This is a genomic window from Streptococcus sp. V919 (genome assembly GCF_054353475.1).
In genome coordinates this window covers 193,153-250,130 of sequence record NZ_JBTHHY010000002.1, presented here as the reverse complement: position 1 = coordinate 250,130, position 56,978 = coordinate 193,153, and the positions used below count along the sequence as shown (strand labels likewise).

At 40.4% G+C, this 56,978-nt stretch carries 57 protein-coding genes, 1 tRNA gene and 4 pseudogenes (1 of these 62 running past the window's edge); 18 read left to right on the top strand and 44 right to left on the bottom strand.

Annotated features, from left to right (window positions below):
- The 5 genes in view from ACXYSK_RS07340 to ACXYSK_RS07320 are tightly spaced (at most 9 nt apart) and all read right to left on the bottom strand, a layout consistent with a single transcriptional unit that may run on beyond the window.
- Positions 1-283, bottom strand: the 5' end (the start) of a protein-coding gene (locus tag ACXYSK_RS07340; protein ID WP_373113810.1) for a 16S rRNA (uracil(1498)-N(3))-methyltransferase. 461 nt of this gene lie to the left of the window's left edge; only the first 283 of its 744 coding nucleotides appear in the window; its start codon is at positions 281-283; its stop codon lies off the left edge, out of view.
- A 1-nt stretch (position 284) separates the two neighbouring features.
- Positions 285-1,235: a 50S ribosomal protein L11 methyltransferase gene (gene prmA, locus ACXYSK_RS07335; protein ID WP_458625562.1), complete on the bottom strand. Its 951-nt coding sequence runs from the start codon at positions 1,233-1,235 to the stop codon at positions 285-287.
- Positions 1,214-1,615 carry a hypothetical protein gene (locus ACXYSK_RS07330; protein WP_458625561.1) on the bottom strand — a complete coding sequence of 134 codons (402 nt, stop codon included), beginning with the start codon at positions 1,613-1,615 and terminating at the stop codon, positions 1,214-1,216. Before ACXYSK_RS07330 ends, prmA begins: the two co-directional genes overlap by 22 nt.
- Positions 1,612-2,040 (bottom strand): NUDIX hydrolase, encoded by a 429-nt coding sequence (locus ACXYSK_RS07325; RefSeq protein ID WP_458625560.1) that lies wholly within the window; start codon positions 2,038-2,040, stop codon positions 1,612-1,614. The genes ACXYSK_RS07330 and ACXYSK_RS07325 overlap by 4 nt, the downstream gene beginning before the upstream one ends.
- A 9-nt stretch (positions 2,041-2,049) precedes the next feature.
- Positions 2,050-2,520 carry a DUF3013 family protein gene (locus ACXYSK_RS07320; RefSeq protein ID WP_414259732.1) on the bottom strand — a complete coding sequence of 157 codons (471 nt, stop codon included), beginning with the start codon at positions 2,518-2,520 and terminating at the stop codon, positions 2,050-2,052.
- A 115-nt stretch (positions 2,521-2,635) separates the two neighbouring features.
- Here ACXYSK_RS07320 and ACXYSK_RS07315 point away from each other — a divergent pair, with 115 nt between their 5' ends.
- From ACXYSK_RS07315 to ACXYSK_RS07300, 4 genes are all read left to right on the top strand, one after another.
- Positions 2,636-3,907 (top strand): replication-associated recombination protein A, encoded by a 1,272-nt coding sequence (locus ACXYSK_RS07315; RefSeq protein ID WP_458625628.1) that lies wholly within the window; start codon positions 2,636-2,638, stop codon positions 3,905-3,907.
- Between the two features lie 262 nt (positions 3,908-4,169).
- Positions 4,170-4,242 (top strand) — tRNA-Lys (locus ACXYSK_RS07310).
- 95 nt (positions 4,243-4,337) lie between these two features.
- Positions 4,338-4,754, top strand: a complete 417-nt coding sequence (locus ACXYSK_RS07305) for a helix-turn-helix domain-containing protein (RefSeq protein ID WP_233331986.1) — start codon at positions 4,338-4,340, stop codon at positions 4,752-4,754.
- Positions 4,755-4,972: 218 nt separating this feature from the next.
- Positions 4,973-5,488: a DUF308 domain-containing protein gene (locus ACXYSK_RS07300; protein WP_458625559.1), complete on the top strand. Its 516-nt coding sequence runs from the start codon at positions 4,973-4,975 to the stop codon at positions 5,486-5,488.
- A 72-nt stretch (positions 5,489-5,560) separates the two neighbouring features.
- Here ACXYSK_RS07300 and ACXYSK_RS07295 read toward each other — a convergent pair whose 3' ends face one another.
- The 3 genes from ACXYSK_RS07295 to ACXYSK_RS07285 all read right to left on the bottom strand — a co-directional run bounded on the left by ACXYSK_RS07295 (position 5,561) and on the right by ACXYSK_RS07285 (position 7,099).
- Entirely contained in the window at positions 5,561-5,758 is a 198-nt protein-coding gene (locus tag ACXYSK_RS07295) for a hypothetical protein (RefSeq protein ID WP_458625558.1), read from the bottom strand.
- A gap of 35 nt (positions 5,759-5,793) precedes the next feature.
- Complete coding sequence (locus ACXYSK_RS07290) at positions 5,794-6,279, bottom strand: immunity protein YezG family protein (RefSeq protein WP_316108395.1); 486 nt, start codon at positions 6,277-6,279, stop codon at positions 5,794-5,796.
- 430 nt (positions 6,280-6,709) lie between these two features.
- Positions 6,710-7,099, bottom strand: coding sequence for a T6SS immunity protein Tdi1 domain-containing protein (locus ACXYSK_RS07285; protein ID WP_458625557.1), 390 nt, complete (start codon positions 7,097-7,099; stop codon positions 6,710-6,712).
- Positions 7,100-7,153: 54 nt separating this feature from the next.
- Here ACXYSK_RS07285 and ACXYSK_RS07280 point away from each other — a divergent pair, with 54 nt between their 5' ends.
- Complete coding sequence (locus ACXYSK_RS07280; protein ID WP_458625556.1) at positions 7,154-7,996, top strand: aldo/keto reductase; 843 nt, start codon at positions 7,154-7,156, stop codon at positions 7,994-7,996.
- 163 nt (positions 7,997-8,159) lie between these two features.
- The gene (locus ACXYSK_RS07275; protein ID WP_458625555.1) at positions 8,160-9,305 is read left to right on the top strand and encodes a low temperature requirement protein A; all 1,146 of its coding nucleotides are present in this window, start codon (positions 8,160-8,162) and stop codon (positions 9,303-9,305) included.
- A gap of 392 nt (positions 9,306-9,697) precedes the next feature.
- Here ACXYSK_RS07275 and ACXYSK_RS07270 read toward each other — a convergent pair whose 3' ends face one another.
- Positions 9,698-10,354: a hypothetical protein gene (locus ACXYSK_RS07270; RefSeq protein ID WP_458625554.1), complete on the bottom strand. Its 657-nt coding sequence runs from the start codon at positions 10,352-10,354 to the stop codon at positions 9,698-9,700.
- Between the two features lie 237 nt (positions 10,355-10,591).
- On the opposite strand from ACXYSK_RS07270, the gene ACXYSK_RS07265 reads away from it, so the two are divergent.
- On the top strand, positions 10,592-11,125 hold the full coding sequence (locus tag ACXYSK_RS07265) for a hypothetical protein (protein ID WP_458625553.1): 534 nt from the start codon (positions 10,592-10,594) through the stop codon (positions 11,123-11,125).
- 184 nt (positions 11,126-11,309) lie between these two features.
- On the opposite strand, the gene ACXYSK_RS07260 is transcribed toward ACXYSK_RS07265, so the two are convergent.
- The 10 genes from ACXYSK_RS07260 to rpsL form a co-directional block, all read right to left on the bottom strand.
- Complete coding sequence (locus ACXYSK_RS07260) at positions 11,310-11,873, bottom strand: ABC transporter substrate-binding protein (RefSeq protein WP_458625552.1); 564 nt, start codon at positions 11,871-11,873, stop codon at positions 11,310-11,312.
- Positions 11,874-12,058: 185 nt separating this feature from the next.
- A complete protein-coding gene (queA, locus tag ACXYSK_RS07255) occupies positions 12,059-13,096 on the bottom strand; it encodes a tRNA preQ1(34) S-adenosylmethionine ribosyltransferase-isomerase QueA (RefSeq protein WP_458625551.1) in 1,038 nt (345 codons plus the stop codon).
- 28 nt (positions 13,097-13,124) lie between these two features.
- On the bottom strand, positions 13,125-14,033 hold the full coding sequence (locus ACXYSK_RS07250) for a LysR family transcriptional regulator (protein ID WP_045613425.1): 909 nt from the start codon (positions 14,031-14,033) through the stop codon (positions 13,125-13,127).
- 141 nt (positions 14,034-14,174) lie between these two features.
- Complete coding sequence (locus ACXYSK_RS07245; protein WP_458625550.1) at positions 14,175-14,405, bottom strand: GlsB/YeaQ/YmgE family stress response membrane protein; 231 nt, start codon at positions 14,403-14,405, stop codon at positions 14,175-14,177.
- A 9-nt stretch (positions 14,406-14,414) separates the two neighbouring features.
- Positions 14,415-15,656: an aminopeptidase gene (locus ACXYSK_RS07240; protein WP_458625549.1), complete on the bottom strand. Its 1,242-nt coding sequence runs from the start codon at positions 15,654-15,656 to the stop codon at positions 14,415-14,417.
- 21 nt (positions 15,657-15,677) lie between these two features.
- Positions 15,678-15,830 (bottom strand): hypothetical protein, encoded by a 153-nt coding sequence (locus tag ACXYSK_RS07235; protein ID WP_000776626.1) that lies wholly within the window; start codon positions 15,828-15,830, stop codon positions 15,678-15,680.
- A gap of 23 nt (positions 15,831-15,853) precedes the next feature.
- A complete protein-coding gene (locus ACXYSK_RS07230; protein ID WP_458625548.1) occupies positions 15,854-20,248 on the bottom strand; it encodes a PolC-type DNA polymerase III in 4,395 nt (1,464 codons plus the stop codon).
- Positions 20,249-20,362: 114 nt separating this feature from the next.
- A complete protein-coding gene (gene fusA, locus ACXYSK_RS07225) occupies positions 20,363-22,444 on the bottom strand; it encodes an elongation factor G (RefSeq protein ID WP_254726732.1) in 2,082 nt (693 codons plus the stop codon).
- 389 nt (positions 22,445-22,833) lie between these two features.
- On the bottom strand, positions 22,834-23,304 hold the full coding sequence (rpsG, locus tag ACXYSK_RS07220) for a 30S ribosomal protein S7 (RefSeq protein ID WP_000087873.1): 471 nt from the start codon (positions 23,302-23,304) through the stop codon (positions 22,834-22,836).
- A 19-nt stretch (positions 23,305-23,323) separates the two neighbouring features.
- Positions 23,324-23,737, bottom strand: a complete 414-nt coding sequence (gene rpsL / locus ACXYSK_RS07215; protein WP_001142332.1) for a 30S ribosomal protein S12 — start codon at positions 23,735-23,737, stop codon at positions 23,324-23,326.
- A gap of 331 nt (positions 23,738-24,068) precedes the next feature.
- Here rpsL and ACXYSK_RS07210 point away from each other — a divergent pair, with 331 nt between their 5' ends.
- Positions 24,069-24,509: a LytTR family DNA-binding domain-containing protein gene (locus ACXYSK_RS07210; RefSeq protein ID WP_458625547.1), complete on the top strand. Its 441-nt coding sequence runs from the start codon at positions 24,069-24,071 to the stop codon at positions 24,507-24,509.
- Positions 24,506-24,964 carry a DUF3021 domain-containing protein gene (locus ACXYSK_RS07205; RefSeq protein ID WP_045613409.1) on the top strand — a complete coding sequence of 153 codons (459 nt, stop codon included), beginning with the start codon at positions 24,506-24,508 and terminating at the stop codon, positions 24,962-24,964. The genes ACXYSK_RS07210 and ACXYSK_RS07205 overlap by 4 nt, the downstream gene beginning before the upstream one ends.
- Before the next feature lie 39 nt (positions 24,965-25,003).
- Here the strand turns inward: ACXYSK_RS07205 and mutS are convergent, their stop codons facing one another.
- Both mutS and argR read right to left on the bottom strand, forming a co-directional pair.
- Positions 25,004-27,535 carry a DNA mismatch repair protein MutS gene (mutS, locus tag ACXYSK_RS07200; protein ID WP_458625546.1) on the bottom strand — a complete coding sequence of 844 codons (2,532 nt, stop codon included), beginning with the start codon at positions 27,533-27,535 and terminating at the stop codon, positions 25,004-25,006.
- A 46-nt stretch (positions 27,536-27,581) separates the two neighbouring features.
- The gene (gene argR / locus ACXYSK_RS07195) at positions 27,582-28,028 is read right to left on the bottom strand and encodes an arginine repressor (RefSeq protein WP_006151308.1); all 447 of its coding nucleotides are present in this window, start codon (positions 28,026-28,028) and stop codon (positions 27,582-27,584) included.
- 153 nt (positions 28,029-28,181) lie between these two features.
- Between argR and argS the strand changes: the two genes are divergently transcribed.
- Together argS and ACXYSK_RS07185 are read left to right on the top strand one after the other, a co-directional pair.
- Positions 28,182-29,873, top strand: a complete 1,692-nt coding sequence (argS, locus tag ACXYSK_RS07190) for an arginine--tRNA ligase (RefSeq protein WP_458625545.1) — start codon at positions 28,182-28,184, stop codon at positions 29,871-29,873.
- A 260-nt stretch (positions 29,874-30,133) separates the two neighbouring features.
- Positions 30,134-30,382 carry a MarR family transcriptional regulator gene (locus ACXYSK_RS07185; protein ID WP_178894531.1) on the top strand — a complete coding sequence of 83 codons (249 nt, stop codon included), beginning with the start codon at positions 30,134-30,136 and terminating at the stop codon, positions 30,380-30,382.
- Positions 30,383-30,414: 32 nt separating this feature from the next.
- Here the strand turns inward: ACXYSK_RS07185 and ACXYSK_RS07180 are convergent, their stop codons facing one another.
- From ACXYSK_RS07180 to rpmF, 10 genes and pseudogenes are all read right to left on the bottom strand, one after another.
- Positions 30,415-30,627, bottom strand: coding sequence for a hypothetical protein (locus ACXYSK_RS07180; protein WP_414268022.1), 213 nt, complete (start codon positions 30,625-30,627; stop codon positions 30,415-30,417).
- Between the two features lie 69 nt (positions 30,628-30,696).
- Positions 30,697-31,164 carry a class Ib ribonucleoside-diphosphate reductase assembly flavoprotein NrdI gene (gene nrdI / locus ACXYSK_RS07175; protein WP_006154931.1) on the bottom strand — a complete coding sequence of 156 codons (468 nt, stop codon included), beginning with the start codon at positions 31,162-31,164 and terminating at the stop codon, positions 30,697-30,699.
- Between the two features lie 75 nt (positions 31,165-31,239).
- Positions 31,240-31,770: an ABC transporter permease gene (locus ACXYSK_RS07170; RefSeq protein ID WP_074324515.1), complete on the bottom strand. Its 531-nt coding sequence runs from the start codon at positions 31,768-31,770 to the stop codon at positions 31,240-31,242.
- 61 nt (positions 31,771-31,831) lie between these two features.
- Positions 31,832-33,117: pseudogene (locus ACXYSK_RS07165) on the bottom strand (response regulator transcription factor).
- Positions 33,118-33,119: 2 nt separating this feature from the next.
- Positions 33,120-34,793 carry a sensor histidine kinase gene (locus ACXYSK_RS07160; RefSeq protein ID WP_458625544.1) on the bottom strand — a complete coding sequence of 558 codons (1,674 nt, stop codon included), beginning with the start codon at positions 34,791-34,793 and terminating at the stop codon, positions 33,120-33,122.
- Positions 34,771-35,385 carry a YesL family protein gene (locus tag ACXYSK_RS07155; protein WP_458625543.1) on the bottom strand — a complete coding sequence of 205 codons (615 nt, stop codon included), beginning with the start codon at positions 35,383-35,385 and terminating at the stop codon, positions 34,771-34,773. Before ACXYSK_RS07155 ends, ACXYSK_RS07160 begins: the two co-directional genes overlap by 23 nt.
- A gap of 895 nt (positions 35,386-36,280) precedes the next feature.
- On the bottom strand, positions 36,281-36,505 hold the full coding sequence (locus ACXYSK_RS07150) for a helix-turn-helix transcriptional regulator (protein WP_006151257.1): 225 nt from the start codon (positions 36,503-36,505) through the stop codon (positions 36,281-36,283).
- 2 nt (positions 36,506-36,507) lie between these two features.
- Entirely contained in the window at positions 36,508-37,104 is a 597-nt protein-coding gene (locus ACXYSK_RS07145) for a DUF3796 domain-containing protein (RefSeq protein WP_458625542.1), read from the bottom strand.
- A gap of 472 nt (positions 37,105-37,576) precedes the next feature.
- Positions 37,577-37,726: a 50S ribosomal protein L33 gene (gene rpmG / locus ACXYSK_RS07140; RefSeq protein WP_001265622.1), complete on the bottom strand. Its 150-nt coding sequence runs from the start codon at positions 37,724-37,726 to the stop codon at positions 37,577-37,579.
- Between the two features lie 15 nt (positions 37,727-37,741).
- A complete protein-coding gene (gene rpmF, locus ACXYSK_RS07135) occupies positions 37,742-37,924 on the bottom strand; it encodes a 50S ribosomal protein L32 (protein WP_000290417.1) in 183 nt (60 codons plus the stop codon).
- A gap of 217 nt (positions 37,925-38,141) precedes the next feature.
- On the opposite strand from rpmF, the gene ilvD reads away from it, so the two are divergent.
- Positions 38,142-39,845 carry a dihydroxy-acid dehydratase gene (gene ilvD, locus ACXYSK_RS07130; protein WP_045613736.1) on the top strand — a complete coding sequence of 568 codons (1,704 nt, stop codon included), beginning with the start codon at positions 38,142-38,144 and terminating at the stop codon, positions 39,843-39,845.
- A 55-nt stretch (positions 39,846-39,900) separates the two neighbouring features.
- Here ilvD and ACXYSK_RS07125 read toward each other — a convergent pair whose 3' ends face one another.
- The 3 genes from ACXYSK_RS07125 to tgt form a co-directional block, all read right to left on the bottom strand.
- Positions 39,901-40,242, bottom strand: coding sequence for a metal-sulfur cluster assembly factor (locus ACXYSK_RS07125; RefSeq protein ID WP_004250665.1), 342 nt, complete (start codon positions 40,240-40,242; stop codon positions 39,901-39,903).
- A gap of 117 nt (positions 40,243-40,359) precedes the next feature.
- Positions 40,360-42,177 carry an acyltransferase family protein gene (locus tag ACXYSK_RS07120; protein ID WP_458625541.1) on the bottom strand — a complete coding sequence of 606 codons (1,818 nt, stop codon included), beginning with the start codon at positions 42,175-42,177 and terminating at the stop codon, positions 40,360-40,362.
- A 134-nt stretch (positions 42,178-42,311) separates the two neighbouring features.
- Positions 42,312-43,454, bottom strand: a complete 1,143-nt coding sequence (tgt, locus tag ACXYSK_RS07115; RefSeq protein WP_016466286.1) for a tRNA guanosine(34) transglycosylase Tgt — start codon at positions 43,452-43,454, stop codon at positions 42,312-42,314.
- 116 nt (positions 43,455-43,570) lie between these two features.
- Here tgt and ACXYSK_RS07110 point away from each other — a divergent pair, with 116 nt between their 5' ends.
- A complete protein-coding gene (locus ACXYSK_RS07110; RefSeq protein ID WP_458625540.1) occupies positions 43,571-44,428 on the top strand; it encodes a DUF975 family protein in 858 nt (285 codons plus the stop codon).
- Between the two features lie 47 nt (positions 44,429-44,475).
- On the opposite strand, the pseudogene ACXYSK_RS07105 reads toward ACXYSK_RS07110, so the two are convergent.
- The 7 genes and pseudogenes from ACXYSK_RS07105 to ACXYSK_RS07075 form a co-directional block, all read right to left on the bottom strand.
- Positions 44,476-44,837 (bottom strand): annotated as a pseudogene (locus tag ACXYSK_RS07105) (DUF1304 domain-containing protein).
- Between the two features lie 10 nt (positions 44,838-44,847).
- Positions 44,848-45,273, bottom strand: a complete 426-nt coding sequence (locus ACXYSK_RS07100) for a MarR family winged helix-turn-helix transcriptional regulator (protein WP_458625539.1) — start codon at positions 45,271-45,273, stop codon at positions 44,848-44,850.
- A 228-nt stretch (positions 45,274-45,501) separates the two neighbouring features.
- Positions 45,502-46,629, bottom strand: a complete 1,128-nt coding sequence (locus ACXYSK_RS07095) for a LysM peptidoglycan-binding domain-containing protein (protein ID WP_458625538.1) — start codon at positions 46,627-46,629, stop codon at positions 45,502-45,504.
- 176 nt (positions 46,630-46,805) lie between these two features.
- A complete protein-coding gene (locus ACXYSK_RS07090) occupies positions 46,806-47,420 on the bottom strand; it encodes an HAD family hydrolase (RefSeq protein ID WP_458625537.1) in 615 nt (204 codons plus the stop codon).
- Between the two features lie 3 nt (positions 47,421-47,423).
- A complete protein-coding gene (locus ACXYSK_RS07085; protein WP_458625536.1) occupies positions 47,424-48,704 on the bottom strand; it encodes an MATE family efflux transporter in 1,281 nt (426 codons plus the stop codon).
- A 60-nt stretch (positions 48,705-48,764) separates the two neighbouring features.
- Positions 48,765-50,249, bottom strand: coding sequence for a threonine synthase (gene thrC / locus ACXYSK_RS07080; protein WP_373113834.1), 1,485 nt, complete (start codon positions 50,247-50,249; stop codon positions 48,765-48,767).
- 74 nt (positions 50,250-50,323) lie between these two features.
- A pseudogene (locus tag ACXYSK_RS07075) lies at positions 50,324-51,570 on the bottom strand (gamma-glutamylcysteine synthetase).
- A gap of 324 nt (positions 51,571-51,894) precedes the next feature.
- On the opposite strand from ACXYSK_RS07075, the gene ACXYSK_RS07070 reads away from it, so the two are divergent.
- The 4 genes from ACXYSK_RS07070 to ACXYSK_RS07055 are packed head-to-tail and all read left to right on the top strand — an operon-like array spanning position 51,895 to position 54,802.
- On the top strand, positions 51,895-52,884 hold the full coding sequence (locus ACXYSK_RS07070; protein WP_458625535.1) for a PTS sugar transporter subunit IIB: 990 nt from the start codon (positions 51,895-51,897) through the stop codon (positions 52,882-52,884).
- Between the two features lie 29 nt (positions 52,885-52,913).
- Positions 52,914-53,726 carry a PTS mannose/fructose/sorbose transporter subunit IIC gene (locus ACXYSK_RS07065; protein WP_458625534.1) on the top strand — a complete coding sequence of 271 codons (813 nt, stop codon included), beginning with the start codon at positions 52,914-52,916 and terminating at the stop codon, positions 53,724-53,726.
- A gap of 14 nt (positions 53,727-53,740) precedes the next feature.
- Complete coding sequence (locus ACXYSK_RS07060; protein WP_458625533.1) at positions 53,741-54,652, top strand: PTS system mannose/fructose/sorbose family transporter subunit IID; 912 nt, start codon at positions 53,741-53,743, stop codon at positions 54,650-54,652.
- A 60-nt stretch (positions 54,653-54,712) separates the two neighbouring features.
- Entirely contained in the window at positions 54,713-54,802 is a 90-nt protein-coding gene (locus ACXYSK_RS07055; RefSeq protein WP_458625532.1) for an IS3 family transposase, read from the top strand.
- An 83-nt stretch (positions 54,803-54,885) separates the two neighbouring features.
- Here ACXYSK_RS07055 and ACXYSK_RS07050 read toward each other — a convergent pair whose 3' ends face one another.
- Both ACXYSK_RS07050 and ACXYSK_RS07045 read right to left on the bottom strand, forming a co-directional pair.
- Positions 54,886-55,290 carry a leucine-rich repeat domain-containing protein gene (locus ACXYSK_RS07050; protein ID WP_458625531.1) on the bottom strand — a complete coding sequence of 135 codons (405 nt, stop codon included), beginning with the start codon at positions 55,288-55,290 and terminating at the stop codon, positions 54,886-54,888.
- The gene (locus tag ACXYSK_RS07045) at positions 55,287-55,568 is read right to left on the bottom strand and encodes a hypothetical protein (RefSeq protein ID WP_458625530.1); all 282 of its coding nucleotides are present in this window, start codon (positions 55,566-55,568) and stop codon (positions 55,287-55,289) included. The genes ACXYSK_RS07050 and ACXYSK_RS07045 overlap by 4 nt, the downstream gene beginning before the upstream one ends.
- 103 nt (positions 55,569-55,671) lie before the next feature.
- Here ACXYSK_RS07045 and ACXYSK_RS07040 point away from each other — a divergent pair.
- Positions 55,672-56,150: pseudogene (locus ACXYSK_RS07040) on the top strand (transposase); the annotation flags it as partial.
- A gap of 92 nt (positions 56,151-56,242) precedes the next feature.
- On the opposite strand, the gene ACXYSK_RS07035 reads toward ACXYSK_RS07040, so the two are convergent.
- On the bottom strand, positions 56,243-56,978 hold a 736-nt coding region (locus ACXYSK_RS07035), incomplete at its 5' end, for an LPXTG cell wall anchor domain-containing protein (protein WP_458625529.1).

Below are 56,978 nucleotides of genomic sequence, written 5' to 3'. Positions count from 1 at the left end.
TTACTTTCTGTGTGATAAACTCGAGCTTGTCTCCCTTGGGGAAACCTGATGCGATGGTCACTTGAACTGGTAGTTCTACATTGTCTGCTAATTCCTCAATCAGCTCTAACTGATGACTTTCTACATTGACCACGCGCGCTAAGCGCTTGATCCCATCATCAAAAACTAAAGTCACCTCATCCTCTTCTTTTAAGCGCATAACCTGAAACATGTGCTTGCTGGTTTCCTTGTCCTCGATAGTGACAGGTGAGCTAGCCAAACCTTTTACAAAATACTGCTGCATGCTAGCCTCCAATCACACCGGAGACATCCTTGGTCTTCTTGAAGACGCAGGCATTCCACTCTCCTTGGATCATGTGGGTTTCAAGGAAAAATCCAGCTGACTCAGCCGACTCACGCACCATGTCCCACTTGTCCTTGATAATCCCGCTCATGATGAGATAGCCTTCGTCCTTCACCAAACGATAAGCATCATCCGTCAGGTGAATAAGGATATCCGCCAAAATATTGGCTACGATGACGTCTGCCTCGATTTCCACGCCTTTAAGCAAATCTCCTGGGGCTACATGGATGTTTTCCATACCAGGATTGAGCTCAATATTTTCCTGAGCGACGCGAACCGCTACGTCATCCAAGTCATAGGCAAAGATTTCCTTGGCACCCAAAAGCGAGCTAGCAATGGAAAGGACACCGGAACCTGTCCCCACATCTAGCACTGTTTCGCCACCGCGAAGAACCTGCTCCAAGGCAAAGAGACTCATCTTGGTCGTCGGGTGTGTTCCTGTCCCAAAGGCCATACCTGGATCCAGCTTGATAATCTTTTCTCCCGCCGTCGCTTCATAGTCTGTCCATGACGGCACGATGGTCAAGTCATGAGTGATGCGAGCTGGTTCATAGTATTTCTTCCAATTATCAGCCCAGTCTTCCTCAGCCAAGGCAGTCGTACCCATCTTGACTTCTCCTAGATCCATAAAGTCGGTCAATTCAGCGAGACGCGCCTGCAAATCCACTTCAACCGCTACTACATCAACCGTATCAGGATAATAGGCGGTCACCACAATTTCTTCTTGTTGCTCGACCTCTGGGAAAATTTCGCCGAATCGGTCCACATTGCCCACATAATCCATGCTGTCTTCGATTGCGACCCCTTGGGCACCTAGTTCAATCAAGAGGTTGGAAACCAACTCCTCTCCCTCACGCTTCACTGTAACTTTTAGCTCTTGCCATGTTTCCATTTTGTATTTTCCTTATTCTTCTTAAATTCTTCAATCACATCTGTATAGTGTTCTTTCATTGCGCTATGAATCTGCTGTTTAAAAATACCAAACATAAGATAATAAACAAATAGAACAATTCCTGCAAGCAGTAGCAGTAATAAAAAATGTACTGAAAGGGGCAGTACGAGACCTTCACCACTCATTAAGGGTAAAACAAGCATTAATCCCCAAATAACAGCCATAGAGATCCCAGCTACTTTCGTACCACTTTCTCTCTGCTTCTTTAACTTTAAATATTCCATATAAATAAATGTAGCTTCTTCTCTAGAGTATTGTCCAGTTTCTAGATTACGCTTAACTTCTTTATTCAACGTGGTTGTTGCAATCGCAAAAATCATTTTTCTTCCTCCAAATAATCCCTCAATCTCCCCTGGAGCTGAGGTACAGCCTGTTTAGAATTGAGAAATTCCTCAATGCTCATCAGCTTATAAGCCTGTCCTTCATCTCCAAAGGTAATATTATCAAACTGATCCTGACTTATCTGACCGACCATAAAGATAGACTGACGACCTTCAAAGAGCATGCTGGGATAGACTTTGCTCCAGAGCAGACAATCCTCATTTAAATGAATTCCCAGTTCCTCATAAACTTCACGCGATACGCATTCAAAAGGGCTTTCGTCCCCTTCACGACCTCCACCTGGTAACTCCCACATATTGGGCCAAGGGATATTGTCCTTGTCATCACGCAAGATGGTCAGTAGCTTATCTCCACAAAAGAGGGCAATTTTGCAGCCTGTGAAATCTGAAATATCTATATCCACTACAAGCTCCTAGTATCTCGGATAAGGGTAAAATTCTCCCTCTTCCAAGCCTGCTTTTCCTTCTTCAAAGACTTCTTGGTTCCATTCCATGACGAATTCTTCTGCTTCTGGGTCTTCCAAAAAGTCCATGAGGGCATCTAGCCCAACCTCTGCAGTATCTTTGAGAAATAGGGCGAAATAAGCTAAGAATTCACGAGAAAAACCTTTCTTAGGTAGGTAAGGAATGACTGTCAAATAGTCTTCTTCATTAACAGTTGACTTGGCAGGGTTGTAAAAAAGCACCGCTTCTTCAAAAAGGATATCATCTGACGAAACCTCTCCGTCTTCATCTAGCATCTCTACTCCTGCAGGATTTTGCGCCTCTAGCAGAAAACTCACTTCAACCGCATGATTGCGCTTGTCCCAGCTAATCTCATAATCAAAAGGAAAGTTTTTGTCCAACTCTTCCTGTAAAACATCTAAAAATCCGTATGTTGCCATTTTGTCCTCTTTCTATACGACTCTTTAATCGCCCCGAATACTCGGAAATATGCTAAAATAGATACTACCATATTACCACATATACATCAGAAAATCCATGTTAGAAAGGACTGCTATGCCAGACAATCTCGCGCTTCGTATGCGCCCCAAAACCATCGACCAGGTCATCGGTCAGGAACATCTGGTCGGCCCAGGAAAAATCATCCGTCGCATGGTGGAGGCTAACCGCCTGTCGTCTATGATTCTCTATGGACCTCCGGGTATCGGAAAAACAAGTATCGCTTCAGCCATCGCTGGAACGACTAAGTATGCTTTTCGGACCTTCAATGCCACTGTTGATAGTAAAAAACGTCTCCAAGAAATCGCTGAGGAAGCTAAATTCTCAGGTGGCCTTGTACTGCTACTAGACGAGATTCATCGTCTTGACAAGACCAAGCAAGACTTCCTCTTGCCTCTTTTGGAAAGTGGACTGGTCATCATGATTGGAGCCACGACTGAAAATCCTTTCTTTTCTGTCACTCCAGCCATTCGTAGCCGTGTTCAGATTTTTGAATTAGAACCCTTATCCAATCAAGACGTCAAAAAGGCCATTCAAATAGCCCTGACAGATCCTGAACGTGGTTTTGATTTCCCTGTTGAATTAGATGATGATGCCCTTGATTTTATCGCAACATCGACCAATGGAGACCTCCGTTCTGCCTTTAACTCTCTGGATTTGGCAGTTCTCTCCACTCCAGAAAATGATGACGGTATCCGTCATATCACGCTTGATATCATGGAAAATAGTCTTCAGAGAAGCTACATCACTATGGACAAGGATGGAGACGGGCACTATGATGTTCTATCTGCCCTTCAAAAGTCTATTCGCGGTTCAGATGTGGACGCTAGTCTCCACTATGCTGCTCGCTTGATAGAGGCTGGTGACCTTCCTAGTCTAGCTCGTCGTTTGACTGTTATTGCTTATGAAGATATTGGCTTGGCCAATCCCGAAGCTCAGATTCATACCGTAACTGCCTTAGATGCTGCGCAAAGGATCGGATTCCCCGAAGCCCGCATCCTCATTGCCAATGTCGTCATTGATCTGGCCCTTTCACCCAAATCCAACTCAGCCTATGTGGCTATGGATAAGGCCCTGGCTGACCTTAAAACATCCGGTCACCTACCAATTCCACGTCACTTGCGAGATGGTCACTATAGCGGTAGCAAGGAACTAGGGAACGCCCAAAATTATCTCTATCCACATAATTATCCTGGCCACTGGGTCAAGCAAGAGTACTTGCCTGAAAAAATCCGCAACCATAGCTACTTCTCACCAGAAGATAGTGGAAAATACGAACGTGCCCTGGCTCAACGCAAGGAAACCATTGATAAATTACGAAACTTATGAAATCCTTTTCAAAATTTTTAATTTTCCCTTGATTTTTTTTGAAAAAGTGGTATCATATAATCATAGAAACGCTGTGGTGTACGACTTCACATTTAAGTGTTGACCGACTATTTTTTGTATTATTAGGGAAACAAAAGTCTTCTAACAGCATGTAGGCCGTCTCACACGGAAACAGCTTCAGTTAGAGCGAGTTGCCCACCTGCTTAATTGCGCGGGTTCAATACAAACCGTGAAGTTTCGGCACCAATACAGCTTTTTATTTGCCTCCTTAGCTCAGTTGGTAGAGCAGTAGACTCTTAATCTATGGGTCACAGGTTCGAGCCCTGTAGGGGGCATCTAAATCAACAGGAAAAAGCCTTTATTTATAAGGCTTTTTTGCTTGTCTATAACTGATTTGCCCCATCATTTGCCCCACATTTTTTTATGAGCAATCTTTCCAGACATCTCTGATTATGAAAAACAAAAAAGCTATCCTACCTTTGCAAATTTGGATAAGATAGCAGAATATTTTAATGCAACTCCAACTCAACTTTTTGGAACTAGTAAAGAGATTGAATTAGAAAAGAGTGTTCTTGAATCGAATGAATACTCTGATAAAGTAAGTGAGATCTTAAAAGCTGTCAAATACATCGAAGATTTTCTAGAAACTGATGGACAGTACTTAGAGGATTTACTTTACTTAACAAGAGGCAACCAACTATACACAGAAGATGGAGATGAGTTGTATATTGATCCAACTTCTCAGAAAAGAACACTTCATAACCAATATGAACCTGGTTTTATTGTAGCAAGGGATAAATCTCCACTAGAACTCTTAATTGAAAATAAGGAATTGTTTGATAAATAGAAAAAGCGAGGATAACCTCGCTTCAGATTGAAGTTAAAATCTTTAGAAGACACTTTTATAAGGACTTTGTCTTCAATCTGTGAAAAGGAGTGAAAACTCCTTTTCTTTTTGTAAGTCAGACTGAAACTTCCAAATTGTTTATTTATTTTATTGACATTTTCTATAAAAATAAGTACAATAGTTTTATTAGCAAACTATACTATATAGGGGGTATTGAAATGAAATTTTCTAATCGTTTACTGCTATTCCTTGCAGGAGTTGTTTTTGTCCTTTTAGGACTTTTCCTATTTACAAACCCAGTAGCTAATCTTGTTGCTTACAGCTGGTGGATTTCATTTGGTTTACTGGTTTCTTCTATAGCAGCTATTTTAGGCTATTTCTCTGCACCAAAAGAGCTTCGCTCACCTGTTTATCTTTTCCAAGGATTTGTTAGTCTTCTCTTAGCTCTTTACCTCGTTGCTTATGGCTTTTTGACCCTGCCGGTCGTCATTCCGACCATTGTAGGAATTTGGTTAATTGTAGAAGCCATTATTGCTTTCTTTAAAGGCAATCGTCTAGGATTGATTTTCCCTATTATTGGTAGCAATATCACGTGGGTAGCCTTGCTTGAATTTTTACTAGGTCTAGTGATTCTGTTCAATCCAGTGGCTACAGGTGTCTTTGTCGTTTATGTCATTGCCTTTGCATTTTTAGTTACTGGCTTCACCTACATTATTGAGGTCTTTCGTAAATAGTCTAGTTGCTATTTCTATCGCATTCAAAAAAGCTGGGAAATCATATTCTCAGCTTTTTTGTCTCTTTAATTATCACTTTTTCGCATTCCATTCTGCGTAGAATTGCTCCAAGTATTCTTCCAAAGTATCGGCTAGAAATGCTGCTTTCCAATATTCTGGAATCGGTGCATTTAAAATCGTTGATTTATTAGTTATAAATTCTACTTTATTTTTAGATGACAACGTGTATCGATTTAAAAATGCAATTTTATCATTCATCTGTTGAACCATTTTATCCTCCGAGGTGGGTTGTTCTTTAGATATAGCTATTTCCCATTATGCTCTCTTTGGAAAGCTTCCATGGCCTTGAACTGCTCAAGCTCTTTTTCATTCGCTGGTTGCTTGCCGAGATATTTATATTCAAAAAAGTCCATTTGTTGACCTGAACTATAATCACTTTCATTCCAAGGTGCATAGTCAAATTCAGCAGATAATTTCGTGCCAATTACTTTTATAGTACAAGAAGTCCACAAAGGTTGGCCTTCTTTCTCAAAAATTTCTCTCAACTCCCAAGCTAATCTAAAGGTGCGTCTTTCTTGATTCCGAAACTCTAAATTAGGAATACCATACCGCTTTGGAATATATAGATTGTAGATATACTCATTTTTCCCCTCTTCATTAAAGAAATAATATACCTCTCCTCCATCAAAAGCTAAACTTATGTTAATAAAAAGATTATCCCATGCTACTGGTATTGTCTCATTAACACTTTGTGCAACTTCACGAATTTTCTCATTAATTTGTTTTTCCATTTTATCCTCCGATTTGGTCTCGCACTGATATTTATTGATAACAACACTATATATCTAGTATAGCATAATCATTAGGTATTATAGGTTTTCAAACCAAATGTGAGTCAATCGTCTTTGCCCCACTTTTGCCCCATTTTTAAATCATGATATTGAAAATACCTAAAAGTACTTCCCTAAAATCAGCTATATTTCAACATTTTTGATTATTTTCAATATGAAAAGTTCTTACAAATTCATGTAGGGGGTATCTAAATCAACAGGAAAAAGCCTTGATTTATAAGGCTTTTTTGCTTGTCATTTTGTTTTTTGTACCAAATTTTGTACCAAATAATTTATATTCACCAAATTAGAGAGTCTCATCCAAAGACTCGCTATTTATCTAACATCTCGTTTTCATCGAAAAAAACACCGCGAGGGTGGTTCTTTTTTATCAATCGTCAAACACTCCGCCTGTGAGTTGGTACATGAGGTAAATGTGTTCCAAGGTTTTTACCTTATCCATATGATCCACATCTTTTAAGCCTCCCAAGGCTAGTAAAGGAACAAAACCGAAACATTGGTTATAAGACAAGGGACCATGTTTTAACACAGCCTGTCTATATAAATCCAGTTCAAAGTTATCAGTCACATATGAGTTATCTAAATACTGAAGAAAATATTTCAAGCTCTTGATAATAATGTCGCAGTTTTGAAGATTGTATTTTACAATACCAACAAATTCATTCTCTTCCCAAGTAATAATATCTCCAAAAGCTGTTACGAACAGCGGAAAAAGAAGTAAGAAACTATTCATAATAATAGCCGTAGCAAATCTTTGCATTTTTGCCTTATCTTTTTTAAGATAGTACTATTAAAAAAAGAAAAGGTGAAAATCATGGAAACATATACACTTGCAAATGGGGTTGCTATTCCTAAAATTGGTTTTGGAACTTGGCAAATTGCTGAAGGCGAAGAAGCCTATAACAGCGTTAGCTTCGCACTTAAGGCGGGTTACTCACATATTGATACCGCACAAATTTACGGTAACGAGGTTTCTGTAGGTAAGGCGATTGCTGATAGTGATTTGGCACGTGAGGATATTTTCCTAACTACCAAACTTTGGAATGATAAGCACGATTACGAGTTGGCTAAGACTTCTATCGATGAGTCTCTCGAAAGACTTGGTGTGGATTATTTGGATCTTTTGCTTATCCATTGGCCTAATCCAAAGGCGCTTCGTGAGAATGATGCTTGGAAGTCTGGTAATGCAGGCGCTTGGAAGGCAATGGAAGAAGCCTACAAAGAAGGTAAGGTGCGTGCTATCGGTGTGTCTAACTTTATGCAACATCACCTAGAAGCTCTTCTTGAAACAGCTGAAATTGTGCCACATGTCAATCAAATCCTCTTGGCTCCAGGTTGTGACCAAAAAGACTTAGTTGCCTATTGCCAAGAGCGCGATATCCTTCTTGAAGCCTATAGTCCACTAGGTACAGGTGGTATTTTTGGAAATGAAGATGTTGAAGCAGTGGCTGAACGTAACGGTAAATCTGTGGCACAAGTTGCTCTGCGTTGGAGCCTTCAAAAAGGTTTCTTGCCACTACCTAAGTCTGTGACACCTAAAAATATAAAAGCTAACTTGGATATCTTCGGCTTCGACTTATCAGAGGAAGATATGGCGGTCTTGGATAAGATTCAAGGCATCAAAACTCAGGATGATCCTGACAAAGTTAATTTTTAATAGGATTTTAATCAACTCGTCAGGGTTGCTTTTTCAAGTAAATGACAAAAGAAGTCAAGGTTTTGACAATTCGCGCCACATAAAGTTATTTAAGCATATCCTTTTCTCTCATTACCATTTTCTGTTATAATAAATTGTACTTCTAAAATAGAAAGGTCTTAAGATGACAACTCTTATTAAACATAAACGTGTAGAATTTTCAGAACTTTTTTATGACCTAGTTTTTGTTTTTGCAATTTCAAAAGTAACTACTTTAATTGACCATCTTCATAACGGTATTTTGACTTGGAATTCTTTCCTTGATTTTTTCATTGCTACTTTGTTTCTCATCGATTCCTGGATGATTCAAACCGATTATACCAATCGCTATGGAAAGAACTCTTTATTTAACATAGTAATCATGTTTATCAAAATGGGAATTTTACTCTTTATAGCCAATATGATTGGACCTGATTGGCAACAATATTTTCATTATCTCTGTTGGGCTATTGGTACATTAACCCTTACCTTATTTTTTCAATATTTGGTTGAATTTTTTAGAAAATCAACCGATGATGCTAATCGGGAAAGTATCAAAGGTTTTCTATGGATAACAGGTCTAGGAAGTTTAGGATTCTATCTAGCAGCTCTTCTTCCTATTTACCTTAGAGTCTATATCTTATTTGCTAGTATTCTGCTAACATTTATTATGCCAAGTATCTTGCTTAATAAAGATAAGCATTACCAGGTAAATCTCCCCCATTTAATCGAGCGTATCTCCCTTCTTGTCATTATTATGTTTGGAGAGATGATTACGGAGCTAGCTAACTTCTTTACAATCGAGAATTTCTCGATTTATTCGGTTCTTTATTTCATAATTATGATTTCTCTGTTCTTGTTTTATTTTGGTCAATTCGACCATGCTATTGATCAAAAATCTAATCAAAAGGGACTATTTCTAATTTACAGTCACTATCCTATTTTCATTGGGCTTATGATGATGACTGTATCGATGAGTTTTCTTCTGAATCCTGAAGCTAATCGTCTCTTTGCAACCATCTTCTCTTATATCGGATTTGGCCTCTTTCAAGCTGCTGTCCTAGTAAATGGGCCCTATAACAAACACTATCTTCGCTATTCGAAAAGTTACTACTGTGTCCAAGCGACACTCTATCTGGCTGCCTTGATTCTCTCTTTAATCTTTGCTTCTAATCCTATAATAGTAGTGAGTATAACAACCATTTTAGCTCTAGCTATAGCCATTCATTTTATTTATTTTTATGTGACACAGAATAAAAAATATTCCAAATCTAACTGGGGGTTCTTTTAATGAGTTTATAACATAAAAAAGCTTTGGGAACCAAGGCTTTATATGATATCAATCACCGACCACGAAAATGTTTAGCTTACAGAACTGCTAGTGAAGCTCTAGAGGATGAGTTCGAGTAAATGTTGCACTTATTCTTGCAATTTATCATTTACTTGATGCACGAACTCGATATTTTTTTCGTTAATTTGTTTTTGCCCCACTTTTGCCCCATTTTTAAATCCTGACATTGAAAATACCTAAAAGTATTTCCCTAAAATCAGCTATATTTCAACATTTTTGTTTATTTTCAATATGAAAAGTTCTTACAAATTCATGCAGGGGGCATCTAAATCAACAGGAAAAAGCCTTGAAATCAAGGCTTTTTTTGTTTTTAGAAGTATTTAGAATGATGCTCAATGTTCCGCTTCTTCCTTAAATCTTACTTTTCCTTGGCTGTATAATCTCATAATCTTCACAAAACGAACTGGATTGTTTTGGTTATACATAAGAAAAATTACAAAGAATAACAAGCCAGCAAACCACAAACCATAGCCTTCATTAATCGGTTGACCAAATTTTAGAGGAAGAGTCAAGAAATACAAAAAATAATAGATGGATACTATATTTACTGCAAGGCGAGCAAATCGAAAAGGTAAAGCAGACAGTTGTCTAGGATCAAACTGGTTTTTTACAAACAAATTATGAGATGCGGCATAGTAAAAGGCTTTCTCTGTCGTCGGCTGTGCTTTGCGAACATTTTTATAGAGTGCTCTTTCGAGTAAAGCAACTAACGAGAAAAACTGCATCAACCAAAAGAGAAGAATACAAGCTAGACTGAACCAGTTGTAGACACCAACAAACTTGAGTGAAAAGAAGCCCGAAACTGCGGGTCCACCTGCTAGTAAGAGAATTACCAAGTCAGGAATAAAGGAATTCGTGTCACCAGCTTTTTCAGTATTGAGCAACTTACTCTTTGGAGCAGCTAAAGCCTCTCCTGTCTTTTGGTCATAATAAACAGCCTGTCCATCACATTCGCCGATAAAGACACGACGTCGGCTGAGAAAAAACATACATACCTCTTTCTATTTATGAAAATATGTTGTCAAAGTTTGGATTACATTTATCCTAGTATACCACATTCCATATGCTAGGTCATAGGATAACTATGGTTGGAAGATTGCTAAAATGTTGACAGAACTTCGCTCCATAGGATATGATGGGAATACCTAGAAATTTTACTCTCCACGACCTATACGACTTCTACTGAAAAAGCGTTGGCGAGTTCAATTCTATATCTGGAGGTTTCTATGAAAATCTATTATTCAAAATTTGTCGGTGTCGGCTATCTATTCTTTGCGGTGGGTGTATTCTTTCAATTTTTCTTTTTCCTCGCGCATGGATTAATCGACTTTTCCCAGCTTAGTCTTCTTACTGTAGTTCCAACCATCCTCTTTTTCGCTGCTATCTATGCAACGATTGCAGGCATCAAAAGACTGACTAGTCGTAGGCTCTCCTTTGAATTCACCTTTGAAGGCATTTATGTCTATCCCGGGCTCTTCTTTTCCAAGGAAATCTTCATCCCAAAAGAAGAATTGTTGCGAGCATCGTATGTTGAAGTGGATGTCAGCGACCCTGACCATGTCAACAGCAAGGCTTACTATTTAGACTTCGATCTGAGAGAGGTGACCCAGCTAGAAGATATTTCTAAGTCAAACGTCATCATCGATACAAGTGTCCTGATATTGCGCCTCGCCCTTAGTCTCTGTCGATTTAGAGAAGAAGAAAAAGCCGAGTTGGCGACCTATCTAAAAGAAAACTACGGAATTGATTTCTTATATTAGCTAGTAATAAAAAGCCCTGATATAGGGCTTTTTGTGTTGTTAGCGATTTACTACTTGCACATAAAAACTGGCTGGTTTGTCATCCAACTTAAACGTATTGTAAACTTGGATGTTTAAAAATTTATACATCGAAAACTTTAAAAAAGCAAGGACATTTCTCCACCCTTACTTCTGATTGATCTTCTTAGTTACGGTAAAATTGGTTATCTTTATCGCTCACTGATTGACCGATAGACAAGACGTCTTGGCTACCGTCTGTACCTGTCACTTCGTTTTGGACTCCAGCTGGGGTAAAGATCAGTCGTGCACCTTGTCCACCACCGACAAGATGAATACCTGTTGAGTAGTAGCCATCTTTTTCCTCTACTTGCCCCATCTCGTATTTAAAGGTTCCATTTGCACTTTGGATTGTTACAATCCCATCTGCTGTGACTGTTGCAGTTGTTCCCGCGTAGTTTTCCCAAATTCCTACAAATTTAGCGTAAGCCTCTTGTGATTTTTGCTTATCTTCTGTTTGTTCTGCTTGAGTGGTTGTAGCTTCTATCGTACTATTTGTTTCTGACTTCTGCCCCTCTTTTTGGCCTGCTTCAGTTTTACTTGCGGACTCTGTAGTCACCTTGCTTGTTGTTTCCTTTTGGTTTGAAGCTGAAGTGTTCTTGTCAGTCTTTCCACCACAGGCAGCCAAGGTCAAGGCAACTAACAAGGTCAGGACTGATAGGCTCGTATAGCGCAATGTTTTGTTTTTCATAAAAATCTCCTTTGAAATAGATACAGATAAAAGTAGCTCGTCAGATTTTGCATATATTTGACGGCTGTCTCGTAGTCTTCAGTGTATCATTTATTTGGCTTTAATTCAATAGCTATCTGATATCAAAAAAAGCTAATCCAATCAGGAATTAGCTCTTTTATTTCTAGTTTTGATTTGCTCGTTTTTTAGTAGATAAACATGGCATCGCCAAAGCTAAAGAAACGGTATTTCTGATCGATAGCATGCTGGTAGGCTTCGAGGACCAATTCTCGGCCTGCAAAGGCTGAGACAAGCATGACCAAGGTAGACTTCGGCAGGTGGAAATTAGTAGAAAAAGCATCGACAACTTTCCAGTCATAGCCCGGTTTGATAAAGATATTGGTCCAGCCAGAGTCTGCTTGGATTTGCCCATCGAACTTGCTTCCGATAGTCTCTAGCGTACGGATAGAAGTTGTTCCCACAGCAATGACACGGCCACCATTTTCCTTGACCTGACGCAAGGTCGCAGCAGCTTCCTCAGATAATTGGTAAAACTCTGAGTGCATCTCGTGTTCATCTAGATTATCGACGGAAACAGGTCTAAAGGTTCCAAGACCAACGTGCAAGGTCAAGTAGACTAGGTGAACTCCTTTTTGCTGGATCTCTTCTAGTAATTCTTTGGTAAAATGAAGGCCTGCAGTCGGAGCAGCGGCTGAGCCACTCTCCTTGGCATAGACGGTCTGGTACCGTTCACGGTCATCCAATTTTTCGTGAATATAAGGAGGCAAAGGCATTTCTCCAAGACTTTCAAGTACTTCTAGGAAAATTCCTTCATACTCAAAACGGACAATACGACCGCCATGGGTTAATTCCTCGGTCACGACTGCGCTAAGTCGACCATCACCAAAGATAACACGGGCCCCGACCTTGAGACGCTTAGCTGGCTTTGCCAAGACTTCCCATTCGTCTCCAGCTGTATTTTTCAAGAGTAAGAGTTCAACGTGGCCCCCTGTTTCTTCCTTTTGGCCATGAAGTCGCGCTGGTAGTACGCGGGTGTCATTCATAACCAGGGCATCACCTGGCTCTAACATTTCAATAATAGAGTGAAAATGGCGATCTTGAAATTCCCCTGTTTTGCGATTGACCATCAAGAGTTTAGAGGCATCGCGCTTTTCCAAAGGCGTCTGTGCAATCAACTCCTCCGGCAAGTGAAAATCAAAATCATTTGTATTTAATGTCGTCATTCTTCTTTTCTCTTCTCATTTATTCAAATTACTTATCAAAACGAACTTCTTCAAGTAGGTACTCGATGAAACGCTCACCCATCTTGGACAAGCTTGTCTTTTCATGCTGGATATAAACCAGCTCAATGGGATCATCAATATCAAGTGGAATCGAAACGATATTGTCCCCATTAAGGTTACTATTGAGGATACCTGTCGCGATGGTATAGCCGTCCAAACCAATCAAAAGATTGAACAAGGTCGCACGGTCACTAACCACGATGGATTTCTTGTGGTGTTCCTGTGACAAAATCTCTTCTGAGAAGTAGAAGGAATTATGGGTCCCTTGGTCATAGCTCAAGTATGGGAAGTCTTCTAGATCTGATAACTGCACCTTGTCTCTTTTAGCAAGAGGGTTGGACTTGCTGACAAAGATATGGGGTTGGGCTGTAAAGAGATGATGGGCAACCAGATGGTTGTCATCCAACATCTTCGAAAGTACGTCCCGGTTATAGCTATTTAAAAAGAGGACTCCGACTTCACTGCGGAAGTTCTTGACGTCGTCAATGATTTCCCAGGTTCTGGTTTCACGCAAAAAAAGCTCGTACTTTTCCATATCGCTCTTCTTGAGCAAGGAAACAAAGGCATTGACCACGAAGGCATAGTGCTGCGAAGACACACTAAAAAGCTCGCGATGAGCGATTGGGTTCTTATAGCGTTCTTCTAGAAGTTGCGTTTGCTCGACAACCTGACGGGCATAGGATAAAAACTCCATCCCATCACGTGTGAGGGTGATTCCCTTGGGATTTCGGATAAAAATCTCAATTCCCATCTCATTTTCTAGATCACGAACTGCATTTGACAGACTCGGTTGTGTAATGAAAAGTTGCTTGGCAGCCTCATTCATCGAACCAGTCTCTACGATTTTGATAATATAGTGTAATTGTTGAATTCTCATGCTTTTATTGTACCATACTTAGCGCAATATAAAAAGAACCAGTAACTGAAAGCCAAGCTAGTCGCATATCAGTCTTTTTACAGCTCATTAAAAAGAGGTTGGAAGATCTCCAACCTCTTTATCTGTTCTAGCAAGTTAAAACTAGCTGTCTTTTTTCCAAAAGATAGCTAATAAAATCATGGCTCCTAAAACTGATGGGATAATAGCCGTATCAGCTAAGATAGGCCCCCAAGTTCCAAAAAGTAATTGTCCTAAAAAGGCACCAATCCAGCCGAGAAACATTTTTCCGAAGCATCCCATTCGTTCGCCACGATTGGTGATAGCTCCTGCTAATAGTCCGATCAAAAGTCCGACAAACATACTTCCAATCATAGCTTCTCCTTAAATTGCCCAATCTCCATTGCGGAAGAGTGGCACGCGTGTTCCATCCTCACGGATACCGTCGATATCCATTTGGTTGGAACCAATCATAAAGTCAACGTGAACATCGGAACGGTTAAGCCCTGCAGCTTCAAGTTCTTCTTCGCTCATCTCTGCTCCACCAACAACGCTCGTTGCATAGGCTGCACCGATAGCTAAGTGGTTAGAAGCATTCTCATCGAAAAGAGTGTTAAAGAAGGTAATACCTGACTGTGAAATTGGACTTGGATCTGGTACCAAGGCACATTCACCCAAGGCACGCGCGCCAGCATTCTTAAAGACAAGGTCCTTCATAACTTGATCACCCTTTTCAGCAGTGATATCGACGATTTGACCATTTTCAAAGGTCACCTTGATGCCTTCGATGATGTTTCCATTATAGCTAAGTGGTTTTGTAGACGTTACATAACCATCAGCACGACGGAAGTCAGGAGCTGTAAACACTTCTTCTGTTGGCATATTTGGCAAGAATCCTTCACCTTGGGCATTGATAGCTCCAGCTGATTCCCAAACGTGGTTCTTAGGCAAGCCAAGTGTCAAGTCAGTTCCAGGAGCTGTGTAGTGAAGGGCTGAGAATTGTTCATTGTTCAGCATTTGAGCCTTGCTCTTCAAGATAGCTGCATGTTCTTGCCAAGCCTTAACTGGATCTTCTTCGTAGATACGGCAAGTCTTGAAGATTTGGTCCCAAAGGAGGTCCACTGCTTCTTCGTCGCTTGCAGCATTTGGAAAGACCTTCTTAGCCCACTCTGTACCAGCTGCTGCAGCAACTGTCCAGCTAACCTTGTTAGATTGAGTAGCGATACGCATCGGTTTCATGGCGATTCCCATCGCTTTTGCAGAAGCAGAAAGTTTTTCTGCATCTACTCCGTTCAAGGCACCTGGATCAGAAGAACGAACAGCCAAACGACTCGCCTTGTTATCAAGGAGGTAGTTCATCTCAGCAATCTTGTATTCTGGTACATTGTCCAAACGTTCTAGTGGCGCGTGAAGGAATTTCTCACGATTTACAAAGTCATCTGCCCATTGGACGATCACTTCGTGTGCACCGAGTGCATAAGCCTCTTTGACGATTAAGTGAGCCAACTCACGTTGCTCCACATCGATAGAGAGAGCCAAGGTATGACCCGGTTGCACATTCACACCGTTTGCAACCAAAAGCTTAGCGTATTTTTCTAGATTTTCTTTAAAATTTGGTAAAACCATTTGTGTTTCCCTTTTCTATTTTTATTTTTCTTTCAAAGCAGAAAATAATCCTGCTAAAGCAATAGCACCAGACAAGAGTGCTGTCGATAGAAGAATTGTCTGATCAGCAAGCTCTAATTGATACTCAAACACCTTCTCAGCCGGCTTGTCTTCCGCAAAAATTCTGAGTTTCATCAAATGTCCCCCGTTACTAGTCCCTAAAATAAATCATCAAACAAACTCAGCTGGTTATCCTCTGGCATATTTCCGAGAATCCCCATCTCATCCATCTTTTCAACCAAGGTTGATGAGAGTCCACCACGCTTGCGGAGTTCTGTTTTAGAGAGGAATTCTCCCTCTTGACGAGCACGAACTAATTGCTTGGCAACGTTCTCTCCTAGACCATCCATAGCGACAAACGGTGGGATGAGAGTATCTCCGTCAATGATAAATTCAGTCGCATCACTACGATAGAGGTCCAACTTGCCAAATTTGAAGCCACGTTCCCACATTTCATTGACGATTTCAAGCGTTGTATAGAGGTCGATTTCCACATTGGAAGCTTCATTGTTCTTGCGCTTTTCAGCAATTTCTTGCATCTTGCGTTTGATTGCTTCCAAGCCTGCACCCATGGTCTTGATATCAAAGGCCTTTGCACGGATGGAGAAGTAAGCACAGTAATAATAAATCGGATGGTGAACCTTGAAGTAGGCTACACGCAAGGCCATCATAACGTAGGCAGCCGCATGGGCTTTAGGGAACATGTACTTGATTTTTCCACAAGATTCGATATACCACTCAGGTACATTGTTGGCCTTCATGGCCTCGATATATCCATTACGCTCTTCTTCAGAGATTTTGAGCCACATTCCCTTACGAACTCGCTCCATGATAGTAAAGGCCATCTTTGGATCTAGGCCAGCGTGCATGAGGTAAACCATGATGTCATCCCGACATCCGATAACGGTTGATAGGTCCGCAATTCCAGCCTTAATCAAGTCCTGGGCATTTCCCAACCATACGTCGGTACCGTGAGACAATCCAGAAAGCTGTAGCAACTCGGCAAAGGTCGTCGGATGGGTTTCATCCACCATTCCGCGAACAAAGTTGGTCCCAAACTCTGGAATTCCAAGCATACCAGTTGAAGTCCCGATTTGATCAGGTGTCACTCCCAGGATATCTGTACCCGAGAAGAGGGCCATGACATCAGGATCATCCATAGGGATATCATTTGGATCAATGCCTGATAAATCCTGGAGCTTGCGAATCATGGTCGGATCATCATGACCAAGAACATCGAGCTTGAGGACGTTCTCATCGATATCGTGGAAGTTAAAGTGAGTGGTCTGCCATTCAGCAGTTACATCATCTGCAGGATACTGTACTGGTGTAAAATCATAGACATCCATATAGTTTGGGATAACAACGATTCCCCCTGGGTGTTGACCAGTCGTACGTTTAACACCAGCTGCTCCTTGAGCTAGGCGCTCTACTTCGGCTTCACGGTAGAACTTACCATAGTCACGCTCGTAACCCTTGACAAATCCATAGGCTGTCTTAGCAGCCACCGTACCTACCGTTCCTGCACGGAAGGCATATTCTTCCCCAAAGATATCACGAACATCCAAATGAGCGCTTGGTTGATCCTCACCAGAGAAGTTCAAATCGATATCAGGTACCTTATCCCCGTCAAAACCAAGGAAGGTCTCGAAAGGAATGTCCTGTCCATTCTTGCTGAGCTTGTGCCCACAGTTTGGACAGTCTTTATCTAGCATATCAAACCCTGAACCGTAAGAACCATCTGTGATAAACTCACTGTACTGACACTGACCACAGACATAGTGAGGAGAGAGCGGATTGACCTCGGTAATCCCAATCATGGTCGCAACGAAACTAGAACCAACAGACCCACGGGAACCAACCAAGTAACCTCGTTCGTTGGAACGGTGCACTAGCATCTGCGAAGCCAGATAAATCACGGCGAAACCATTCCCCAAGATAGAGGTCAATTCCTTTTCAATCCGTAGATCAACGATATCAGGCAGTGGATTTCCATAGATTTCAAAGGCTTTTTTATAGGTTAACTCGGCAACTGTTTCTTCAGCTTTGTCAATGAAAGGCGTGTATAAATCACCCTTTACAACCTCCACAGGTTCAAAGATTTCTGCCAAGGCATTGGTATTTTCAATAACAATCTTGCGAGCCAAGTCTTCCCCTAGAAAGGCAAACTCATCCAACATTTCATTGGTTGTTCTAAAATGCGCCTTTGGTAGCGGAGCTGGTTGAGCAGCTTCTCCATGACCGATCGTTCGGTTAATCATGGCACCCTGACCTAGACTTCGCACGATGATTTCACGATAGATTTCGTCCTCAGGTTCGAGATAGTGGACATTTCCTGTCGCAAGAACGAGTTTCCCAAGGCGATCTCCAACCTCTATCAAGCTCTTGATGATGATTTGGAGTTCCTCCATGTCCTTGACCTGCTCTTTAGCAATCAGAGGTGCATAGACAGCTGGAGGCATCACCTCGATAAAGTCATAGTATTTAGCAACTTCGACTGCTGCATCTACACCTTGTGATACAACTGCATCAAAGACTTCTCCTTCCGTACAAGCAGAACCCAAGATTAACCCTTCTCGATGGGCATCTAGTACTGTACGTGGAATCCGTGGTACTCCTTCAAAATACTGGGTATTTGAGAGAGAAACCAGCTTAAAGATATTTTTCAAGCCCACTTGATTTTTTACATAGATAGTTGCATGCTTGACGCGAGCTTTTTTATAAGAGTCCGGACTGATTAAATCAATATTCAATCTAGCTAAATCTGTCACGCCATGCTTTTCTGCCACTTCCTTGATAAAGATGAAAAGCAGACGGCCAGTTGCTTCCGCATCATAGTTGGCCATGTGATGGTGTTCTAGGGCAACTCCAAAACGCTTGGTCAAAGGTCCTAGACCGTGGCGCTTGTATTCAGGATAGAGATTTCTTGCGAACTCTAGCGTATCGATGACAGGCTGAGTAATTTTTGGCAGCCCATGACGTTCATAATTGGCATTCATAAAGCCAACGTCAAAGGTTGCATTGTGGGCTACAAGAACGGTATCCTTACAAAATTCTTGGAACTCTTTTAAAACTTGAACCAAGGGTTTGGCATTTTTTACATGGTCATCCGTAATTCCTGTCAATTCAGTTGTAAAAGCAGACAAAGGATGCCCTGGATTGATAAACTCATCAAATTCAGCGACGATATTGCCCTTATACATCTTGGAAGCTGCAACCTGAATCAAGTCATTATAGATTGCTGAAAGTCCTGTCGTTTCCACGTCAAAGACTACATAAGTAGCTTCAGAAAGGTCCATCTCTACTTCGTTATAGACGATAGGAACACGGTCTTCAACGATATTGGCTTCCATCCCATAGATTAGCTGGATGCCAGCTTTCTTAGCTGCCTTATAGCCATGAGGGAAGGATTGAACATTCCCGTGGTCTGTGATTGCTACTGCCTTGTGTCCCCATTTGGCTGCTTTCGCAACGAGTTCCTCAACTTCAGGTAGAGCATCCATAGTCGACATATTGGTATGTGCATGGAACTCAACCCGACGTTCTCCCTCTGGCATCAGATCCTTACGCTCATAGTGGACAACTTCCTGCACATCTTGCACATTCATGGTCAAGTCTCGCGTGAAATTATTCATTTCAACATTCCCACGAACACGAAGCCAAGAGTTTTTCTTGATCATGTCAAACTTCTGAGCTTCTTCTTCATTTTTGACCCATTTTTGCATAGAGAAACTAGAAGTATAGTCGGTCATCTTGAAGTTAATCAAAACACGACCTGTTCTAGTCACCTTCTGCTCAACATCAAAAACAACTCCTTCAAATACCAAACGGTTCTCTTCAGTATTGACCTCAATCATTGGAGTAATTTCTGCCTTGTCTAGTTTTGGCTTGGCAGCTGCCTTCTTAGCTTGAAAATCAAAGATAGGCTTATCCTCTACTGGAGGTGGTGGCGCCATCTGTTCCAACTGTTCCATAGCCCGAAGAGTTTCTTCATTGGCAGCCTGAACAATCATTTGATTTTCCGAATGGAAAACTTCTTGTTCTTCCTTGGTCAAATCTTCATTTTTCTCTAAAACACAAGTGAATTTAGGAAAGCCAAAAAGTTCCAGCTGTTTACTGAGATTTGGTAGGTGGTTTTTTCTAAAATGTTCTGTATCTGCTGCTTCAGAAGCTTCAATAATCAACTGATCATTCTCAACTCGAACCTGACAGTTTTGATACATGGAACGAAATCCCTGACTTGCACAAGGTCCATCTGAAAAAGCCTCTTGATAGTAGGCTTGTAGAAGCTCTTTTGTAAAGTCTTGATGGCGAGTTTTTATCTCAAAGGTTGCTTGATTTCCTGTTTTTGAAAACTCTTCTTTCAAACCTTTCTTCAACGCTAAAAAGAGTTCAAAAGGCAGGATATTCTCAAAGACAAAGCGAAACTCCCAAATTTTACTTTGTTTGTGTACAATAACTTGTTCAATTTCTGCCTGGGAGAAGGCTTCATGATTTCTTATCTCAGCGGGGATTCCCAACTGATTCATTAAAATTTCAAAAGTGGTTGACATCCATTTTCCTCACAATATACTCCTTCTATTTTACCATATTTGAAGCAATTTTAGCTATTTCTACCAAACAGAAAAAGAAGCCACAAAGTGACTTCTTTTTAGTGTGACGGTGAATTAATCTTCACCTTTGTTTTTCTTAATGATTTCTTCTTGTACTGACTTAGGTACATCTTCGTAGTGGTCGAATACCATCATGAATGTACCACGTCCTTGTGATGCAGAACGAAGAACTGTTGCGTAACCGAACATTTCAGCAAGTGGAACGTAAGCACGAACGATTTGGCTGTTACCGTGTGCTTCCATACCATCTACACGTCCACGACGAGCAGTTACGTGACCCATAACATCACCAAGGTTTTCTTCTGGAACAGTGATTGTTACAAGCATCATTGGTTCAAGGATAGCTGGTTGTGCAGTCTTAGCAGCTTCTTTAAGTGCAAGAGATGCAGCGATCTTGAAGGCAGTTTCAGATGAGTCGACATCGTGGTATGAACCATCGTAAAGCTTAGCTTTAACGTCAACCATTGGGTAACCAGCAAGAACACCGTTAGCCATAGATTCTACCAAACCTTTTTCAACCGCTGGGATAAATTCACGAGGAACCACACCACCGACGATTGCGTTTTCGAATTCGAATCCTTTACCTTCTTCGTTTGGAGTAAATTCAATCCATACATCACCGAATTGACCTTTACCACCAGACTGACGTTTGAAGAATCCACGTGCTTGAGTAGGAGCGCGGAATGTTTCACGGTAAGATACTTGAGGAGCACCTACGTTCGCTTCAACTTTGAACTCACGACGCATACGGTCAACAAGGACGTCAAGGTGAAGCTCACCCATACCAGAGATAACTGTTTCACCAGTTTCAACGTTTGTTTCAACGCGGAATGTTGGATCTTCTTCAGCCAATTTTTGAAGGGCGATACCCATCTTGTCTTGGTCTGCTTTAGATTTTGGCTCAACCATCAATTGGATAACTGGTTCTGGAACGTTGATTGACTCAAGGATGATTTTCGCTTTTTCATCTGTCAATGAGTCACCAGTTGTAGTATCTTTCAAACCAACGGCAGCAGCGATATCACCTGAGTAAACAGTGTCGATTTCTTGACGGCTGTTAGCGTGCATTTGAAGGATACGTCCGATACGTTCACGTTTACCTTTAGAAGTGTTCAATACGTAAGAACCTGATTGAAGAACACCTGAGTAAACACGGAAGAATGTCAAACGACCTACGAATGGGTCAGTCATGATCTTGAAGGCAAGAGCTGCGAATGGCTCTTCGTCAGATGCTGGACGAGTTTCTTCTTCATCTGTGTCTGGGTTGATACCTTTGATTGCTGGGATATCAAGTGGGCTTGGAAGGTAGTCGATAACCGCATCAAGCATCAATTGAACCCCTTTGTTCTTGAAGGCAGAACCACACAATACTGGGAAGAATTCAACGTTGATAGTTGCTTTACGGATAGCAGCTTTCAATTCTTCGTTAGTGATTTCTTCACCTTCAAGGTATTTCATCATCAATTCTTCATCAGTTTCAGCAACTGCTTCAACCAATTTTTCACGGTATTCTTGAGCTTGGTCAAGGTATTCAGCTGGAATATCTTCTTCAAGGATATCTGTACCAAGGTCGTTAGTATAGATTTCAGCCTTCATCTTGATCAAGTCGATGATACCACGGAAGTCATCTTCAGATCCGATTGGCAATTGAATTGGGTGTGCATTTGCTTGAAGACGATCGTGAAGTGTGCTTACTGAGTAAAGGAAGTCAGCACCGATTTTGTCCATTTTGTTGGCAAATACGATACGTGGAACTCCGTACTCAGTTGCTTGACGCCAAACTGTTTCAGTTTGAGGCTCAACACCTGATTGTGAGTCAAGAACTGTAACCGCACCGTCCAATACACGAAGAGAACGTTGTACTTCGATTGTGAAGTCCACGTGTCCTGGTGTGTCGATGATGTTTACGCGGTGGTTGTTCCATTGAGCTGTTGTCGCAGCAGATGTGATAGTGATACCACGTTCTTGCTCTTGCTCCATCCAGTCCATTTGTGACGCACCTTCGTGAGTTTCACCGATTTTGTGAATTTTACCAGTGTAGTAAAGGATACGCTCAGTTGTAGTTGTTTTACCAGCATCGACGTGAGCCATGATACCGATATTACGAGTTTTTTCAAGTGAAAATTCGCGTGCCATGAGGTTTGTTTCTCCTATTTATTTTAATTTCTATTCTATTATAACACGATTTTAATAAAAACGGATAGGCAGGACCCACCCGTTCTCAGTGTTTATCTTGTTTAGTTGGTTTCAACTTGTAGATAAGTTGAGTTGAACTTGAGCTAAAGTTAGTTAGCCGATTTGAGCCGGAACGGGATGCTGTGTGAAAAAGATAAACTTCCTTGTATTCGTCGAATACTGCGTCAGTTTCCTATTTTCACTTTGCATCCTTGCCGTTCCTAGCATCATGGTTTAGTTGAGCTCAAGCTAAAAGTCTGGAGAAAAAGATGAATCTCATTGGTTGCAATCGCAGCCTGCTTCGATTCCCTATTTTCTCTGGAACTTTCTTAACGCTTTCGCATTCTATATTACCAACGGAAGTGTGCGAAGGCACGGTTAGCTTCAGCCATACGGTGAGTGTCTTCACGTTTCTTAACTGCTGCACCAGTGTTGTTAGCAGCATCCAAGATTTCTTTTGCAAGACGGTCTTGCATTGTGTGTTCACCACGAAGACGAGCGATTGTTACCAACCAACGAAGTCCAAGTGTTGTACGACGTTCTGGACGAACTTCAACTGGGACTTGGTAGTTTGATCCACCAACACGACGTGCACGTACTTCAAGTACAGGCATGATGTTTTCCATAGCTGTTTCAAATACTTCAAGTGCATCGTTACCAGTAGCTTCTTTGATTTGCTCAAAAGCACCGTAAACGATTGAAGCAGCTGTACCACGTTTACCATCAAGCATAACGCGGTTGATAAGACGAGTAACTAATTGTGAATTGTAAAGCGGATCTGGCAATACGTCACGTTTTGGAGCTCTATTTTTACGACTCATTTCTCTTTATCCCCTTTCCTTATGCTTTTGGACGTTTAGTACCGTATTTAGAACGGCCTTGTTTACGATCGTTAACACCTGCAGTATCAAGTGCACCACGGACGATATGGTAACGTACCCCTGGAAGGTCTTTTACACGTCCACCGCGAAGAAGCACCACGCTGTGCTCTTGCAAGTTGTGTCCGATACCTGGGATGTAGGCAGTAACTTCGATAAGGTTGCTCAAACGTACACGAGCAAATTTACGAAGGGCAGAGTTAGGTTTTTTAGGTGTCATAGTTCCAACACGAGTTGCAACACCACGTTTTTGTGGTGAAGAAACGTTTGTTTGAACTTTTTTATGACTGTTGTAACCAACGTTCAAAGCTGGTGATTTAGATTTTTCTACTTTTGATTTACGCGGTTTGCGAACCAATTGGTTAATTGTAGGCATCTACATTCTCCTGTGTTTTTTTATTTTTGGTGATGATACACTTGGTGACAGCTATCATCTGTGTGTACTTTTGCAACATTTGTCAGCACGTCCCTGTACACTCTTGAGAGACCAAAAGTAAAAAGTACCGTCTAACATTGTACCACGTTTTTTCTATTTTTGTCAATACATTTCTTCTTATTTTTCGACTTCCTTTATCTTTGTTTTATTACAAACCACATAGACTCTGTATCCGACCATATAGTCAAATCACCTTGTAATTGTCTAGAAAATGGTGTTTAATAGATTTGTAAGTAAGAGATCTCTATTACAACTTGATAAAGGAGAAATTATGAAAGTCAGACTTGACATTGATAAACAATATGCCGAAGAACAAATCATCATAGAGGCACCAACCTTGTCTCCAAGAGTTCAAAAAGTTAAAGACTTTGTTCAATCGCTGGATCAAAAAGAAACTCTTAAAGGAAAATTTCAAGATCAGGTTTTTCTTATCGAAATTCAAAAGATTCAACGGATTTACATTGAAAACCGTAAAGTGATAGCTGAAACGGGTAATCGAACCTATGCACTCGACATTCGTCTCTACCAAGCAGTTGAAATTTTACCTGCTTCCTTTATCCAAATTTCCCAATCGGAAATTGTCAACATTGATGCTATCAGTCATCTTAAACTAACCTCTAACGGCTTGATTGAAATTTATCTCAAAAACGACAGTTTTACCTACTCATCTCGCCGTTACCTCAAAGCTATTAAGGAGAAATTAGAACTATGAAAAAACAAGTATTTCACGATGCCACAACTGGTATCCTCATCGGCCTCATCCTATCTATTATCTTTTCGTTTATCCACTCACCAAGTAACTACGCACCTCTCAGCCCCAACTCTTTGATCGGTCAATTCATGACCCAACATCAGGTTCATGGGTCACTCGTCCTACTTTACTGTCTGCTTATTTGGGCAGCAATTGGAGTCCTCTTTAGTTTTGGCGGTCGTCTCTTTGCCCAAGACTGGAGTCTCCTTCGAGCTACTGTCACTCACTTCTTCCTTATGTTGCTAGGTTTCGTCCCTCTAGCAATCTTAGCTGGTTGGTTCCCGCTTCACTGGACTTTCATCCTTCAGCTCATCCCAGAGTTTGCAATCGTCTACCTCATCATCTGGATTGTTCTCTACAAGAGAGAATCTAAAAAAGTTGCAGACATCAATCAACTATTGGCTCATAAAAAATAATAGCTAAAAACCCACTCACAGGACTGAGTGGGTTTTGACTTATAATTTTTGCTTCAGCTCTAACAAGAGATTCATGGCTTGCATAGGCGTTATATTGTAAACATCAATATTCGCCAATTCTGTCAGGATTGGATTTTCTTCTTTTTCATCAAATAGTGACATCTGTTCATTGACAGTATTTTGTTTGGTAGGAATTGGACTTTCCTGACCTTGGCTTTCTAGTTGAGTTAAAATCGCATCCGCTCTTGCTAGTAAGTCTGCTGGCAAACCTGCAATCTTAGCAACGTGAATACCGTACGATTTATCAGCTGGTCCCGGTTCAATCTTATGAAGGAAGGTAACCTGACCGTTTTGCTCTAGCGTGGCCACGTGAACATTAACTAGATGTTCAAGACTAGCCTCCAAGCTGGTTAATTCATGGTAGTGCGTCGCAAAGAGAGTCTTGGCTCCAATATGCTCATGAATGTACTCGATAATAGACTGGGCTAGAGCCATACCATCATAAGTTGCGGTTCCACGACCAAGCTCATCAAAGAGAATCAATGAATCCTCTGTCGCATGACTAATGGCATTATTAGCTTCCATCATCTCTACCATAAAGGTAGATTGGCCTGAAACCAAATCATCCGCTGCACCGATACGGGTAAAAATTGCATCAAAGATTGGCAAACGAGCACTTTCTGCAGGGACATAAGATCCCATCTGGGCCATAATTACTGTTATCGCTAACTGGCGCATATAAGTTGACTTACCGCTCATGTTAGGTCCTGTAATTAGTTGAATGCTAGCATCTTCATCCATCTGAATACTATTGGGAATATAGGTCTGAGCTCCCATGACCTTTTCAACAACTGCGTGACGACCATTTTGGATAGCAATTCTAGACTCTTCCCCAAACTCTGGTCGAATCAGGTGTTGCTTTTCTGCAACTACAGCCAAGCCTTGCAAGACATCGACAGTCGCAATTCCTTGAGCCAGAGCCTGTAGGCGTTGGATATACTTGCCAACCTCCTCACGAATACGCATAAAAATTTCATATTCAAGATTAGCCGATTTCTCACGCGCCTCTAGCATTTCACCCTCGATACGCGCCAACTCCTCTGTTCCAAAACGCTCAGAGTTTTTCAGCGTAGCCTTGCGGAAAAAGTGGGCTGGAACATTACCTAGCTGCGAATTGGTCACATGGAAATAGTAGCCGTCCTTTTTATTGTAATCAATCTTGAGCGTATGGATACCAGAATTTTCTCTTTCCTTGGCCTCAATCTCAGCAATCCAACTAGTTCCTTCTCTGAGAACACGACGGTATTTGTCCAAGGTCTCGTCAAAGCCAGTTCGAATAATACCACCTTCGGTAATCACGTGAGGAGCCTCAGGAGCAATAGCTGCACTAATGAGATTTTCCAACTCAGGAATAGCATCTAGTTGTTCAATCAGATAAGCTAGAGCTGGTTGCTCCATTCCCTCTAAAATGGCGCGAATCCTTGGAACACTTCCCAAGGTAGTCGCTAGTTGCAAGAGGTCTTTAGGATTGCTTTTCCCAAAAGATACACGACTAGCCAGACGCTCGATATCGTAGACTCCCTTGAGGCTTTCTGTTAAATCACTGCGTTCAAAGAAATAATCCAGAAAGACTTGTACAACTTCCTGACGTTCAAGGATACGTTCCTTATCAATCAAAGGACGTTGAATCCAAGAACGTAGAAGACGCATCCCCATGGCAGTCTTGGTTTCATCTAACAACCAGAAAAGACTGCCTTGTTTCTTACCTGAGCGAGCATTTTCAACCAGATCCAGACTGGCTTTGGTCGCATAATCCATCTGCAAGAAATCCTTGATTTCATAGCGGATAACAGGTTTTAAGTGATTCAACTCTCTCATCTGAGTCCGATGAACATATTGGAGGAGTTTACTGCTAGCTGCTTCTTCCACAGATGCCAATTGAGAATCTAACAGATGTAGGTCTTCATAAGTTCCCTGTTCGTAGGAAAGAACTAGATTCATTTGACGACTGAGAATCTGCTCTTCTACTTCAGGCAAGTCATAACCAATCACCACTTCTCTCGCTTTGAGATTGCGGATTTCACCACAGACTAGAGAAAAATCTGATAATTCCGTTACATAGAAATCACCTGTTACTAGGTCCATATAGGCTAGCCCATACCGGGAACCTTCACAATCAATAGCTACCAAAAAGTTATTTTGACTATCTGGCTTACTACTATCAACAACCGTTCCTGGTGTTATAACCTGAACGACCTCACGCTTGACCACACCAACAGCCTGTTTAGGGTCTTCCATCTGTTCAGCTATAGCAACCTTGTAGCCACGCTCCACTAGAACATCGATATATTGTTGGGCAGAGTGGTAAGGAACACCAGCCATGGGAATAGGATTTTCAGCATTTTTATTACGACTGGTCAATGAGATTTCTAGTATCTGGGCAGCATTGACTGCATCCTCATAAAATAACTCATAAAAATCACCCATACGAAAAAGCAAAAAAGCATCTGGATATTGCTTTTTGATATCCACATACTGTTGCATACCCGGTGATAATTTTTCAGTAGCCATTCATTCTCTCCTTGTAAAAACAGTCCTGAGAGAAGCTCTCAAGACCTTATCTATCTTCCATTAGCTCTAGTAGGCGTTCTTCCATAACTTTAGCTGCATGTTGATCTTTACAGATAACCAACAAGGTATTCGCTCCTGCAACCGTTCCTAAAATCCATACATCTTTATTTGAATCTACTACATTAGCTAAGACAGATGCTTCTCCAAGTTTTGTATGGAGCACCAAGGTGAATTCAGCTCTTGCAACACCTTCTAAGTGATGTGACAAAAATTCGACCAAATCAATCTTTTCTGTCTCATTTGCTAATACATAATAGACAACATCGTTTTTCTTAACTTTGGTTAAGCCAAGCTCTCGCAAATCACGAGATAAAGTTGTCTGTGTCACAAAGACATTACAAGCTTCCAAACGATCCTGGATTTCTTTTTGAGTGCCTAATTTTTCTTCTGTAATCATTCGCTTAATAAGCTGATGACGTTCTCTTTTTCTCATATGTTCCTCTCGAGTGCATATTTATAACATTTTACATTTTTTTAGTAAGAACATTATATCAAAAAAACTGGATATTTCAAAAAAATTCTCTTCTTTCCAAAAAAATGTAGTAAATTGTGTTAAAATAGTAGAAAAGCCCTAAAGGAGCCCTAAATGAATACAAAAGAATTGATTGCTAGCGAGTTGGCTAGCGTCATTGATAGCCTGGACCAAGAGGCTATTTTAAATTTACTAGAAACACCTAAAAACTCAGATATGGGAGACATCGCCTTCCCTGCCTTTTCATTAGCAAAGGTTGAACGCAAAGCTCCCCAAATGATTGCTACTGACATCGCTGAAAAGATCAATAGTCAAGCTTTTGAAAAGGTTGTAGCAACAGGACCTTACGTCAACTTTTTCTTAGATAAGGCAGCGATTTCTGGTCAAGTGTTACAGGACGTCATCACTGAAAAAAATCACTACGCTGATCAGAAGATTGGTAACCAAGAAAATGTCGTTATCGATATGTCTAGCCCTAATATCGCTAAACCATTTTCAATCGGTCACCTTCGTTCAACTGTTATCGGTGACAGCTTGTCAAACATCTTCCAAAAAATCGGCTATCAAACTGTCAAGGTTAACCACTTGGGAGACTGGGGGAAACAGTTTGGGATGCTGATTGTCGCCTACAAGAAATGGGGTAACGAAGAAGCCGTCAAAGCTCATCCAATCGATGAACTTCTCAAGCTCTACGTCCGTATCAATGCTGAAGCTGAGAACGATCCAAGCTTGGATGACGAAGCACGTGAATGGTTCCGCAAACTTGAAAACGGCGATGAGGAAGCTCTTGCTCTTTGGCAATGGTTCCGCGATGAAAGCTTGGTGGAATTTAACCGTCTTTACAATGAGTTACAAGTTGAATTCGATAGCTACAACGGAGAAGCCTTCTACAACGATAAAATGGATGCAGTTGTAGATATCCTCGCTGAAAAAGGACTATTGGTCAAATCAGAAGGTGCCCAAGTTGTGAATCTTGAAAAATATGGAATTGAACACCCAGCTCTTATCAAGAAATCTGACGGTGCAACTCTCTACATCACACGTGACTTAGCCGCTGCCCTTTATCGCAAAAACGAGTACCAATTTGCCAAATCTATCTATGTTGTCGGCCAAGAGCAATCTGCTCACTTCAAACAGCTCAAGGCAGTACTACAAGAAATGGGTTACGATTGGAGCCAAGACATTGTCCATGTTCCGTTTGGTTTGGTAACAAAAGAAGGAAAGAAACTTTCTACTCGTAAAGGGAATGTTATCTTGTTAGAGCCAACTGTTGCAGAAGCCATCAGCCGTGCAAAAGCGCAGATCGAAGCTAAAAATCCTGAACTTGAAAACAAAGACCAGGTTGCCCACGCTGTTGGAGTTGGGGCTATTAAATTCTATGACCTTAAAACTGACCGTACAAATGGCTACGACTTCGACCTCGAAGCCATGGTATCCTTTGAAGGGGAGACTGGCCCTTATGTTCAATATGCCTACGCTCGTATCCAATCAATCTTGCGTAAAGCTGATTTCAAACCTGAAGCAGGTGCCAACTATAGCTTGAACGATGCTGAAAGCTGGGAAATCATCAAGCTAATCCAAGACTTCCCACGTATTATTAAACGTGCAGCTGATAACTATGAGCCGTCTATCATCGCTAAATTTGCAATCAGCTTAGCTCAAGCCTTTAACAAATACTATGCCCACACTCGTATCTTAGATGAAAGCCCAGAACGTGACAGTCGCCTAGCTCTCAGCTATGCAACAGCAGTTGTCCTTAAAGAAGCCCTTCGTCTGTTGGGTGTAGAGGCGCCAGAGAAGATGTGATTCAGTACCAACAATTGGAACTAAAGGTTCCTAATTGTTGGACACTAGCCGCTTTTATGCGGACTAGCTAACTGCCTCACTAGTCATGGCCCCTAAATATAATCGATTTAGGGGCCACGACGTCGTAAATGAGGCGACTTGCCTAAACGCTTCACTAATTAATAACAAGTAGCTAGGCGCTTACAGTACTATCACTCGAAAAATAAAAAAATTTACTTTTATCTTACCACCTACTTCTTTATCACTTAGGGAGAATTTTTATGAGCCAGTATGCTTATATTCTAGTTGTTATCAGTCTTCTTTTTCTCTTTCTTGTCAATAAATATGAAAAAGAGAAACTTCAAAGACTGCTTCAGAACCAACTATTGAAAGATCAAGCTTTTCGTGCAACTATCAAAGAGAAAATCCAAACGATAGAAAACATCAATGATGTCATTGACTACATTAACAAAGGTTACCGTTTAGGAATTCCCATTTCAAAAGAAATCGTTGACGAAATTCGCAAATAAGAAAAACTCGAGATACCATTTCTCGAGTCTTTTTATTTATTTCTTCTGACAGCTAAGATTTCTACCAGGATAACAATCCCTAAGGATACCATGGTTCCAAATGGTGCTGCATCTTCATCAAAAATTTTCTCAGAGAACAGTAGCAGAGCAATCGCTAATAGTAGCAAAGCACTGCATAGCATAATATCCTTGAAGCTTGGTTTGCGTTTTATATACTTTAAAAATGATTTCTGTAGTTTACTCATTTCGATTGTCCCCTTTGAAGTAAATCCTTTATCCATAGAATAAAACTCTTCCTCAGAAAATCTAGCCTCTTATAAAGCTTCTAATTCATACAAGTCTGCAATAATCCCTGCAACCTTTTTGATATCTCCTAGCATGCCGCGCATCTCAAAGTCAGCCAGGACTGGAAAACCAAAGCGTTGACTGTATTGTTTTGCAGTTAGACAGTATTGGTTGTTGAAGTTACGATTCCCAGATCCTACGACACCAAAACACTTGCTAGCATTGTCACCATAAGCAATAAAGTCACCTACTGGAGTGGTCAAGATTTCCACATCTCCATTGTCAACGCCATTGCCACCTTCTAGGTAAGTCGGTAGAAAAGCCACATATGGATTGGTCATCTCAAAGAAATCTTCTCCTTCCTTGACCAAGTCTTTAATATGAATTTTTTCCACATCAATATTCGCATACTGCTCCAACAAATAAGCTTTCAAACGTGTCACAAAACTCTCCGTGTTCCCGCTCAGACTGATATAAACTAAGGAAATTTTTTTCATCTTTTCCTCCCTCTTTCTCGAATCCAAAAAAATAACTACCAAGATTGTATCTTGATAGTTATCCTTTGTCAACTCTTAGGCGAGTTCTTCCTCTTGAGATTCTGTTAGTTCTTTTTGCTGACGCCATATTTTATAAAAGACGATTCCCAAAAAGATAACATTGATGACTATGAATATGATAGTGGTTACTTTTGACATGACTTCCATTCCTAAACGTAGGGTGTCATCTTTAATCAATTGCATAGCATCTTGTAAATTCATATTGTCATGGACTAGTCCAACAATAGCTAACAAGGCATATCCAACATAAGTGTAGTTTGCCAACTGCAGGTTCTTACGAATTAAGAAAACAAAGGCTACTACAACTAGGATAGCAGATAAAATAATGAGTATCGTGTTAAAAATAGAGTGAGATGACTCTGACACTTGGTGGGCATAGTTAACAGCATCTTCTATTTGTTGAGCACTAAGTGTCCCAACATTTTCTTGGCTAGCACGAAGGGCGTCCTTACTAGGTACTGGAGTGAATATTCCAACTACTGCCAAGGCTGAATTAATCGCTGATAAGACTAATAAAATCCATAGATAAATTGGTTTCTTTTTCATAAAAGCAACCTCCTCATATTTTTAAATTTATTATAGCATATTTTAAAATGGATAACAAAAGTTAGAGGGTTACATCAATCTGCTTACGGTAGGCCTTAGGAGACTTTCCACATAGTTTTCGAAAAACCTTGTAGAAGTAGCCTACATTACTATACCCAACTGTATAGCAGATATCCTCAATACTATCGTTTGTAGATAGCAAGAGTTGTTGGGCAGCCTTGATGCGTTGCTTATTGAGAAGTTCCGCAAAGGTTGAATTGGTTTCCTTCTTGATTAACTGACCCAAATATACTGGGTTGATAAAGAGGTCCTTGCTGATATCCTTGAGAGACAGCTCTTTTTTATAGTCTCTACCAATGACTTCGAGTACACTGACGACATTTTCATTCATGCGGTATTGGCCAAAGAAGGAAGTCAAGGTTTCTTTTGTATAAGACACTAAGTCTTCAAAGTTTGTGATGGCATGAATATTCTTGACGATATCTGTCATATCATCTGCTTTCAGATGCTCGAAGAGATGGAAGACATCCATAACAAACTGAGTAAAGAGTTGCTTGGTGATGGATACCCTCGGTGTGTTTTCTAAGACAATCTTCTCAAGCAAATTCAACTCCTCGATAATCTGTTGAAGATTGCCCTGAATAATCACCCGATAGATGGGTTCATAATAAGAAAAGAGACTCTCGGACTGATCCAGATTAACAGTTCCATAAAAAGTGCTTTTTCAACGTCAAACTTCCATTTTTCAAAGTTTACCTGATAAGGTGCCTCAAAAGGCAGAACGAGTAAACCATCGAATTTCTGATTTGCAAGAACAATCTGCCAGTCTTGACCTAGGACGTAGTAAGGAATGACAAAATCCCCTTGTTTTTTCTGGGAAAGTCCAATCCACCAGTTTTCTTTTTGAGATAGGTGTGCTTTAAATGCTTCGTCGTCTAACTTTTGGCTTAACATTTCTGGTTCATGCACTTTCTCACGAAGCTGACCGATGATTTTCTCAAGTAAATGCTCCAGCTCAACCTTATCAACTGGTTTGACAAGATAGTCTACAACATTGAGGTTCATAGCTTTTTTGACATAGTCAAATTCTTGGTAACCAGAGAGAAGGATATAGTATGCATCTGGCAACAATTCCTTCATCTCTCCAATCATTTCAAGACCTGTCTTGTCGGGCATGTTGACATCAGAAATGACGACATCTACAGGGTGCTCACGAACATAGTCCAGAGCGTCATCAGCATGATTAGCCGTCGCGACGACTTCCATATCCCATTTTTCAAAAGGAATCAAACGCTTAAGCCCTTCTGTAATCATGTACTCATCGTCAACTAATAGTACTTTATACATGTTTATCCTTTCTCTTCGTCCTGAATGGTGATTCGATAGTGAACGCCTTCCTGTTCAGCCGATTCAACACTAATATCATAGCGGTCTCCAAAGTAGAGCACAAAACGTTCGTGGATATTCACAATCCCAATAGACTGCCGTTTCCCACTATAATCTGCTGTATGTTCAAAGGTGCTTTGAGTTAATTTATCTTGGATTTCTGCTAGTTTTTCAGCAGACATCCCACGGCCATTATCGGTTACCAAGATTTCGACATAGCCATCTTTTTTCAAAGCCTTGATACTGATAACATTATCTGTTCTTTTGTGATCAACTCCATGGGCAAAATAATTTTCCACTAAAGGTTGGAGGGTGAACTTTGGAATACGCATTTCTTCCAATTCAGGATCAATTTTAAATCCGTATGCAATGGATTTTGGATAGCGAACCATACAGAGATAACTGTACTTCCGACAAAACTCCACTTCTTGCTTGAGTGTCGTTTCTCGCTCGTCGGAAATATTATTGCGTAGGAGACTACTGAACTCATAGATGATATCTGCTAATTCATTTTGATTCTCCATCACAGCATACATCCGCAAAAACTCCAGAGTATTATACATGAAATGCGGATTAATTTGAGCTTGTAGCGCACGCATGTTGGCATCTTTTTGATTGAGTTCCAGTTGATAAATATCGTGAATATTACTTTCCAACCGGTCCAACATATCGTTTGTCGTTTCAGCAATCAAAAGTAATTCTTGATCCTTTTTGTCGGTATTAATCCTCTTTGTCTGCTCTCCCTTAGTAATGGCTTGGATCGAATCCACCAAATCCACAACCTGATTTTGGTAATCAGAGAAGGTTCTTCTTAGGGTGATATATAAGATGATGATAAAGAGAGCACTCAAACCAACGATTAGAGCTGAGTTGGCTAAGCTACCATTTAAAACATAATTCTGAGGAACAGCAACTTGAACTTGATAGCCGTGCGCTGTTGAACCTACCATCCAAGAACCTCTAGTCCCTTTTTCTCCCAGATGAAACATGTCCGTCTCAAAGGGCGTAATAACAGAAACAGCGACTGGGACGACACCTCTGGTATTATCAATCGCCTTATAGAGAACTTCTGGTGGCACCGAGATATAAATAACCCCTATGGCCTGGTCCGATACGGGATCGGATACTGGAACAGCGAAACTATTAGCATCTGGTTTAAAGTTTTCAGCTGGAATCTTCTGTCCACTACGATTATCTCTCTTGGAAACAAAGACGTCCGTTGAATCCTGCAGAACAATCGCAACACCGCTCACAAAATCATTTCGGACGTAGATATCATCAATATTTTCATAAATAGAGACCGAAATATAAGGAGAGGCCTTTCGTTCGAGTTGCCAATAGAAATAATCTGGTGTACTGAGACTGAAATACTTATAAATCCCTTCAATGCGGGCTTGATTTTCTACCAAACCTTGAGCCAGGCGGGTTGACTCTCGATAATAGTATTCAACCTCGTCGACGGTCCGAGCCAAGACACGTTGACTGACTCGACTTGCTTCTTTTTCACGCATATCCCAGTAAGCATAGGAGAGTAAGAGAGCAAAACAAGTGATGATAGCAATCATGACTAGGCTATAGAGTCTAAGAAGTGAGTGGAGACGAAACTGTTTGGTATTATCTTGTTGCCAATTTTTCATGAATACTCTCATAAACAGGCTCCAACAAATCGCTAATAAAGAAGTGCCACATTCCAATACCTACAAAAATAAGGAGGGCTGGCATGTAGAAACCAATAATAATCAACAAGACACTACCAAGAAGAACCTTGGCCATAGCTGATAGGCTCATAAATATTCCGATAAAAGCAAGCTTTAGAGTGTTTTTATAGGATAATTCAAAGTAAACCTGCAGTTTTAAAGACACTGCATAGCCTAGAAATACCACGGCTACTAAAAAGATATTTAGAAAAGTTGCTGCCAAGTGGATGATGGTCTGGTTGGGCAATTGAATCATCAGATACAAACCATAAATCAAGATGAAGTCAATCCCTATAAAGGTGTAGAAACTGAGATTGCTTTTGACAAAATTGCTCTTAAATAAAACCCATGCTTCCTTGAAACGATAAGCACGATAAGAATAACCGTGTTCTGCATATAAACTCATGAGAGTTGCACTAGCGGGTGCTATACCAAAGACCACTCCTCCTGCTAGTGTCAATAACCAAAAATAAGCCGTCGCAATCATCCCCAAAAAGAAACGATGAAAGACTAGCTCAATGAAATTTCCCACGGTTTGCCTCCTATAATTTAATCTAGTTTTATTATAACATATTTCAAGCGCTCTCAAAAATAGGAGCAATAAAAAAATAAATACATTTATTGGTTTAATTATGATATTTGTACTATAATAAAGATAGATAGAGATACTGATTAATAATCAAAGAACAAAGGCTTTACCAGGGCAGATGGATATGTTTGAAAATTAGATAATTACTATTCAACTTAATTATTGGTTTGACAAAATAACGAAAGGGGTACGAGACATGACTATTTTTATTTTAAGAACTACCGTGTTTTGGATTGCTCTTATTTTGAGTCTTTTCTCTGATAAATTGTTCAAACAACATGCAAAAATCGGAAAAATAATTTGCACTATAATAGCATTAATTGCGGCATTGTCATTTCTGTTCTAAGTTATTTTAGGAATACAGGAATTAGTTCGTCCTGTGTTCTTTTTTTCTGCCAAAATGTACATTGATCAAATAAATGACAAGTTGATAAAATTGATATGTAATTTCAAAACAAGATAAAAACGCTCTAGACAATAGGACTAGAGCGTTTTTCTTATGTATTGATTCGTATAGAATGCTTACTTCACTTCTCAATAACATAAGCTCCGAAAACGAAGTTTTGGTAATCTAATGATAATCCATTGTTTGTAAGATTAGGTTATAAGTGTTTATTTCCAACGAAAATGAAGTTTGAATGCTTAATTTAATAGGCTTTTACAGATATTTGATTTTTGTTACCCAAAACCAGGCTTGAAAAAAGCTCGTAAAGCATCACAATTAGTAAACGTTAATTCGAAAGAATTACTATATTTTAAGAGTACATTTTCAAAGGATTTTTCTTTTGTCTTCAATTCCTAATTAATCAATGAACTTAATGCTAGGTCTCGAAAAGAATTATGCTTCCTCTTTCTGTCTGAGTTCAAAGAGGTCTTCTACTTTCAAATCAAAAACTTGAGCAATTTTAAGAGCCATTTCCAGCGAAGGATTGTAACGGTTATTTTCCAAGTGAAGAATTGTCTCGCGTCGCATGCCGATGAGGTCGGCTAACTCCTGCTGGGTCATGCCTGTGGACTCACGAACAGATTTGAGATTCGTAATAATCTTGCTTTCTTTGGCCATGCTTATCCTCTCCGTTCCAAGATAAAATAGACAACCGCAAAGATGAGAATCAAGGCAGCTATGCTAATAAAGATCTGGCCCATGTAAAGAGTGAGAGACCCCATATACCCAATGATAACTGCTAGGATCATCAGTGCGCCTAGGATAAAAACAAACATCAAGCTAGCTGCCTTGGCTAAATTAGCATAAAAGCGTTCGTCTGGAGTTTCCTTGACATTTTTAAAACAGAAAAAACCAAATACACTCACTTCAATAACGAGGCCAATTCCCAAAATCCATTCTCTAATACCAGAGCTTTCACTAGGGGTTGCAACCAAAAACCCTACTGTATAAAAAATGCTTGCTGCAAACACAAGTATCGTGTAAATCTTAGCAGACAAGTCAAAAATAATCTTTCCCTTACCTTTCTGACTTTTATGAGGCCATGGTTTCATATGTAGCCAGCCCCAAATAGCTACAATCTGACTTAACACTGAAATACCAACAATAACTAACTTGGGTCCCCAACTAAGATTAGAACCAAATAAAACAATAAAATCAATAGAGAGAGCTACGGCAATCATTGAAATGAGGCCACGCATTTTTTGACTTTTTTTCATGATAGACTCCTTTTTTATGTTATAAATATATAACACTTAAATTTATGTTATAAATATATCACACTTAAATCTAGAAAGCAAGAATTTATGTGTCAATGTGGCAATTATTTGAAAAATTTTTTTAATTAAAGACCTCGCTAGTCAAACAACTAAAGAATTCTTTGAGGCAATGTTTGGATAGTTTCGTTAATAGTATTTGATGATAAAGAATTTTTGGAAAATCTAGATACTGTATGAATCTTTACTTTGTTCTTAGACAGTTATAAAGTCGATCAGAATGAACCTTGTAAATGTATAAGTCAATTCTTACAGACCTAAACTATTCTCCTGTTTAGAATCTATACTTTCCAAACCAGGTCTTGAGAAAAAAGGTAGAGATTGAACTGAAATATAGTGCAATGTATTGAAATTGAAAAAAAGAAAAAACGCTTAAAATCAGCGTTTTTCTTATGTATTGATTCGTATTGAATGCTTACTTCACTTCTGTAAACACAACGTGTTTGCGAAGTTTTGGTGAGTATTTCTTCAATTGAAGACGGTCTGGAGTGTTACGTTTGTTTTTAGAAGTAAGGTACAAGCGTTCACCAGATTCTTTGTGTTCAAGTGTAATATTTACGCGCATGGTATCTCCCTTCTATTATTCAGCTGATGCAGCTTTAGCGATCTTACGTCCTTTGTAGTATCCTTTAAGTGATACGCGGTGAGAACGTGAGTAATCTCCAGTAGTTTCGTCAAAGTTTACAGATGGAGCTGTTACTTTGTAGTGAGTACGACGTTTGTTTTTCTTCGCTTTTGATGTGCGACGTGCAGGTACTGCCATTTCGTTTTTCTCCTTTTAAGATATAAATTCAATTAGGTTTGATTTTCATCAACTTTAATAGTATATCAAAACTTTTTTGTAAAGTAAAGTTACTTGACAAAAAAAGTTGTATTTTTTTATCGTACACTGTTGAATTGTCTGAAAATTTAAAAATTTTCTTCTGTTATTCATATGAAAATTGTGCTATAATGGAACAAACTGAAATGGGAGGGAACAAATGACAGAATTAGACAAACGTCACCGCAGTAGCATTTATGACAGTATGGTAAAATCACCAAACCGTGCTATGATGCGTGCGACTGGTATGACAGATAAAGACTTTGAAACACCGATTGTAGGGGTCATTTCAACCTGGGCAGAAAACACACCGTGTAATATTCACTTACATGACTTTGGGAAATTGGCTAAAGAAGGTGTCAAATCTGCTGGTGCTTGGCCTGTTCAATTTGGAACCATTACGGTAGCAGACGGGATTGCCATGGGAACGCCTGGTATGCGCTTCTCCCTAACGTCACGTGATATCATTGCAGATTCTATTGAAGCTGCCATGGGTGGTCACAACGTAGATGCCTTTGTAGCTATCGGTGGCTGTGATAAGAACATGCCTGGTTCTATGATTGCCATTGCCAATATGAATATCCCAGCTATTTTCGCCTACGGTGGTACTATCGCCCCTGGAAAACTAGATGGCAAAGACATCGACTTGGTTTCTGTATTTGAAGGAATCGGTAAGTGGAACCACGGTGACATGACGGCTGAAGACGTCAAACGTCTCGAATGTAATGCCTGCCCTGGCCCTGGTGGTTGCGGTGGTATGTATACTGCTAACACCATGGCTACTGCTATCGAAGTTTTGGGTATGAGCTTGCCAGGTTCTTCTTCTCACCCGGCAGAATCTGCTGATAAGAAAGAAGACATCGAAGCAGCTGGACGCGCTGTCGTCAAAATGCTTGAATTGGGAATCAAACCTTCAGATATCTTGACTCGTGAAGCCTTTGAAGATGCCATTACTGTTACAATGGCTCTAGGTGGTTCTACTAACGCCACTCTTCACTTGCTCGCCATTGCCCACGCGGCTAATGTTGACTTGTCACTTGAGGACTTCAATACCATCCAAGAGCGTGTGCCTCACTTAGCCGACCTGAAACCTTCTGGTCAGTATGTCTTCCAAGACCTCTACGAAGTTGGTGGTGTACCAGCGGTTATGAAGTACTTGTTGGCAAACGGATTCCTTCACGGAGACCGTATCACATGTACTGGTAAGACAGTTGCTGAAAACTTGGCTGATTTTGCAGACCTGACACCAGGTCAAAAAGTCATTATGCCACTTGAAAATCCTAAACGTGCGGACGGTCCATTGATCATCTTGAACGGTAATCTTGCTCCTGATGGTGCCGTTGCCAAGGTATCTGGTGTGAAAGTTCGTCGTCACGTTGGTCCAGCCAAGGTCTTTGATTCTGAAGAAGATGCTATCCAAGCTGTCTTGTCTGATGAAATCGTTGATGGCGACGTTGTCGTTGTTCGTTTCGTTGGACCTAAGGGTGGTCCTGGTATGCCTGAGATGCTGTCCCTTTCTTCTATGATTGTTGGTAAAGGTCAAGGAGACAAGGTGGCCCTCTTGACGGATGGCCGTTTCTCTGGTGGTACTTATGGTCTGGTTGTTGGACATATCGCACCTGAAGCTCAGGATGGTGGACCAATTGCCTACCTCCGCACAGGCGATATCGTCACCGTTGACCAAGATACAAAAGAAATTTCCATGGCTGTATCTGATGAAGAACTTGAAAAACGTAAGGCAGAAACAACCTTGCCACCACTCTATAGCCGTGGTGTCCTCGGTAAGTACGCCCATACTGTATCTTCTGCATCACGTGGTGCTGTTACAGACTTCTGGAATATGGAACAGTCTGGTAAAAAATAAGCAAATCAAAAGCAAGTCTAAATGGCTTGCTTTTTTGTAATTTCAAAATAGATAACTATCGTGGTGGCAGTCCAAGTGCTATGCGTCCATAACGACTAATGCGTGTGATCTTCCAAGCCGGAGACCAGGTAACTTCAACCTTGACATCTTCAATGCCATCAATTTGTTTTAAACCTGCTACGATCTCAATCGGCAAACTTTCTGCACAATCACAGGCAGTATCAGTGAAGGTCATGACAACTGTACAAAGACCAGCCTCATCTAAATGAATCTCATAAATCAATCCAAGATTGTATACATCTAGCTCTACATCTGTATCATAAACTTTTTCGAGTACTTCAATGATTTGGTCTTCCAATGCTAGAGCACGGTCATTAATCTTGATGTCTTCTCTCATTGTATTCCCTCCATTTTTTGACTGTTCCTATTTTCTCATAATTCTGACAATTTGGCAAGTTTTTCCCAATCCTGTTTAAAGCAAAAAAGTAGAGATAGAATCTCTACTTTTTATTGATTATTTTGATTTGACAGGTTTGTCTGCCAGAGCTTTAACGGCATTATTAATAGTTTCTGCATAAAGTTTAGCGCCTTCATCCTGCTTAGTGGTATCACTACCGAAGTGAACTCGGTCTGTCCCTTTCCAAATATCTGGATGATCTTTGGCGACTTGATTCCAATCTGCAAGTGCAATATATGGATACTTTTGTGCCAATTCACGCGCATAGCTTGCATACTGTTCTACGTAAGGTTGCGTTTCCTGCGTTGTATCACCCTCGTATGGAGTTACAAGGACAAGCTGATGCCCCTTCGGAAGATTTGTTATCAGTAGATCCAAATCAGCCTTATAATCTTCAGGATTATTAACACCAGTCGCGATGACTACAATTTTAGGCAAGGCTTTATTCTGACTGTAATTCAGCATCAATGCATTTGCTTGTTTGGTATTTCGACTGACTTGACCATCAATCTGAGCATCTGGTAAGATTTCTTTCAGTCCATCTGAAGCACGCAAGGTGACAGAATCTCCGATGATGGATACACCGTCAGCTATATTGTAGCGACTAGCTTCTGCTTGATCGGCCATAGTTTTTGTTCGAGTAATATTAGTTTGGGCTTGATTGAGACCAGTAACCATCAAATCCGTTTCAAAAGCACCTACTTGTGGAGCTATCAGTATCACGACCAAGGTAATCAAACTAAGAACTCCAACACTACCAGCAAAGATTGGCTTGATGTGAGGAATTTCTTTTGCCATCCGCAAAAGTTTGCTGGATTTCCCTGCAATGAAAGGTTCGATCACATAGAAAGAAAGGGTAGCAAAAAGATAAGAAAAGATAATCGTTAGAATCACTGCTAGTATATTTCCCACCAATTGAGAGAAAATAATATAAAACGGCCAGTGGAAAAGATAGACGGCATAGCTGGTATCCGCTAAAAAGCTGATAATCTTTGGCTCTTTGATCGTCGGTGTCTTCTCATGCAAAAGGCGTGCTGCAACAATCATCAGAAGGGCAGCTAAGCTTGCAAACAAGAATCCAAGTAAATAAGCAAATAGATATGTAAATTTCACAAAGAAGGTCAGTAAGAGCAAGACTCCGAGACCAGCTGAAAAGACTAATAAGGTCTGTTTCAAGTCCAAGGTTTGATTCAAACGTTTGAGAAGAGGTGTCGTATGACGGACCCCTATCAAGGTAGCTAGGAAACTACCTAGGAAGAATGGATAAACATGAGTCAAAGTTGAGAAGTAGAGTGTTGAGTAGGAGCTAACGATAAAGCTACCAATAAACATAGAAAGGAAGCTAACCATAAAAGTCGCTGAGGAAAGTAGGAAAATCATTCCTCGTAGTTGTCCACTTGTTTTTGCTCGCTTGGCCAAGAACCAAACTGCCAAGCCCCACAAGATATAGTAATGAACTTCAACAGCTAAGCTCCAGTTGTGAACAAAGAGATGGGGGATAAACTGGGACTCATAACTTCCTCCTGTCAACATTTCATAGAAGTTAGTCATAAATCCAAGAACACCAGCAATTTGACCACCGATTCCTGCCACATAATCTTGACGAACCAAGAAAGTGAAGGGCATAACGACGAGGACCATCAAAACAACCGGCGGAAAAATCCGATAGAAGCGTCGTCTAAAAAATCCTAGGATATCAATTTTACCTTTTTGTTCAAATTCTTCTAATAAGAGAGATGTAATTAGAAAACCTGAGAAGGTGAAGAAGACGTCAACCCCGAAGAAACCTCCTGGGAAAACCGTCTGAAAGAAATGGTACAAGAGTACCAAAAGCAAACCTGTAATCCTAATTAAGGAAAACCATTTAATACGCATACGAGTTTATTCTCCATTCATTAGATTGGCAAAAAAGCCATCTAATTTTCAATCCATAATACCTTTATTCTATCAAAAAAAACAGAAAAATCCTAAGATAAAACTTAGGATTTTTAGCTGATATCAAGCAAAAATTAGAAATTACGTCCAGACTTGTTATAGCCATATTTTTCAACAAAATGCTCACGGAATTCCAAAAGATTATCATCCATGATAGCCTGACGAACCTGCTTCATGAGGTTGAGCAAGAAGTAAAGGTTATGGTAACTTGTCAAGCGGATACCAAAGGTTTCATCAGCCTTGAGCAAGTGACGAAGATAGGCACGGGTGTAGTTCTTACATGTGTAGCAATCACACTCTGGATCAAGTGGTGTGAAGTCCTCAGCAAACTGGGCATTCTTGACAACCAAACGTCCTTGGCTAGTCATACAAGTACCATTACGAGCGATACGAGTCGGTAAGACACAGTCAAACATATCAACACCACGAATAACACCATCAATCAAGCTATCTGGCGCTCCTACTCCCATCAAGTAACGAGGTTTATTTTCAGGAAGCAGTTGGGTCGTAAAGTCCAAAACTGCATTCATCTCCTCATGGGTTTCTCCAACGGCTAGTCCACCAATAGAGTAGCCTGGGAAGTCCATGCTGACAAGGTCTTGAGCTGACTGACGACGAAGGTCTTCAAATCCTGCCCCTTGTACAATCCCAAATAAACCTTGGTCATGTGGACGACGATGAGCTTTTAAGCCACGTTCAGCCCAACGGCTGGTACGTTCGATTGATTTTTTTACATAATCATAGGGTTGATAAAATTGAGGGCACTCATCAAAGGACATCATGATGTCTGAACCTAGATTATTTTGTATTGAGATGGCCTTTTCAGGTGAAAGGAACATCTTAGAACCATTAAGGTGATTCTTGAAGGTCACCCCTTCTTCTGTGATATTTCGACTATCTGCTAGAGAGTACACTTGAAAACCACCACTATCTGTCAAAATGGGTTGGTCCCAGTTCATAAACTTATGAAGCCCACCAGCTCTAGCAATCAGTTCATCTCCAGGGCGAAGCCACAGATGATAGGTATTAGATAGGATAATCCCCGAACCCATCTCTTTCAATTCTTCAGGAGACTGAGTCTTAACTGTTGCTTGAGTCCCAACTGGCATAAACATAGGAGTTGGAAAGGTTCCGTGTGGCGTTATAATTTCACCCAGACGAGCTCCTGTGTGTTTTTCTTTTTTAATCAATCGATATTTGATTGGTGAATCTGACATTTTTTACCTCCGAAGCTGGGAAAGACAGTCCCAGTTCTTACTTTGTGCCCAAGGGCATACTGTATGATTCTATCAAAAAAAACAGGAACTGTCACGAACTATGGTATAATGAAAGAATGAAGTACCCAAAAATTAATTTAAAAGAAGTTCGCCAGCAGGCTAGACAATTTCAAGCTGAACACCCACGTCTGCTGCTTGTCTTTTTATTGCCAAGTATTCTCTTGATTCTATCGAGCTTCATCAGACCTTTATCCCTTCTCGACGAGGGCATTCTTGAACAGTCCTTCTTGAGTTTTCTAGGGATTACAATCCAATCTGCTCTCTTTCCGATTGCCGTTGGATTTACAAGCTCCATTATCCTAGCTGGTGCTCTCTTTACTACCATTAATCTTTACAGAATTTCTGAGATAGAGCTTTCCTTTAAAGATAGCCTGTCCTTGCTTGACAACCGCTTCTTTACCCAGACATTTCTAACTCTATTGCTCAAGCGTTTCTATCTCTTTTTATGGAGTATTCCTAATCTTTTTGGAGTCTACTTGCTCTTTTATAGCAGCGCTATGGCTCGTAAATTTGTGGAACTTCATCCAGAATTCCCATCTGTCAACGTGACAAATCCAGATATCGAACACTTCCTGCTCACTTTTGCGCTCTACTTCTTTGGTAGTGTCCTTGTAATGATTTTGGGAACCATTCTCTATCTTCCGCAATACTATGCTTATTCCCAAGTTGAGTTGCTCCTATGTGACACCCTTGCAATTGGAATTGCTAAACCGAGTCGCGTGCTACATACCAGCCGCTTTCTCATGAAAGGCTATAAGTTTCAACGCTTCGTCCTTGATTTACAGCTACTTCCATGGTATCTCCTTATCTGGATAAGCTTTGGAATTGCAAGTATCTCTATCTTCCCTTATATCTATAGTAGCCAAATCTTCTTCTATCAAAGACTTCTGGAAATCAAACGCAGAAAAGTTTAAGATCAGTTATTAACAACCAGCACCTTCATAGAAAGTGCTGGTTGTTTTTATTTTAATAAGAGGATACTCAAAAGAGTTAAGATTGCTGGACCACCTTGCTTTAGAACGATTTTTTTATCTGCTGTTAAGGCACCATAGGTCGCTGCTCCTATGACAAATAAAACAAAGATTGTTACGATTTCTAAGCTATGTGAGAAATAAATTCCGTAAATAAGAAACACCCCAATCAAGGTATTATAAATCCCTTGGTTTTTAAATAGTGAAGTTACAGATGGTCGAGTCAACTCTTCTTTGTCCATATTAAAGACTCGGCTAGTCGTGTCTGATTGGGTTGCCATACTCTCCAAATAAAAAATATAAAAATGTTCGAGGGAACAAGAGTTGCTAAAATAGTAGTAATGATTGACATAGTATTCTCCTTAAAATTCTATTTTTTCTAGACCTGATACTAGTTTGGCCAGTAATGTTGTCAGTTCTTTTTGCTCAGTTGTCGACAAAATGCTCTCCATCTGTTCCTTCACTCGCAAGTGATGTTTAGGCGGATTGACCAAGAGTTGATTCTTGGCTTCTTGGGTTAATTCAACTAAAACTTCTCGTTGATTAAGCGGATTGCGCTTACGAGTCACATAACCTTCTGACTCCAGTATCTTAAAATGGCGGGTCAAGGCTGCTTGGTCAATCCGTAACTTCTCCTGAACGGCAATTTGGTTACAGGGTGACTGTTGTAGTAAAAACTGCAGGATTTGGTAGCGGGTCAAACTTATTCCCAATTGTTTCTCAAAAAGTTGAGTGATCGTTTGATCTGTTAAATGGAGCTGGTACAGTAATTCATGCATTTCTGACATTGTTCCCTCCTTGTTGATGATTGATTTATCAATAGTTGACTTATCAAGTTTAATACAAATAAATTGACTTTGCAAGTATTTTGCTTACTCCGTTAAATTAGTCTCCTAGTCACAATCCCTCAAGTCTATGTTTTTCTATTTTATACCTGGAGTTGATTTACGCTATCTAAGAGTTTGAAAACAAAAAAAGAAGCAGAGACTGAATTAGTTTCCGCTTCTTTTTAATCATTAGTTCATAGATACGTGAACGTGGTCATAGTGATTTTCTGTAACACTACCACGGTCTGGCATTGGATTCCATGTGTAGGCTGGTCCATATTTGCTATCGAATGGTGCATAGAAACGTTGTTTCCAGATGATGTAGCTGATGCCACGGCTAGCCATATTTTGGATAGCATAATCCGCAATTTGGTCTCCGAGAGCTGAGCTTACTGGAACCATAAAGTCAATTGCAAGACCTTTTCCGTGGTCTCCACTATCACCAGGACGGTAGCCGCTAAATGATGTAATACCAAACAAGTTCGCAACTTCTTCTTTAAAGGCAGCCGTTTGTGGTTGAAGACCTGCATTTTCTGATTTCGTAGCTGCGATACTTGCATAATCAGGTGCTGCTGGTGCTGCATAAGTTGTTGATGCACCTTGGCTTGCTTCAGCTTGGTAAGTTGATGGTGCTGATTGTACCTCTGTTACAGCTTCTGTTGTTGCTTCCGTAGTTGCTTCAGCAACTGTTGTGGTTGTTTCTTCCACTACAGGTGTTGCTGTTACTGGTGCTGCAGCCTCAGTAGTAGCTTCTGTTGTTGCTTCTGCTACAGGCTCTGCTACTGGTGTTGCTACTTCGGTAGTAGCTTCTACAGCTGGTGCTGCAGTTTCTGTTACAGCTTCTTCATTAGCTTGTGAATCTGTTGTTTCTGCTACAACTTCTGTTTCTTCAACTGGTTGCGTTAAATCTTCAACTTTTACAGTTTGGTCATCTACGATTACTTGGTTCTTTTTCAAATCTGCTGTTGCACTTGCTACATCAGAACCTACTTCTTGAGGTGTGTATACTTCAACTTCTGTTACTTCTTCATCTTCGTTAACAGTTGTAGTAAGAACTGTCTCAGGGAAAATCAAATCAATATTGCTGATCTTGTTCAAGTTAGCAAGGATATTTAAGTCTACTCCCAAAGCTTCTGCAATTGTACTTAGGGTATCTCCGTACTTAATTGTATAACTTGTTTTATTTTCGCTTTTAGCAACATCGTTTTGAATTTGCTCTACTGTACGTGGCGACCATGCAATTTCCTCTGCTTGAGTTGCCAAAGAAGGGGCAAGTGATAAAGCTACTGTTGATGCTAAAATAATTCTTTTCTTCATACTATTCAAACTCCTTTTCAAATGTAGTACCTGTCTATCATAACACAAAGAAAAAAGAAAAAAAGCCCTTTTGGGGCTATTTAATAAAACTGTCTAGTCTCTGTAACAAACCACATTAATTGAAATAGTTTGTATGATTTTTGTCATAAAGCTGACATATTCTCTTTCATGAAATTTCAAAAAATAAGAGAAGGAATCTCCTCTAAATGAGAAATCTGACGATTGCATCTCACTGGACTTTCAAGGAAATTGATACTCTGAATGGCACTATTCTGAGCAAATTCGATATCCAAGGTTCTGTCGCCTATATAATAGGTATGTTCTGGATCTAAGTGGTATTTATCAATAAGGTAGGTAGCTGCTTCTGGACTTGGTTTACGAGCAAAACCGCTCTGGCTAGTCAAGATTTCTGTAAAATAAGAATCCAATCTTAAATCACGTAAAATGGTAAAGGCATTGTCTCCTTTATGAGTATAGACAAATTGCTGAATTCCTTGCTGATCTGCCCAAGCTAGAACCTCAAGTGCACCTGGCATCAGAACCACTTGAGCATTTTTTTCAGCCAAGCTCTGAGCACGAACTTGATTGAGAAGTCCTACATCTAGTCCTCGCTCTTTTGCCACTTGCTCCAATAAATCCTGGACAGAATATTCCAAGATAAACTCTCGAACTTCTTTCTTATCATAAGGAAGAGAAAACTGACGATAGGTTTCCTCGATTCCTGCTAAAATTGCTTCATAAGAATCCAGTAAGGTTCCATCCAAATCCCAAATAAAAGCTGTTTCTTGCATTTCTTATCCTTTCGATGTCATATAAATTTGGTAACGATAGCGTAGGAACATCCAACGGAAACCATTATCCAAAAGCGTTCCAGCCCAGATACCAGGCAAGCCCCAACCAAGAACAATTCCCATCAGATAGCCTGTTCCAATACGGATACACCACATACCAATACTTGTTGCATAAAAGGGGAGGCGGGCATTTCCCAAACCCTGCCAGACAGCTGTATAAATGACTGTCCCCGTCGTCATAGGAGTCCCTAGTAGAGAGAACAGCGTCACTAAAACACTGGCTTTAATAGCCGCAGAATCACTGGTGTAGAGGTAACTTAGTGGTGTTCCGAGAGCATAGATACTAAGCGTCAAGGGCAACATGAGAAAGAGGGATAGCCAAAAAGTTTGCCTACTGAGCTTGTCCACCCTTGCCCAATCATTCTCCCCTACTGCTCGTGCTACCTGCATAACTGTTGCCGTAGCAACACCAAAAGCAGGCATGTAGTTAAATTGAGTCAAGACTTCACCAATCGCGTTTCCCGCGACAGCCTCTGTCCCAAAGGAAACAACTAGGGCAATAATAACCACATCGCCAGCTCGCATCATGAGACGTTCTCCCGCTGCAGGTAAAGCCAGAGTCAGCAAGTCTTTGTCCAGTCCAAACCTTGGTCTCGTATATGGAAGTTTTAATTGTGACCATAAAATCACAACCCCGACCAAACGAGATAGAATGGTCCCCCAAGCTACACCAGCTATCCCCATATCAAGGATGAAAATAGCGATACTTGAAAAGACAATATTCAAGGCATTTGATAATAGACTCACATAGAGAGGAAGTCGAGGATTATGAGTAGCACGAATCAAGGCACCCAAACTAGTCATCAAACCCAGAAGAACAATTGTCCCACCGACCAAAGCTAGGTAAAGTCCACCACTCTCAGCTACCGACGCTTCTGTCCCCAAAAGACCTATCATCTCTTGTCCTACAAAGATGGACAAGGCTCCTAAAAATAAACTCAAGAGTAGGGTGATTTTGATTGCTTCTGTCACATGGTAGGCTAGTCTAGACTGATCTTTCTGTCCCAAACTTTTTGATATAACGCTAGAAATCGCAGCTCCTAGAGCAATAAAAATTGCCTGGTAAATGGTGATAATATTGCCCGCTACAGATACACCCGAAATGGCTATCAAACCTAGATGGGCCACCAGATAACTATCCACCATTCCCATGAGCATCTGCAAGAAATTTTCACCCATGGCTGGCAAGGCTATGTTGAGAATATCTTTATATTTCTTAAACAATCCTTCCTCCTGATGAAAAGAAACTCAGTTAGTTTCCCAACCGAGTTTACTTCCTCTGTTTTAAAGTCCTAGATAAGATTCTACTGCTGCCTGCATATCTGCTGCTGCAACAGTTGTCTTGTGACGAACCGGAGCTGTTTCGAGGCCATCAACTGCTGGTGGCACTGCTACTCCTGAGATTTCATGTAATTGAGCCAAGGCCTCAAAGTCACTAAGACCTGATTGTCCAGTCACAGCTTCTACTGCAACGACTGGGAATTTGTATGGACTAGCTGTTGAAGCAATCACAGTCTTAGTCGCATCACCTGTCGCTGCTTGGTATTTTTTATAAACAGCTGAGGCAACCGCTGTATGAGGATCCTCAATATAAGAATCTGATTCGTAAACACGCTTGATTTCTGCAGCTGTTTCTGCTTCTGTCGCATATTCTGCTGCAAAGAGGTCAAGGATCTCTGCATCAAAGTCTGTCAATTCATACTGACCTTGAGTGTTCAAGGCATTCATAAGTTCAGCGGTCTTTTTAGCATCATTTCCCAAAAGGTGGAAAATCAAACGCTCCAAGTTTGAAGAGACCAAGATATCCATAGACGGGCTAGTAGTTACCTTAAACTCACGCTTCTTGTCGTAGACACGAGTTTTAAAGAAGTCTGTCAAAACATTGTTGTCATTTGAAGCGCAGATCAACTTACCAACTGGCAAACCGATTTGCTTAGCGTAAAAGGCAGCTAGGATATTTCCAAAGTTTCCTGTCGGTACAGTGAAGTTAACCTTGTCACCAGCTTTAATCTCACCAGTTTTTACCAACTGAGCGTAGGCATAAACATAATAAACAATCTGGGGCACCAAACGGCCGATATTCATAGAGTTAGCCGATGAAAATTGCAACTTGTTAGCTGCCAATTTTTCACGAAGAGCCACATCGTTGAACATATGCTTCACGTTGGTTTGTGCATCATCAAAGTTTCCATCAATGGCGATGACATGAGTATTATCACCAGTCTGAGTGGTCATTTGCAATTCTTGCACCTTGCTGACACCGTCTTTTGGATAAAAGACGATAATTTCAGTTCCAGGTACATCCGCAAATCCAGCCATGGCAGCTTTTCCAGTGTCTCCAGATGTTGCTGTCAAGATGACAATCTTGTTTTCCAAGCCATGTTTCTTAGCAGCTGTTGTCATAAAGTATGGCAAGATAGACAAGGCCATGTCTTTAAAGGCAATGGTTGATCCATGGAAGAGTTCCAAGTTGTATTGACCATCAAGTTTGACAAGAGGAGCAATAGCTGGAGTATCAAACTTGCTATCGTAGGCATTGTTGATACAGTAGTCCAACTCTTCTGCTGTAAAGTCATCCAAGAAGGCTGACAAGACAAGTTTAGCCACTTCTTGGTAAGAAGCATCTTTTAATGTGTCAAAATCCAAATCTACCTTTGGATAACTAACCGGAGTAAACAAACCTCCATCTGTTGCCAAACCTTGCAAAATCGCTTGGCTGGCTGTTACGGTATTTTTCGCATCACGCGTTGATTGATAAACTAATGTCATAAATCTCTATCCTTTATCTATAGTCTCATCCATTATAACATGATTTTTCAGAAAATTCTCCCTTTATAAGAAAATTATAGAGTCATTTCTCTCAGACCTCTACTCTCAAGTCCTTGCTCTGCTATAGCCAGCAAGTCTTTGGAGAACAGGACAACACCAGTTTTTCCTCATTTGTGAGTTGTTTCTTAGAAAACTGTCGTCTCAAAGAATTGTAGTCATGGCCAAAGTTCTCAAAGAAAGGAGCGGTTTCGAGATAAGTTTCAAGCTTGTCTAGATTTACCAACAAACCTAGATGAAAGGCTGCTGAAGCAAAGGTACGGTCTAGCAGTTGCGTACAAACACTACGGAATTCAATCGTCCCTCGAGTTGTTAAGTCTTGATATTGGTAACTACGGTGCGTCTGGAAATCCTTCTCTTGAGGAACCAGAAGAGTTTCTTTTCCATTTAGAGTATAGGCAGGAATTTCATCAGTAGCTAGGTAATCTCTAGCCCGAATTGGAGAAAAATAGTAGGTTTCCCCATCTCGTTCTGCTGTAAAAATCGCAGAGCAGTCTAGATAATCAAAGAAATCATCCTCATCTTTGAAGAGTTTTGCATTGACACCGACATTCTCTGGATAAATTCCATGCATGGATTCTTCCCAAAAGATATCTCGTGAAATCCGAGTATCCCAGTCTGCTCCCGAAAACTCAGAATTGGCAAATAAGTAAGCTTTTGCTGCTTCAATCTGAGTGAAAGCATTAATGACACGTAAGTAGTTAGCAGTCGATACATCCAACTGAACTTGACTCCCACAGATAAAGGCTCCATATTGTGGGAAGTCATGCAAATTAACTCTCTCTTGGCGACTTCCCATATGTAGGTAATCCATCAGCATCTGGTAGCGAGGATAAGCCACCGGTCGATTGTCATTCAGATCCCAGTTTGGATGAATCCCCCACCCCTGGATAGCATGATCCTTTTCGCTTAGCTTTTCCTGAATGACCTTCATATAAGCTTGAAATCGTCCTTCGACCTCTTGGATTTTCTGGGCTCTACCAAAGGCAAACTCCAAGGTCGTATAAGAAACCTCAAACAAAATCCGATCCTGACTCGCAGGTTCTACAAGTTGAATCGGATTCCCGTCCTCGTCCTCTTTCTCAACTTCCAAGCTGAGAGCATCCACTAAAAATCGCATCAAATCCTTGGCGACTTCAATATCTGTGGGTTTCCCTTTCGTGTGTACGATAGGAAACTCCAACTCAATCCCGATGTAGAGTTCTGGATTTTCTTTGATATTTTTTAAATAACGGCTTTTCAATATCCGAATAGAAGGGGACATACATACCTCTCACTCTAAATTCTCTTACTAGAAACATCAATTGCTTTCTATATTATACCAAAAAACTCTATGAGAACTTGACCGAAAAACGACTTTCTACAAATTAGTGATTACTTTGAAGGTTTATACTAATTTTCCCATGCAAGATTTTATGAAGTCTCGAAAAGTATTGATATATCAATATCTTCAAAAACAAACTTTCCCCTTACATTCTTAGGATTTATTATAAGTAGTTGATTTTTTGCTGAAAACGGTTTATACTTAAAGAGTCTTAAAGTTTTCTTAAACTACAAGTCAAACATTTTATAAGGAGGAATGACAATAATGAGTATCGGAATCATTATTGCGAGTCACGGTGAATTTGCCGCGGGTATTCATCAGTCAGGATCTATGATCTTTGGTGAACAAGAAAAGGTTCAAGTTGTAACCTTTATGCCAAACGAAGGTCCAGACGATTTATACGCAAAATTCAACAATGCTGTGGCTGCATTTGACGCAGAAGATGAGGTTCTAGTCTTGGCTGACCTTTGGAGTGGTTCTCCATTTAACCAAGCTAGCCGCGTAATGGGAGAAAATCCTGAGCGTAAATTTGCCATCATCACAGGACTTAACTTGCCGATGTTGATTCAAGCCTACACAGAGCGCCTTATGGATGCTAATGCCGGAGTGGCTAAAGTTGCTGCGAACATCATTAAAGAAGCCAAAGATGGCATCAAGGCTCTTCCAGAAGAGCTAAACCCAGCTGAGGAAGTTGCAACTGCTGCAGCTGCTCCTGTAGCCCAAGCTGCTATCCCAGAAGGAACTGTTATCGGAGACGGTAAATTGAAAATCAATCTTGCTCGTCTTGACACACGTCTTCTTCACGGACAAGTCGCAACTGCTTGGACACCAGATTCAAAAGCAGACCGTATCATCGTTGCTTCAGATAACGTTGCAAACGACGATCTTCGTAAAGAGTTGATCAAACAAGCTGCTCCTAACGGAGTAAAAGCTAACGTTGTACCAATCAAAAAATTGATTGAGGTTGCAAAAGATCCTCGTTTTGGTGAAACACACGCCCTTATCTTGTTTGAAACACCTCAAGATGCCCTTCGTGCTATCGAAGGCGGTGTGCCAATCAAGACTCTTAACGTTGGTTCAATGGCTCACTCAACTGGTAAAACAATGGTCAATAACGTATTGTCAATGGACAAAGACGACGTTGCTACATTTGAAAAAATGCGCGACCTTGGTGTTGAATTTGACGTACGTAAAGTACCAAACGACACGAAAAAAGATTTGTTTGACTTGATTAGCAAAGCTAACGTTCAATAATTAACATTAAATAGAAAAGGAATAAAACCATGTCAGATATTTCAATCATTTCTGCTATCTTGGTTGTAGTTGTTGCCTTCTTCGCAGGTCTTGAAGGTATCCTCGACCAATTCCAATTCCATCAACCAATCGTTGCTTGTACCCTCATCGGTCTTGTAACTGGTAACCTCGAAGCAGGGGTTATGCTTGGTGGATCACTTCAAATGATTGCCCTTGGTTGGGCTAACATCGGAGCTGCCGTAGCTCCTGACGCGGCTCTTGCCTCTGTTGCAGCAGCAATCATCATGATTAAGGGTGGTAACTTTACTACTGAAGGTATCGCAGTCGCAACTGCAACTGCAATCCCTCTTGCCGTAGCTGGACTTTTCTTGACTATGATCGTTCGTACAATCTCAGTTGGTTTGGTTCACACTGCAGATGCTGCTGCTAAAGAAGGAAACATTGCAGCTGTTGAACGCGCTCACTACTTTGCCCTTATTCTTCAAGGTCTTCGTATCGCTATTCCTGCAGCCTTCCTTATTGCTATCCCAGCTTCTGCTGTTCAAGACGCTCTTGGTTTAATGCCAGACTGGTTGAACGGTGGTATGGCTGTTGGTGGTGCCATGGTCGTTGCCGTTGGTTACGCTTTGGTTATCAACATGATGGCTACTCGTGAAGTATGGCCATTCTTCGCTATCGGTTTTGCTCTTGCAGCAATCTCTCAATTGACTTTGATTGCCCTTGGTGTCATCGGTGTTGCCCTTGCCTTCATCTACCTCAACCTTTCTAAACAAGGTGGAAACGGTGGCGGAGGAGCTACAACTTCTAACGATCCAATCGGTGATATCCTAGAAGACTACTAGAAAGGGGAACAATCATGGCTGAAAAAATTCAATTATCAAAATCAGATCGCCAAAAAGTTTGGTGGCGTTCACAATTCCTTCAAGGTTCTTGGAACTACGAACGTATGCAAAACTTGGGTTGGGCTTACTCTTTGATCCCAGCTATCAAGAAACTTTACACTAAAAAAGAAGACCAAGCAGCTGCTCTTGAGCGCCACCTTGAATTCTTCAACACTCACCCATACGTAGCTGCTCCAATCATGGGGGTTACTCTTGCACTTGAAGAAGAACGCGCTAACGGTACTGAAATCGATGACGCTGCTATCCAAGGTGTTAAGATCGGTATGATGGGACCTCTTGCTGGTATCGGTGACCCAGTCTTCTGGTTTACAGTTCGTCCGATCCTTGGTGCCCTTGGTGCTTCACTTGCTGCAACTGGTAATATCGTTGGCCCGCTTCTCTTCTTCTTTGGATGGAATGCAATCCGTATGTCTTTCCTATGGTACACACAAGAGTTTGGTTACAAGGCTGGATCTGAAATCACTAAAGACATGTCAGGTGGTATCTTGAAAGACATCACTAAAGGAGCTTCTATCCTTGGTATGTTCATCCTTGCTGTCCTTGTACAACGTTGGGTATCAATCAACTTCACTGTCAATCTTCCAGGTAAACAATTGGCAGAAGGTGCTTACATCAACTTCCCAGAAGGCCCTGTTACAGGTGGAGAATTGAAAGGAATTCTTGGTCAAGCGCTTAGCGGTTTAAGCTTGGATAGTGTTCAACCACAAACCCTTCAAGGTCAGTTGAACTCATTGATTCCAGGATTGATGGGACTTCTCCTTACTTTCCTTTGCATGTGGTTGCTTAAGAAAAAAGTATCTCCAATCACAATCATCCTTGCCCTCTTTGCAGTTGGTATCGCAGCTCGTTACTTCGGTATCATGTAATCTCGGTGAGAATATACAAACAAAAAAGAATCAGGTTTATCACCTGATTCTTTTGGCTCTTTGTCAAATAGTGTTGATGAAGAACCTAATAAAAAAAGAATCCAACAAAAATTGGACTACCTGTCTCCGGTTGAATACCGAAGACGGTAGCCCTAGGGTGTTTTTATTAAAATCTCACTTTTTGGGGTCAGTCCCTAAGCCTGATAGTAATTTTTTGTTCATACTATTCCCCTTTAGTCATTTACTACTTTAAGCCCCATTGCTTTAACTACTTCTTCTGCCTTTGATCCCTTAGGTGTACGAATCTCGACATCTGGATTATTACTTGCTGTGAAATAAAATACATCTGTAATTTCTGTTACACTTGCAGGGATTTCTATATACTTAATTACTTTTGCATTCGCAAATACATTAATTCCAATTTCCTGCATTCCATCTGGGGACTTAACAAATTCTAGGGAATTGCATCCGTTGAATGCATTATCACCTATACGTTCTAAAGAACTACCTAAATGGATAAATTTTAGATTTACATCAAGCGTAAATGCAGATTTAGAGATAACTCTAACTGTATCTGGTAATACGATTGCCTCACAAGTTTGATTATTTGCTAAGCCACGTTCTGCAATCGCAATCACTGGTTTACCATTAATGGTTTTTGGTACACGAACAACCTTGTCATCAGAAGTACAACTATAGATTGCGTATCCTTCTTGCCACTCTTCATATGTGAAGTACTTTTCATCTGTCTCTGGGAAGTCTTCTCAGTTACTTCAGAGTTATTTGTTGTGTTATTTTTTGTTTCTTTTGTAGAAGTACTTGTTGTAGTATCTTGTTTTAACTCCTTAGGTCCGCATCCTACTAAACCTGATAAGAGTACTGCTTCACATAAGCCTGATAATAGTTTATTGTTCATATGGTCATCATCCTTTTGTTTTAGGTTTCAGCTCTTTTAATATAATGGATGTTGGTCTTTTTGTATACACTAAAATAGGGTTGGTGGAAAATTTCCATCAACCCTAAAAATTATAGAACCGTTAATTTTAAAGAACCCTAATGAACTTCAGAACTATAAATATAATCGTTATAAGCTTTTTGAAAGCTTCATAACAAGTAAAGGAATCGTAGATTATATCTTAGAAAACAATCCATCTCTAAAAAAGATTATGAGGTTGTACATTCACTTCGTGAATGTATACAGGATAGAGATTATATAGAATTCAAGGAAACGATTGAAGCAGCTACGCAATTAGACCCATCTCCTGGTTTAAAAAGAGTATTAAAGACTCTTATGACTTACTTGCCATATATTCAAAATACTTGTGAGTATCCAACTAGAACAAATGGCCCTATTGAAGGAATAAACAATAAAATAAAAGTGCTTAAAAGAAATGCCTACGACTTTAGAAACTATTACCATTTTAGAAACAGGATTATTTTAATAACAAAAATGTTTGGCCCAGAACAAAAAGGAATTAAGCAACAAAAAGTTGTTTAATTCCTTCCTAAATTTCTTTATCAACACTATTTGACAAATAGCCAAAAAGAGAGAGCATTGCTCTCTCTTCTATAAAAGAAACTTATCTAATATTATTTAGAAAATTTGCGTTTCATGATTACAGTACCTGCCAAGATTACCACACCTGCAAATACTAGTGCTGCTCCAGTAGCTTCACCAGTATTTGGAAGACCAGGTTTGTCTTCTGTAGTTTTAGTTTCAGAAGGTGTTGGAACTGTTATTTCTTCAGTTGTTGAAGTAATACTTGGATCTTCTGACGTTGTTGTTGTCGTTGTTGAACTTGTACTTGGATCTTCTGACGTTGTTGTTGTCGTTGTTGAACTTGTACTTGGTTCTTCTGACGTTGTTGTTGTTGTCGTTGTTGAACTTGTACTTGGTTCTTCTGACGTTGTTGTTGTCGTTGTTGAACTTGTACTTGGTTCTTCTGACGTTGTTGTTGTTGTCGTTGTTGAACTTGTACTTGGTTCTTCTGACGTTGTTGTTGTTGTCGTTGTTGAACTTGTACTTGGTTCTTCTGACGTTGTTGTTGTTGTCGTTGTTGAACTTGTACTTGGTTCTTCTGACGTTGTTGTTGTTGTCGTTGTTGAACTTGTACTTGGTTCTTCTGACGTTGTTGTTGTCGTTGTTGAACTTGTACTTGGTTCTTCTGACGTTGTTGTTGTTGAAGTAGTCGTTGTTGACTCTTCAGTTGTTGTTGTTGAAGTAGTCGTTGTTGGCTCTTCAGTTGTTGTTGTTGAAGTAGTCGTTGTTGGCTCTTCAGTTGTTGTTGTTGAAGTAGTCGTTGTTGGCTCTTCAGTTGTTGTTGTT

What these genes read in the sequence shown, in the direction of transcription:
- prmA (WP_458625562.1), bottom strand. Translation starts at nt 1,235, where the DNA reads ATGGAAACATGGCAAGAGCTAAAAGTTACAGTGAAGCGTGAGGGAGAG.
- ACXYSK_RS07330 (WP_458625561.1), bottom strand. Translation starts at nt 1,615, where the DNA reads ATGATTTTTGCGATTGCAACAACCACGTTGAATAAAGAAGTTAAGCGT.
- ACXYSK_RS07320 (WP_414259732.1), bottom strand. Translation starts at nt 2,520, where the DNA reads ATGGCAACATACGGATTTTTAGATGTTTTACAGGAAGAGTTGGACAAA.
- ACXYSK_RS07315 (WP_458625628.1), top strand. Translation starts at nt 2,636, where the DNA reads ATGCCAGACAATCTCGCGCTTCGTATGCGCCCCAAAACCATCGACCAG.
- ACXYSK_RS07300 (WP_458625559.1), top strand. Translation starts at nt 4,973, where the DNA reads ATGAAATTTTCTAATCGTTTACTGCTATTCCTTGCAGGAGTTGTTTTT.
- ACXYSK_RS07295 (WP_458625558.1), bottom strand. Translation starts at nt 5,758, where the DNA reads ATGGTTCAACAGATGAATGATAAAATTGCATTTTTAAATCGATACACG.
- ACXYSK_RS07290 (WP_316108395.1), bottom strand. Translation starts at nt 6,279, where the DNA reads ATGGAAAAACAAATTAATGAGAAAATTCGTGAAGTTGCACAAAGTGTT.
- ACXYSK_RS07285 (WP_458625557.1), bottom strand. Translation starts at nt 7,099, where the DNA reads ATGCAAAGATTTGCTACGGCTATTATTATGAATAGTTTCTTACTTCTT.
- ACXYSK_RS07280 (WP_458625556.1), top strand. Translation starts at nt 7,154, where the DNA reads ATGGAAACATATACACTTGCAAATGGGGTTGCTATTCCTAAAATTGGT.
- ACXYSK_RS07275 (WP_458625555.1), top strand. Translation starts at nt 8,160, where the DNA reads ATGACAACTCTTATTAAACATAAACGTGTAGAATTTTCAGAACTTTTT.
- ACXYSK_RS07270 (WP_458625554.1), bottom strand. Translation starts at nt 10,354, where the DNA reads ATGTTTTTTCTCAGCCGACGTCGTGTCTTTATCGGCGAATGTGATGGA.
- ACXYSK_RS07265 (WP_458625553.1), top strand. Translation starts at nt 10,592, where the DNA reads ATGAAAATCTATTATTCAAAATTTGTCGGTGTCGGCTATCTATTCTTT.
- ACXYSK_RS07260 (WP_458625552.1), bottom strand. Translation starts at nt 11,873, where the DNA reads ATGAAAAACAAAACATTGCGCTATACGAGCCTATCAGTCCTGACCTTG.
- queA (WP_458625551.1), bottom strand. Translation starts at nt 13,096, where the DNA reads ATGACGACATTAAATACAAATGATTTTGATTTTCACTTGCCGGAGGAG.
- ACXYSK_RS07250 (WP_045613425.1), bottom strand. Translation starts at nt 14,033, where the DNA reads ATGAGAATTCAACAATTACACTATATTATCAAAATCGTAGAGACTGGT.
- ACXYSK_RS07245 (WP_458625550.1), bottom strand. Translation starts at nt 14,405, where the DNA reads ATGATTGGAAGTATGTTTGTCGGACTTTTGATCGGACTATTAGCAGGA.
- ACXYSK_RS07240 (WP_458625549.1), bottom strand. Translation starts at nt 15,656, where the DNA reads ATGGTTTTACCAAATTTTAAAGAAAATCTAGAAAAATACGCTAAGCTT.
- ACXYSK_RS07235 (WP_000776626.1), bottom strand. Translation starts at nt 15,830, where the DNA reads ATGAAACTCAGAATTTTTGCGGAAGACAAGCCGGCTGAGAAGGTGTTT.
- ACXYSK_RS07230 (WP_458625548.1), bottom strand. Translation starts at nt 20,248, where the DNA reads ATGTCAACCACTTTTGAAATTTTAATGAATCAGTTGGGAATCCCCGCT.
- fusA (WP_254726732.1), bottom strand. Translation starts at nt 22,444, where the DNA reads ATGGCACGCGAATTTTCACTTGAAAAAACTCGTAATATCGGTATCATG.
- rpsG (WP_000087873.1), bottom strand. Translation starts at nt 23,304, where the DNA reads ATGAGTCGTAAAAATAGAGCTCCAAAACGTGACGTATTGCCAGATCCG.
- rpsL (WP_001142332.1), bottom strand. Translation starts at nt 23,737, where the DNA reads ATGCCTACAATTAACCAATTGGTTCGCAAACCGCGTAAATCAAAAGTA.
- ACXYSK_RS07210 (WP_458625547.1), top strand. Translation starts at nt 24,069, where the DNA reads ATGAAAGTCAGACTTGACATTGATAAACAATATGCCGAAGAACAAATC.
- ACXYSK_RS07205 (WP_045613409.1), top strand. Translation starts at nt 24,506, where the DNA reads ATGAAAAAACAAGTATTTCACGATGCCACAACTGGTATCCTCATCGGC.
- mutS (WP_458625546.1), bottom strand. Translation starts at nt 27,535, where the DNA reads ATGGCTACTGAAAAATTATCACCGGGTATGCAACAGTATGTGGATATC.
- argR (WP_006151308.1), bottom strand. Translation starts at nt 28,028, where the DNA reads ATGAGAAAAAGAGAACGTCATCAGCTTATTAAGCGAATGATTACAGAA.
- argS (WP_458625545.1), top strand. Translation starts at nt 28,182, where the DNA reads ATGAATACAAAAGAATTGATTGCTAGCGAGTTGGCTAGCGTCATTGAT.
- ACXYSK_RS07185 (WP_178894531.1), top strand. Translation starts at nt 30,134, where the DNA reads ATGAGCCAGTATGCTTATATTCTAGTTGTTATCAGTCTTCTTTTTCTC.
- ACXYSK_RS07180 (WP_414268022.1), bottom strand. Translation starts at nt 30,627, where the DNA reads ATGAGTAAACTACAGAAATCATTTTTAAAGTATATAAAACGCAAACCA.
- nrdI (WP_006154931.1), bottom strand. Translation starts at nt 31,164, where the DNA reads ATGAAAAAAATTTCCTTAGTTTATATCAGTCTGAGCGGGAACACGGAG.
- ACXYSK_RS07170 (WP_074324515.1), bottom strand. Translation starts at nt 31,770, where the DNA reads ATGAAAAAGAAACCAATTTATCTATGGATTTTATTAGTCTTATCAGCG.
- ACXYSK_RS07160 (WP_458625544.1), bottom strand. Translation starts at nt 34,793, where the DNA reads ATGAAAAATTGGCAACAAGATAATACCAAACAGTTTCGTCTCCACTCA.
- ACXYSK_RS07150 (WP_006151257.1), bottom strand. Translation starts at nt 36,505, where the DNA reads ATGGCCAAAGAAAGCAAGATTATTACGAATCTCAAATCTGTTCGTGAG.
- ACXYSK_RS07145 (WP_458625542.1), bottom strand. Translation starts at nt 37,104, where the DNA reads ATGAAAAAAAGTCAAAAAATGCGTGGCCTCATTTCAATGATTGCCGTA.
- rpmG (WP_001265622.1), bottom strand. Translation starts at nt 37,726, where the DNA reads ATGCGCGTAAATATTACACTTGAACACAAAGAATCTGGTGAACGCTTG.
- rpmF (WP_000290417.1), bottom strand. Translation starts at nt 37,924, where the DNA reads ATGGCAGTACCTGCACGTCGCACATCAAAAGCGAAGAAAAACAAACGT.
- ilvD (WP_045613736.1), top strand. Translation starts at nt 38,142, where the DNA reads ATGACAGAATTAGACAAACGTCACCGCAGTAGCATTTATGACAGTATG.
- ACXYSK_RS07125 (WP_004250665.1), bottom strand. Translation starts at nt 40,242, where the DNA reads ATGAGAGAAGACATCAAGATTAATGACCGTGCTCTAGCATTGGAAGAC.
- ACXYSK_RS07120 (WP_458625541.1), bottom strand. Translation starts at nt 42,177, where the DNA reads ATGCGTATTAAATGGTTTTCCTTAATTAGGATTACAGGTTTGCTTTTG.
- tgt (WP_016466286.1), bottom strand. Translation starts at nt 43,454, where the DNA reads ATGTCAGATTCACCAATCAAATATCGATTGATTAAAAAAGAAAAACAC.
- ACXYSK_RS07110 (WP_458625540.1), top strand. Translation starts at nt 43,571, where the DNA reads ATGAAGTACCCAAAAATTAATTTAAAAGAAGTTCGCCAGCAGGCTAGA.
- ACXYSK_RS07100 (WP_458625539.1), bottom strand. Translation starts at nt 45,273, where the DNA reads ATGTCAGAAATGCATGAATTACTGTACCAGCTCCATTTAACAGATCAA.
- ACXYSK_RS07095 (WP_458625538.1), bottom strand. Translation starts at nt 46,629, where the DNA reads ATGAAGAAAAGAATTATTTTAGCATCAACAGTAGCTTTATCACTTGCC.
- ACXYSK_RS07090 (WP_458625537.1), bottom strand. Translation starts at nt 47,420, where the DNA reads ATGCAAGAAACAGCTTTTATTTGGGATTTGGATGGAACCTTACTGGAT.
- thrC (WP_373113834.1), bottom strand. Translation starts at nt 50,249, where the DNA reads ATGACATTAGTTTATCAATCAACGCGTGATGCGAAAAATACCGTAACA.
- ACXYSK_RS07070 (WP_458625535.1), top strand. Translation starts at nt 51,895, where the DNA reads ATGAGTATCGGAATCATTATTGCGAGTCACGGTGAATTTGCCGCGGGT.
- ACXYSK_RS07065 (WP_458625534.1), top strand. Translation starts at nt 52,914, where the DNA reads ATGTCAGATATTTCAATCATTTCTGCTATCTTGGTTGTAGTTGTTGCC.
- ACXYSK_RS07060 (WP_458625533.1), top strand. Translation starts at nt 53,741, where the DNA reads ATGGCTGAAAAAATTCAATTATCAAAATCAGATCGCCAAAAAGTTTGG.
- ACXYSK_RS07045 (WP_458625530.1), bottom strand. Translation starts at nt 55,568, where the DNA reads ATGAACAATAAACTATTATCAGGCTTATGTGAAGCAGTACTCTTATCA.